This is a genomic window from Crocosphaera sp. (genome assembly GCF_030064895.1).
Lineage (GTDB): Bacteria > Cyanobacteriota > Cyanobacteriia > Cyanobacteriales > Microcystaceae > Crocosphaera.
This window is the reverse complement of the sequence record NZ_JASJEB010000044.1, coordinates 1-42658: the sequence shown is the minus strand read 5'-3', so window position 1 is coordinate 42658 and position 42658 is coordinate 1. Positions and strand designations below refer to the sequence as shown.

General features: G+C 36.0%; 37 protein-coding genes and 4 pseudogenes. 16 read left to right on the top strand and 25 right to left on the bottom strand.

What is annotated here, in order from left to right; translation table 11 throughout:
- Window positions 1-356: 356 nt before the first annotated feature.
- From QNJ66_RS12000 to QNJ66_RS11990, 3 genes are all read left to right on the top strand, one after another.
- Entirely contained in the window at window positions 357-2804 is a 2448-nt protein-coding gene (locus tag QNJ66_RS12000; protein ID WP_300506942.1) for a GUN4 domain-containing protein, read from the top strand.
- A 477-nt stretch (window positions 2805-3281) separates the two neighbouring features.
- Entirely contained in the window at window positions 3282-3476 is a 195-nt protein-coding gene (locus QNJ66_RS11995; protein ID WP_300506940.1) for a hypothetical protein, read from the top strand.
- A 394-nt stretch (window positions 3477-3870) separates the two neighbouring features.
- A complete protein-coding gene (locus QNJ66_RS11990) occupies window positions 3871-4485 on the top strand; it encodes a hypothetical protein (RefSeq protein WP_300506938.1) in 615 nt (204 codons plus the stop codon).
- A gap of 366 nt (window positions 4486-4851) precedes the next feature.
- Here the strand turns inward: QNJ66_RS11990 and QNJ66_RS11985 are convergent, their stop codons facing one another.
- The 6 genes from QNJ66_RS11985 to QNJ66_RS11960 all read right to left on the bottom strand — a co-directional run bounded on the left by QNJ66_RS11985 (window position 4852) and on the right by QNJ66_RS11960 (window position 10217).
- Window positions 4852-5925, bottom strand: coding sequence for a glucose-1-phosphate thymidylyltransferase (locus QNJ66_RS11985; protein ID WP_300506936.1), 1074 nt, complete (start codon window positions 5923-5925; stop codon window positions 4852-4854).
- 9 nt (window positions 5926-5934) lie between these two features.
- Complete coding sequence (rfbD, locus tag QNJ66_RS11980; RefSeq protein WP_300506934.1) at window positions 5935-6816, bottom strand: dTDP-4-dehydrorhamnose reductase; 882 nt, start codon at window positions 6814-6816, stop codon at window positions 5935-5937.
- 64 nt (window positions 6817-6880) lie between these two features.
- Window positions 6881-7606 carry a 4'-phosphopantetheinyl transferase superfamily protein gene (locus tag QNJ66_RS11975; RefSeq protein ID WP_300506933.1) on the bottom strand — a complete coding sequence of 242 codons (726 nt, stop codon included), beginning with the start codon at window positions 7604-7606 and terminating at the stop codon, window positions 6881-6883.
- A 46-nt stretch (window positions 7607-7652) separates the two neighbouring features.
- Window positions 7653-8747, bottom strand: a complete 1095-nt coding sequence (locus tag QNJ66_RS11970; RefSeq protein ID WP_300506932.1) for a HAMP domain-containing sensor histidine kinase — start codon at window positions 8745-8747, stop codon at window positions 7653-7655.
- 13 nt (window positions 8748-8760) lie between these two features.
- Window positions 8761-9429, bottom strand: a complete 669-nt coding sequence (locus QNJ66_RS11965; protein WP_300506930.1) for a potassium channel family protein — start codon at window positions 9427-9429, stop codon at window positions 8761-8763.
- 134 nt (window positions 9430-9563) lie between these two features.
- Window positions 9564-10217: a potassium channel family protein gene (locus QNJ66_RS11960; protein WP_300506928.1), complete on the bottom strand. Its 654-nt coding sequence runs from the start codon at window positions 10215-10217 to the stop codon at window positions 9564-9566.
- Window positions 10218-10406: 189 nt separating this feature from the next.
- Here QNJ66_RS11960 and QNJ66_RS11955 point away from each other — a divergent pair, with 189 nt between their 5' ends.
- The 4 genes from QNJ66_RS11955 to drt5 all read left to right on the top strand — a co-directional run bounded on the left by QNJ66_RS11955 (window position 10407) and on the right by drt5 (window position 16077).
- Window positions 10407-13724, top strand: a complete 3318-nt coding sequence (locus QNJ66_RS11955; protein WP_300506925.1) for an efflux RND transporter permease subunit — start codon at window positions 10407-10409, stop codon at window positions 13722-13724.
- A gap of 296 nt (window positions 13725-14020) precedes the next feature.
- On the top strand, window positions 14021-14242 hold the full coding sequence (locus QNJ66_RS11950; protein WP_300506922.1) for a hypothetical protein: 222 nt from the start codon (window positions 14021-14023) through the stop codon (window positions 14240-14242).
- 186 nt (window positions 14243-14428) lie between these two features.
- Window positions 14429-14578 carry a hypothetical protein gene (locus tag QNJ66_RS11945; protein WP_300506920.1) on the top strand — a complete coding sequence of 50 codons (150 nt, stop codon included), beginning with the start codon at window positions 14429-14431 and terminating at the stop codon, window positions 14576-14578.
- A gap of 20 nt (window positions 14579-14598) precedes the next feature.
- Window positions 14599-16077: an antiviral reverse transcriptase Drt5 gene (gene drt5 / locus QNJ66_RS11940; protein WP_300506917.1), complete on the top strand. Its 1479-nt coding sequence runs from the start codon at window positions 14599-14601 to the stop codon at window positions 16075-16077.
- Between the two features lie 37 nt (window positions 16078-16114).
- On the opposite strand, the gene pruA is transcribed toward drt5, so the two are convergent.
- The 5 genes from pruA to QNJ66_RS11915 form a co-directional block, all read right to left on the bottom strand.
- Complete coding sequence (pruA, locus tag QNJ66_RS11935; RefSeq protein WP_300506914.1) at window positions 16115-19087, bottom strand: L-glutamate gamma-semialdehyde dehydrogenase; 2973 nt, start codon at window positions 19085-19087, stop codon at window positions 16115-16117.
- A gap of 218 nt (window positions 19088-19305) precedes the next feature.
- Window positions 19306-19551 (bottom strand): type II toxin-antitoxin system HicA family toxin, encoded by a 246-nt coding sequence (locus QNJ66_RS11930; protein WP_300506911.1) that lies wholly within the window; start codon window positions 19549-19551, stop codon window positions 19306-19308.
- A complete protein-coding gene (locus QNJ66_RS11925; protein WP_300506944.1) occupies window positions 19548-19757 on the bottom strand; it encodes a 2-oxoisovalerate dehydrogenase E1 subunit beta in 210 nt (69 codons plus the stop codon). The genes QNJ66_RS11930 and QNJ66_RS11925 overlap by 4 nt, the downstream gene beginning before the upstream one ends.
- A gap of 87 nt (window positions 19758-19844) precedes the next feature.
- Window positions 19845-20183 carry a hypothetical protein gene (locus tag QNJ66_RS11920; protein WP_300506908.1) on the bottom strand — a complete coding sequence of 113 codons (339 nt, stop codon included), beginning with the start codon at window positions 20181-20183 and terminating at the stop codon, window positions 19845-19847.
- Window positions 20184-20201: 18 nt separating this feature from the next.
- Complete coding sequence (locus tag QNJ66_RS11915) at window positions 20202-20408, bottom strand: hypothetical protein (protein WP_300506905.1); 207 nt, start codon at window positions 20406-20408, stop codon at window positions 20202-20204.
- Between the two features lie 173 nt (window positions 20409-20581).
- On the opposite strand from QNJ66_RS11915, the gene QNJ66_RS11910 reads away from it, so the two are divergent.
- The 3 genes and pseudogenes from QNJ66_RS11910 (at window position 20582) to QNJ66_RS11900 (ending at window position 23732) form a co-directional block, all read left to right on the top strand.
- A complete protein-coding gene (locus tag QNJ66_RS11910) occupies window positions 20582-22843 on the top strand; it encodes an NACHT domain-containing NTPase (protein ID WP_300506903.1) in 2262 nt (753 codons plus the stop codon).
- Between the two features lie 357 nt (window positions 22844-23200).
- The gene (locus tag QNJ66_RS11905) at window positions 23201-23461 is read left to right on the top strand and encodes a type II toxin-antitoxin system RelB/DinJ family antitoxin (protein WP_300506901.1); all 261 of its coding nucleotides are present in this window, start codon (window positions 23201-23203) and stop codon (window positions 23459-23461) included.
- A 1-nt stretch (window position 23462) separates the two neighbouring features.
- A pseudogene (locus QNJ66_RS11900) lies at window positions 23463-23732 on the top strand (type II toxin-antitoxin system YafQ family toxin).
- Between the two features lie 8 nt (window positions 23733-23740).
- Here the strand turns inward: QNJ66_RS11900 and QNJ66_RS11895 are convergent.
- Together QNJ66_RS11895 and QNJ66_RS11890 are read right to left on the bottom strand one after the other, a co-directional pair.
- Window positions 23741-24043: a hemolysin XhlA family protein gene (locus tag QNJ66_RS11895; protein WP_300506899.1), complete on the bottom strand. Its 303-nt coding sequence runs from the start codon at window positions 24041-24043 to the stop codon at window positions 23741-23743.
- Between the two features lie 174 nt (window positions 24044-24217).
- Window positions 24218-24454 (bottom strand): annotated as a pseudogene (locus tag QNJ66_RS11890) (hypothetical protein).
- Between the two features lie 68 nt (window positions 24455-24522).
- Between QNJ66_RS11890 and QNJ66_RS11885 the strand changes: the two are divergent.
- The 6 genes from QNJ66_RS11885 to QNJ66_RS11860 all read left to right on the top strand — a co-directional run bounded on the left by QNJ66_RS11885 (window position 24523) and on the right by QNJ66_RS11860 (window position 31196).
- Window positions 24523-25218, top strand: a complete 696-nt coding sequence (locus QNJ66_RS11885) for a Uma2 family endonuclease (RefSeq protein WP_300506897.1) — start codon at window positions 24523-24525, stop codon at window positions 25216-25218.
- 35 nt (window positions 25219-25253) lie between these two features.
- Window positions 25254-27242: a DNA phosphorothioation-associated putative methyltransferase gene (locus tag QNJ66_RS11880; RefSeq protein WP_300506895.1), complete on the top strand. Its 1989-nt coding sequence runs from the start codon at window positions 25254-25256 to the stop codon at window positions 27240-27242.
- 326 nt (window positions 27243-27568) lie between these two features.
- On the top strand, window positions 27569-29785 hold the full coding sequence (locus QNJ66_RS11875; protein WP_300506894.1) for an alkaline phosphatase PhoX: 2217 nt from the start codon (window positions 27569-27571) through the stop codon (window positions 29783-29785).
- 366 nt (window positions 29786-30151) lie between these two features.
- Window positions 30152-30346, top strand: a complete 195-nt coding sequence (locus QNJ66_RS11870) for a hypothetical protein (RefSeq protein WP_300506892.1) — start codon at window positions 30152-30154, stop codon at window positions 30344-30346.
- Window positions 30347-30511: 165 nt separating this feature from the next.
- Entirely contained in the window at window positions 30512-30673 is a 162-nt protein-coding gene (locus QNJ66_RS11865; protein ID WP_300506889.1) for a PCP reductase family protein, read from the top strand.
- A 100-nt stretch (window positions 30674-30773) separates the two neighbouring features.
- Window positions 30774-31196, top strand: coding sequence for a hypothetical protein (locus QNJ66_RS11860; protein ID WP_300506886.1), 423 nt, complete (start codon window positions 30774-30776; stop codon window positions 31194-31196).
- Between the two features lie 42 nt (window positions 31197-31238).
- On the opposite strand, the gene QNJ66_RS11855 is transcribed toward QNJ66_RS11860, so the two are convergent.
- The 12 genes and pseudogenes from QNJ66_RS11855 to QNJ66_RS11800 form a co-directional block, all read right to left on the bottom strand.
- The gene (locus QNJ66_RS11855; protein ID WP_300506884.1) at window positions 31239-31469 is read right to left on the bottom strand and encodes a hypothetical protein; all 231 of its coding nucleotides are present in this window, start codon (window positions 31467-31469) and stop codon (window positions 31239-31241) included.
- 166 nt (window positions 31470-31635) lie between these two features.
- Entirely contained in the window at window positions 31636-32502 is an 867-nt protein-coding gene (locus tag QNJ66_RS11850) for a formylglycine-generating enzyme family protein (RefSeq protein WP_300506881.1), read from the bottom strand.
- A gap of 137 nt (window positions 32503-32639) precedes the next feature.
- Window positions 32640-32771 (bottom strand): annotated as a pseudogene (locus QNJ66_RS11845) (formylglycine-generating enzyme family protein); the annotation flags it as partial.
- Window positions 32772-32979: 208 nt separating this feature from the next.
- A complete protein-coding gene (locus tag QNJ66_RS11840) occupies window positions 32980-34050 on the bottom strand; it encodes a reverse transcriptase/maturase family protein (RefSeq protein ID WP_300506879.1) in 1071 nt (356 codons plus the stop codon).
- A gap of 9 nt (window positions 34051-34059) precedes the next feature.
- Entirely contained in the window at window positions 34060-34434 is a 375-nt protein-coding gene (avd, locus tag QNJ66_RS11835) for a diversity-generating retroelement protein Avd (RefSeq protein ID WP_300506877.1), read from the bottom strand.
- Between the two features lie 189 nt (window positions 34435-34623).
- Window positions 34624-37548 (bottom strand): formylglycine-generating enzyme family protein, encoded by a 2925-nt coding sequence (locus QNJ66_RS11830; protein WP_300506874.1) that lies wholly within the window; start codon window positions 37546-37548, stop codon window positions 34624-34626.
- Window positions 37541-38644, bottom strand: a complete 1104-nt coding sequence (locus QNJ66_RS11825) for a MoxR family ATPase (RefSeq protein WP_300506872.1) — start codon at window positions 38642-38644, stop codon at window positions 37541-37543. Before QNJ66_RS11825 ends, QNJ66_RS11830 begins: the two co-directional genes overlap by 8 nt.
- 14 nt (window positions 38645-38658) lie before the next feature.
- Entirely contained in the window at window positions 38659-40194 is a 1536-nt protein-coding gene (locus QNJ66_RS11820) for an effector-associated domain EAD1-containing protein (protein WP_300506869.1), read from the bottom strand.
- A gap of 26 nt (window positions 40195-40220) precedes the next feature.
- Window positions 40221-40649 carry a hypothetical protein gene (locus QNJ66_RS11815; RefSeq protein WP_300506866.1) on the bottom strand — a complete coding sequence of 143 codons (429 nt, stop codon included), beginning with the start codon at window positions 40647-40649 and terminating at the stop codon, window positions 40221-40223.
- Between the two features lie 13 nt (window positions 40650-40662).
- Window positions 40663-41700, bottom strand: coding sequence for an effector-associated domain EAD1-containing protein (locus tag QNJ66_RS11810; protein WP_300506863.1), 1038 nt, complete (start codon window positions 41698-41700; stop codon window positions 40663-40665).
- Window positions 41701-41779: 79 nt separating this feature from the next.
- Window positions 41780-41995 carry a ribbon-helix-helix protein, CopG family gene (locus tag QNJ66_RS11805; protein ID WP_300506860.1) on the bottom strand — a complete coding sequence of 72 codons (216 nt, stop codon included), beginning with the start codon at window positions 41993-41995 and terminating at the stop codon, window positions 41780-41782.
- Between the two features lie 126 nt (window positions 41996-42121).
- Window positions 42122-42658, bottom strand: a pseudogene (locus QNJ66_RS11800) (hypothetical protein); the annotation flags it as partial.

The window sequence follows — 42658 nt, the reverse complement described above, 5'->3', positions numbered from 1 at the left end:
TGATTATTTTTGCCATAATTTGACTTATAATAATCTCCCCTGCCCCCTGCTCCCCACTCCCATGCAATCCCAAATAGGATCTTTGTGATCTACTGACACTTAGAACGACGGGGTTTCTACCCAAATTTTCTGATGATCATTGATTGACCATGTTTGGGCGGCTGCTTCTGGCTATTCTACGGATAGATATGAAGGATTGATAAAACGAGGTCATTAGGAGAGAATCCGCTAAAATAAGAAATTAAGAGACAGTCTCCGCAACATTAGTCTCCAAAAATTTGGGATGTCAAACTAATAAATGGAATTCCCAAAATTTGGATTATTGACACTTCTTGAAAAGATAATAGGAGAAGACTATGACCCAAGGAATTAATGAAAATGAATCTAAAGAAAAATCGATAAGTCTTTCTTCAGTTAGTGATTCAGTATCTAAGGATGATTCATTAGGATTTAAGCCTTATGTTAGTGCGATTGCTGAATTTTTGGACAGTCCTAAGACTAAACCTCCATTAACTCTTTCTATTGAAGGAGAATGGGGAAGTGGGAAATCTTCTTTCATGAAGCAATTGCAAGATGAACTAGAAAAACTCGATAAAAAGAAGCAAAACAGTGAGTTTAAAATTGTTTCATTTAATGCTTGGAGACATGATAAAGCACAGGCTTTATGGGCTGCTTTTGCTATTTCTTTTCTGCAACAGATATCTCAACCCCGAAATTTCGGCGAAGTTCGTCTAACAATATATGGTCATATCAAACTATTTTTCTTCCGGTTTAACTGGAAAAAGAACTGGGTTGAATTTTTTCAGGCGGCTTCTCTTAGCTTATTTATTGTTAGTGTAGCTGGAACAATTCCTATTCTATTTTTTACCCAAGGAATAGGAAGCATTCAAGCATTTTCAGATCAAGGTAAATGTATTGATGAAAAAGGAAATAATCCTAATCCAGGAACACAGAATAAAGAACAAAAAAATGCCAAGACTACTCCAGAGAATAAACAAGTTAAACCGCAACAAGATAATCAAGGAACTAAAGCAGAAAATAATGGCAAACAGGATAAATCTTCTTCTAACAATCTTTGTGGGATACAAACTTTTCTATTAATGAGTGGCGGAGTAACAGCGTCAGCTACTGGTGTTGTTAGCTTATTAATTCGTCTAAGGAACTTAATTGGTGATCCTAAACTAGATTTGACTAAATATTTAAAATACCCTAATTACGATAGTCAAGTGCCATTTATTGAGAAATTTCATGAAGATTTCTCTAAGATTGTCAAGGCTTATACTCCTAAAAATGGCAAAGTTTACGTTTTTATCGATGATCTAGATCGTTGTGAACTAGCTAAAGCGGCTGATTTGATGCAAGCATTTAACCTCATGATTGCTAATGATCCTCATATTATTTTTATCCTGGGAATGGATCGAGGGAAAGTAGCGGCCAGTATTGCCTTGAAACAAAAAAATTTGCTTCCTTATCTCCCTTCATCTTCAGTGGTACTCGATACAGAAAATCAGAAAGATCAAGCTGAATCAAAGGGACTTGAATATGGATATGCTTTTGTTGAAAAGTTTGTTCAATTGCCTTTCCAAGTGCCTCAACCCACTCAAGATAAATTTGAGGAATTTTTGGCAGAACTCTCGAAAGATACTCAATCAGAAGAATCTCAACATAGCAAGGAATCTACACCAAAATCGCAGGAAAATTTTTTTTTTAAAGGAGCAAAATGGTTCAACTCGTTTTTTCGCCAAAATGGGACAGCATCCTCTAATTTACAGGGATCAGATTCTACTGAAACAAATCCCCTGAGCAACCCTTCACAAACTGAAGAAAAACGAACAACAATATTCAAAGTAGTTGATGGTAAAGATTCTGCAATCCTTCATTCTATCCTTAAGATGGTTGCTCCCATACTCGATTACAATCCCCGTCGGTTTAAGCAGTTTGTTAATTTATTTCGCTTAAAAACTTACATTGCATCTTATACAGGACTCTTTGATGAAGTGGTAACAAATGGGCAAACGCAAGATGATTTAACTTTACGACAATTGGCGAAGTTTACTGCTATATGTTTAAAATATCCACTGTTCCAAGTCGATTTGGAAAAAGATTTAAAGTTGTTGGCAAAACTCGAAAATTATGCACTTGGTAAGTTGCCTAATGATTTACCTTCTCATTTATTCGAGCAATTCAAAAATTCCTATGATGACAAGACAAAATTCTGGGCCAATAAACCCCAAATAGTTCAATTGCTTCGGTATGGTTGTGATCCATCAAAAGAAGAATACGATCTAAAACGCTATAGCTTGTCAAAAATACCAGTAGAAAAACTTTTACAAGTTTCTCCAGATAGACGCGTTGACTACACTAAATTGCGTTACTTCTTAGAAGCAGGGAAATGGAAGGAAGCTGACAAAGAAACTGCTAATGTCATGCTCAAAGTAACTAACCGAGTGTCTGAAGGATGGTTAGATGTTGACGATATTGAGAACTTCCCCTGTGATGACTTACGTACTATCGATCAACTCTGGGTACACTACAGTAACGGAAAATTTGGCTTCAGTGTCCAGAAAAAAATCTATATGGATGAACTTGGTGGAACAAGACAGTATAATGAAAAAATCTGGTACGAGTTTTGCGATCGCGTCGGTTGGAGAAAAGGAAGAGACTATGTGAGTTACTCAGACCTCACCTATGAATTACTAGATACTACACCTGTTGGACACCTTCCCTGGTGTTATTCGACCGGTGGTTATAAGGCATCAAACAAGTGGGTATTATTCACTCGAGCAGAGGCTTGTAGGCTGTAGTGCGACTCGTTGACTAGAAATCAGCCTTATTTCCTCATAAAAAAGAGAAATACTAGAGAAAAGAATTAAAAATTAATTTATCCTAACCAACTGCCCCAACTCCCTAACCTTTTCTTCTTGTTTTCTTCTGGTTAAAGTTAACTGTTTATTTAACCGATCTTATTTCTCTTAAAAACTCAACCATTGTTCCGTTGTCCCTTGTCCAAACTGGTAACGAATACGGAATACTTCAGGGGATACCTGATAAGCAAAGTAGACACCAAGACGGTATCAAGGGGGGATGGGAAGAAATCCTCTGTAAATAATAATTGTGACTAAGATCAATATAAATATAGAACTATAATCACAGTCATAATTCATTAGTTAGAAGTAAGATTAGTTTTAGTTGATTATACCGAAAATCAAGAATGATTTTCTCCTAGAAATAGTTGAAACTATCAATTTACATTAATGATTTCCCAAATTAGGTTAACTATCATGTATCCACAAGAACGTATTTTTGCTAACGAACAACGTATTAAAAAGCTATTACAAGAAATGGCGGAAAATGATTATAAGTTAAAAGAAGCTATAAAAAGGGTTGAACAAAATAAAAAACTAGATAGTAATATAGACAAACCTATACACGGAGAGAAAACTCAAACAGACTCTTTATATGAATTGTGTACTTAATTTTTTCCTATCAGTTAATTTTCTCTTGCTAGTGATTCATGAATGTATATGTTACTTAAAACTCAGCCTCAGTCTAGTTAATTTTTGTTAATATCTATATAATTGTATACACGTTGTTTATTTATATAGATATTTATCTAGACAAATTATTTTAATCTATACGTTTATATATAAGTGTATCTATACAAATTCAAGTTTGTTATCTGGTACGTGAAAAATGGAATTCTGATGGAACAATTTTTCTGACTAAACATTGTATATAGAGGTATATAATTACTGTGTAGTTATTTATCTATAAAACGATATTTGGGCAAATACTCAAAAATTGAATACTCTAGATTTTATGTTATTATACTTCTACTTTAAATTGTTTCGTAGATAATAAATAAAAACCATGAGTTTCTCTAATAATCTTTTTAATGAACCAATACCAAAAGGGTTTAAACTAATTATTTCTGATCACCACGACTATATTATAAAATACAAAAGAACTGGAATGGGATGTATGAATATCTTTCTAATCTTTTTCTTAATCTTTTGGCTGTTTTTTTGTATTTTTTTTACTTGGGGTTTCTTATCTACATCCATATCAATTTCACTAGAATACTTAAAATCTTTACTTCTGATATTAGTAATATGGAGTGTTGAAATTATTTTTTTTCTAGAACTTATAAGATTTTTATTTTGCCACAAAACATTTTACTTTAATCAAAATCAGCTTATAATTAAAACCAATATTTTAGGGATTCAATGGCAAGATATTATTCTAAAAAAATCTATCAAAGGAATTTATCAAGTTAAAGACGGTGGTGAAGATGAGGATACTTTCACTAGTTGGGGTTTAGAAATCATTGCCCATGATAAGATCACTTTAATCTACAGGCAGCCTTATAAAAAAAGTTATTGGCTTGGAAAATTTATTGCTCACTGGTCTGGTATTGATTTCAGTTATTATAATCGTAAAGACATAAAGTTTATAACTTCTCTATTTAACAAATATGATCAATAATTAAGGGGTATCTGTCTAATAGACATCTCCAGAATATAAACTAAGAGCCTAAAAGATTATTGTAACTGAGCTTTGGCAAAAATAATTCTAATTTAAAAACCTTATCTTTTTTTCTGAAATTGCATTAGGAGACATTTTGGACGAAAAATCAGGATTTCAGGGCTTTGCGATAGCAAAGCTAATGTTACCCAAAAAGCTTTATATTAAAAGCTTACAAATTTTTGGAGATGTCTAATCCGAACTTATGTCAAAATTATACCCCCCATGATGGAATGGGGGAATAATTTTGCTAGTTATAAGGGTTTTCTGGATAGTAACAATATACCAAAATGCTAAAAACAAGCAGCCAGCAATATTCCGCTATGTTTAAACTAATTCAACATGAGAATCATCCCCTACCATAAATCTTAAAGCTTTTGGTCGTTGAGGGGCCATTTCTAGTTTAGCCCTTTCTCCAATCAAACTATCAACAATTCTTTGATCAATTTCTACGATTTGTGCGCCTTCTAATAAAACACTATGTTCAATATCTGCATCAATTAAAGTACATCTATCACCAATGCTGGTGTAAGGACCAATAAAACAATTTTCAATGTGACAATTTTCTCCAATAATAACAGGACCGCGAATGGTACTATTAATAATTGTTGCACTCTCCTTAATATTAACTCGACCACTTATTTTACTCTTTTTATCAATATTTCCTGCTTTTTCAATGGTTAAATTGGTATCTAAAATAATGCGATTTGCCTCTAGTAAATCGTCTTTTTTCCCTGTATCTAACCACCAACCTTGTAGTTGTATCGATTCAACAATTTTATCGGTATTAATTAGTTCTTGAATAGCATCAGTAATTTCTAATTCTCCCCTAGCTGATGGTTGAATATTATCAATAGCTTGATGGACAGCAGGAGAGAAGAAATAAACCCCAACTAATGCCAAATTTGAGGGAGGATTTTTGGGCTTTTCAACTAGCTTTAATACTCTTCCTTTTTCATCTACCACAGCTACACCAAAAGCAGTGGGATTAGAAACAGAACGTAATAAAATTAATTCGTCTAGATGCTGATTTTTAAACTTGTCTAAAAAGATATTGATATCATCTTGAATTAAGTTATCTCCCAAATACATAATAAAGGGAGAATCTCCTAAAAAGGGTCGCGCTACTTTTACTGCATGGGCTAACCCTAAAGGTTCATCCTGTAATATATATGTAATATTGGCTCCAAACTTTTCACCTGAGCCAGTTTTTCGGCGTATTTCTTCTCCTGTTTCGGGACTAATAATAATACCGATTTCGGTTATTCCTGCTTTGACAATTGACTCGATTCCATACCATAAAATGGGTTTATTGGCAACAGGAACTAATTGTTTTGCACCTGTATGGGTAAGAGGTCTGAGTCTGGTTCCTTTTCCGCCGGAAAGAATTAATGCTTTCATAGTTTTAGGTTAGTTTTTATATAGTTTGATTAGCATTTCTTTAAGAGAATCACGCCAATAAGGTGCATTATATCCTAATAAGTTGGCTATTTTTTTACCCGATAATACTGAATAGTGAGGTCGTTTTGCTGGTGTTGGATATTCCTCAGTTATAATGGGGTTAACTTGCTTGATATTTAAGGGAAAACCAATGTTTTTTCCTTCTTCAAAAATAGCTACAGCTAAATCATACCAGCTTGCCACACCACTATTAGTAAAATGGTAAATCTCTCGAGTTTCTGCTAAGTTAAGGTTAGTTAATATTTGGGTTATGGTATGAGCAATGTCATAGGACCAAGTGGGACTGCCAACCTGATCAGCGACTATACCAAGTTGTTCTTTTTCCTGACCTAAACGTAACATAGTTTTGACAAAGTTGCCTTTACCTTTTGTCCCATAAACCCAAGCTGTTCTTAAAATAAGATAGCGATCGCCGTTTTTTTTGATACCTTGTTCTCCTGCTAATTTAGTTTGTCCATAAACCCCCAGAGGATGAGTAACATCTGTTTCTAAATAAGGGGTATTTTTTGTGCCGTCAAAGACATAATCTGTGGAAATATGCAGTAAAAATGCTCCTATTTTTTTAGCTTCATCTGCCATTATTGCTGGTGCGATACCATTAATAGCAAAAGCTAAATCTGCTTCACTTTCGGCTTTATCAACAGCGGTATAAGCTGCGGAATTGACGATAATATCAGGTTGGGTTTCTTGGATAATTTTTCTGATATTTTCGGGAGAGGTTAAATCAAGTTGCTGACGGTTAGTAGCAATGATTTTTCCCATGGGTACTAAGGTTTGTTGTAAGTCTTGGCCGACTTGTCCATCACTGCCAGTTAACAAGATTTTGTGCATTATTTTTCTGGGGTGAGAAACTATTTCTAATTCTACAAGGTTGGTGTCAAAAAGTGAAGCAACATTAATTAAGCTGCCAATAATGATAAGTTTGTTGCTTGTTTTCAATGGCTATTGCAGCTAAATAATTATGTTCAGGAGTTAGATAAAATAGATTATAATTGGTTTGATTTGATTCTGGTAGTCTGATAAATTTTCTCGGTTCATGGCTAGATATTTCTACTTTGTCTAATCCTCCACTTATTCCTTTGCCAATAGCTTTTAAATAAGCTTCTTTACCTGTCCAAAGTTTAAAAAATTCTCTATTTTTTTCTGCGGATGATAGTTTGCTCATTGCTGCAAATTCTTTCTGGGTAAAAAAACGTTTAGCTAAATTTTCTACTTCTGACATAGGGCGCATATATTCTATATCAACCCCAATCAAATTTTGACAAGTTATGCCATAAATAGCGATGTTTTCTGAATGGGATATATTAAATTGTAAATTAATTTTATTGATATTTTCTAATAGTTGTGGTTTACCATAATTATTATATTGAAAGTTTATTGTTTGGGGACTAATTGATAAGTACATACTTAAAATTCGTTTTAAACTACTCCTAGCTATAATAAATCTTTGTTGATGTTTTTCAAAGCTAAATCTTTGGGCTTTATTTTTTTCTTCTTCGTTTAAAATTTTGAAACTATCTTTAATCTTTATGTCTGATTGTTCTAAATATGTTTTCCAAACATGAATATTTTGAGAGTTAATTTTGAGATTTTGAGGAGGATATTTCCAGTTTATATTCATAATTTAATAGTTATCGATTCAAAAAAATTTTAATTTTACTAATTGGTCAACCAATAGCTAAATTAAAGCGAAAAGTAGTCCCTTGGTCAACTTCGCTTTCAACTTCAATTTTTCCTCCTTGTAATTCTACCAAACGACGGGTAATAGCTAGTCCAATACCTGTTCCTCCAGAATACCGTGAACGAGACTTATCTGCACGCCAAAATCTTTCAAATACGTAGGGTAAATCTTCTGCTTTGATTCCTATTCCTGTGTCAATAATTTCCACCCAAACTTGTTTATTTTCTGACCATGCTTTAATAGTAATAGTCCCTTTTTCTGTATAACGAATAGCATTACCAATTAAATTAACTAATATTTGTTCTGTGCGATCGCTATCTGCTAAAACTGGTGGTAATTCTTGGGGACATTCTAATTTAATATTTGGACCATCATCCATAATCTGATCGGCAAATCTTTCTGCTAAAGAAGTTAGTAAAGGAAGAATATTAATAGGATATAAACTAATAGAAAGATAACCGGCTTCTGCTTTAGAAAGTTCTTGTAAATCATGAATTAATCTTTCTAGTCTTCTGGTTTCTTTTACTAAGTTTAAATATAGTTCGGGAGAACCTTCTATAGAACCATTGGCGAGTTCTTCTAAATACCCTCTCATAATAGTTAAAGGAGTGCGTAATTCATGGGTCATATCACTAATTAATTCTCGTCTTCTTGTCTCTACATCTTGTAAACTACTGGCCATAATATTGAAGCTTTTTCCTAATTGATTCCATTCAGGAATATCACTATCCGGCATTCTTTCTTGTAGATGTCCTTCGGCTAATTTTTGGGTAATTTTTTTCATTTGATTGAGGGGTTTTATAGTACGACGGGAGACAATATAACTAACGCCTCCAGCAGCACTAACACCAAAAATAACCGACCAAAATGCGCTATTATTCCAGGCAGTTTCAAACCCTCTAACTAAATAAGTTCGAGCAGAACGAACAGTAAAAAATCCTTGTTGTTCTAACTTTTCTAAGCGAACAACAAACATTCTAGGTGAGGAAATTTTGGCAATACTAATAAAACTTCCTAACCCCACGAACATAACTAATAAATGGGATAAAAACAGGCGAGTTCCTAAACTTAATTTTGACATTTTTTTACTCAATTTACTTTGATTCAACTTTATAAAGACTGACCAATTTAGCGATAACAACTGCTGGATAAATTTGTCCGACTAATGCTTCTGCATTGGTTAAAATCATGGCGAAAGCATTATTGGGAGTAATATCACCATAGCCCAAAGTGGTTAAGGTGGTAAAGCTAAAATAAAATAGCGATGAATGACTAGCTTCTTTAGGAATAGATAAAGCATTGGGGTCAAAAAACATAATAATTTGGTAGAAGAAAAACCAGAGAATTCCTAACAATAAATAAATACAAATTCCCCCGCGAATTACATCTAGATTAACTTTTTCTTCGTTATAAATCCTCGAACTAATAGCAATAATAACTATCAAAATAAAAATACTATAAAGACTGTGAGATATAAAAGAACTTACCTCAGTTAAATAATCAGCGTTAGGAAAAACAATAACATCAGCAGTAAAGCCAAATGCAGCCAAAAATCGCAACGATAAAATTGTCCTTTTCGGTAAAGCTAAGGTATTTAAACCTAATAATAAAGTAATCAGAAAAACTAGACTTACCAATAAATTAAGGTTACGGTTAAAAGAAGCAAAAGGAACCAAAAAAAAGACGATTACTAGATCAATAAATAATCTACTGTAACCAGTAGTTAAAGAATAGATTTTTGGTGATTGTTTGATTGTTGTCATGGTTAAATCTTAGATAATTTAATAGATAAAAAATATAGGATTTCTCATACTTGTGGAGGATACAGTTTTCTAGTTTTAGGAGTTCGGAGTTAGATATTTGGTGTACATATTTAATCCGAAAAACCCTGTGAAAATTATTTATGTTCATAAAGACTAACTAACTTAGCAATAACAACTGCTGGATAAATTTGTCCAACTAAAGCTTCTGCATTAGCTAAAGTCATGGCAAAAGCATTTTTAGGAAGAATATCACCATAACCCAATGTTGTTAAAGTAGTAAAACTAAAATAAAATAGAGAATCCTTACTTATATTATCAGGAAAAGAAAAAGCATTAACATCAATAAAAACCAGTATTTTATATAAGAAAAACCAAAAAATACCTAACAGTAAATAAATACAAACCCCACCCCGAACCACATTTAAGTTAACTTCTTTTTCATGAGATATTCTCGAACCAATAGCTAAAATTACCAAAATATAGAAAATACCATAAAAAGAATAAGACATCAAAGAACTCAAGTCAGTTAAATATTGAGAATCAGGAAAAATTATAATATCAGAAATAAATCCTAAAGTAGCAAAAAATCGAAACAAAAAAATCACTTTTTTAGGAAAATCTAAAGTATTTAAACCAAGCAATAAAGTAACAAGAAAACAAAAACTAACTATTAGACCCAAAGAACGATGAAGAGAAGCAAAAGGAATCAATAAAAACAGTAAAATCAAGTCAATAAACAAGTATTTATAGCCATTAGTCGGAGAATAAATTCTAGAAGTTGTGTTCATGATTATGATGAATTAAATAGACGGAAGCATCAGATAAATGATAGTTTTGAGCCATCATGAAAGAAATCTTTTGAAACAAATTATTTAATTTAGGTATCTTTTAGGAAAATATTTGTTAGACTAATCGGGATTACATCTCAAATCATAGCAAACTCATATTGTCCGCCTATCCCTCTCTGATCCAGGATCATGTTACTGTCTCTATCAAACGCCTTTATCAAAAGACCGGTTTTAAGTACCGTTTGTACCATCGTGATCATCCTTCTGGGAACTATTTCTATGGCGGTTTTGCCCCTGGATAAGTTACCAGAGATCGCCCCGAAAAAAGTAGCTGTTACCGCTAACTATATCGGTGCTGATGCTAAAACCACAGAAGACAACGTTACCACCGTATTAGAACGAGAAATCAACGGAACCGAACAAGTACGCTGGATCGACTCCTTTACCGATAATACCGGAAACGTCACTGTTAACGTAACTTTCCCCACAGAAACAGACCGCAACACAGCACAGGTTTTAGTGCAGAATAAAGTTTCTCAGGCTGCCTCCGACTTGCCCTCGGTGGTAAACCAAGCCGGGGTAAAAACCGATAAACAGTCCCCTAGTATTACTTTAATTTACGCCTTTTACTCAGAAAAAGGACCCGACGGCCAATATCTCTACGATAAAACCTTTTTATATAACTACGTCGATCGCTACATCTGGAACGAGATGAAAGGGTTGCCCGGTGTGGGTTCAGTAAGTTTATTTGGTGGGGCAAAATATGCCATGAGAATATGGCTGAACCCGGATAAACTCGCTGCTAGGGAACTAACGGCCATAGATGTGATCAATGTGATCAACGAACAAAACTTTGATACTGGTGTGGGGAGAATAGGACAACAACCCGCCCCCCCTGGACAACAGTTTGAAATACCCTTACGGGCCCAAGGACGATTTAGAGACGCTGCTGAAGCAGAAGAAATGGTGGTCAAAGTGGGAGACGATGGCACTTTGATCCGCATCAAAGACGTGGGACGGGCTGAGTTAGGGATGGAAAACTATGACACCTTAGTAGATGTAAACGGTAACCCTGGTGTCGCTTTTTTGATGTATCAGTTACCCGGTAGTAACGCCCTGGAAACCGCAGAAGCAGCTAAGGCCAAAATGGCTGAGTTGGAACCCAGTTTTCCCCCAGGTTTGAAAGTAGTTATCGGCTTAGATAACACTTTATTCGTTAACGCTTCTATTCAAGATTTAACAGTTACCCTTTTACAAGCGATAGCCTTAGTAGTATTAGTTATCTTCGTCTTCCTGCAAGACTGGCGAACCACCATTATTCCGGGTATTGCTATTCCTGTAGCGTTGGTAGGGGCGATGATCGGTTTAAATGCGTTTGGGTTCACCCTCAACCAGTTAAGTCTTTTTGCTTGTGTGTTAGCTACTGGGTTAGTGGTGGACGATGGGATCGTTATCGTAGAAGCAGTTTCCAGTAAATTAGCCCAGGGAATGCGGCCTACACAAGCAGCAATGGACTCCATGGACGAACTATTTGGGGCGACTATTGCCACATCGGTGGTGTTAATGGCCGTATTTATTCCCGTGTGTTTCTTCCCCGGAACCACAGGGATCGTTTATCGACAGTTTGCTTTAACGATTATTTTTGCCGTCCTATTTTCCACCTTCAACGCCTTAACCTTCTCCCCCACCATGTCGGCCATTTTGTTGGGACCACCGGAAGAAAAGCATGGACCACTAGCCCTATTTTTCAACGCCTTTAACCGCGTTTTCAACGTCATTCAAGAGGGATATCGTGTTTTTGTTAATTTCCTCACCCATATCCGCATTGTGGTCATGGCCTTGTTTGTGGCCGGTTTAATAGCCACAGGTTGGATGTACACCACCATGCCATCTGGCTTTATTCCAGCAGAGGATCAAGGTTACTTTTTCGGTATTACAGAAGCTCCTCCAGGAGTCTCTCTCAACTATACCAACGCCATCGATCAACAAACCACCAAAATTATCCAAAATATGCCCGATGCAGATCAAGTGTTGGACCACGTGGTAAGTCTGACCGGGTTCTCTTTTGAAGGAAGAAACGCTAATAAGTCTATTACCTTCATCAAGCTGAAACCCTGGGAAGAACGACCCGGCCCCCAAAAATCAGCCTTTGGTATTATTCAATATCTCAATAGGACCTTTGCTAGAGAAGTTACCGGGGCAAGGGTGATCGCCTCTAATGCGCCAGCTGTTGACGGTTTGAGTAACTTTGCTGGTTCAGAAATGTTTATCCAGGATCGTCAGTTGAAAGGGATGCCCGTGTTGATTGATAATGTCAGAAATATGATGGCAGCAGCCAACCAACGAGAAGAGATCGGGGTCATTTTTACCACCTTTACTTTTGACAGTCCTTTGACCACAATGGAAATAGATCGGGCTAAGGCCAAAGCCCAAGATGTTCCCGTTGACGACGTTTTAAGAACCCTACAAACCTATATAGGGTCCAACTTTGTCAATCAATTTGTTTTTGAAGGTCGTCTCTATCGGGTTTATGCCCAAGCAGAAGCGGAAGATCGGGCTAACCCTCAAGATATTGGTGAGTTGTATATGCGATCGCTCAATGGGTCAATGGTGCAACTGAGTAACATTGTTAGCGCAGAATCTACTACCTATCCCCCCATTCTCACCCGTTACAAAACCTATCCGGCCGTTAAGTTAATTATTTCGCCGGCACAGGGGTATAGTTCAGGTCAGGTGATCACAACCATGGAACAGGTGGCTAATGAGACGCTACAGCCTGGTTTTGGTTACGAATGGACCAATACAGCAGCCGAGGAAAAAAGTTCGGCAGGGGCCGCCCCCGTTGTGTTTGGCTTAGCCTTTGTGATGGTATTCTTGGTGTTAGCAGCGCAATACGAAAGCTATATTGACCCCCTGATCATCCTCTTAACGGTTCCTTTGGCTATTTTAGGGGCGTTGGGAATGATTTGGTTACGGGTAACATTTGTGCAAACTGCCCCCTTTAACCCTGGTAACGGTATCTGGCCGGTGTTAAATAATAATATGTATGCCCAGGTAGCGTTAGTAATGTTAATCGGGTTAGCAGCCAAAAATGCGATTTTAATCGTAGAATTCGCTAACCAGTCCCGTGATCTGGGGATGAGTATCACCCAAGCTGCCATTAATGCTGCTGAACAACGGTTACGCCCCATTTTAATGACGGCAGTTTCCTCTCTGGTAGGGTTTGCTCCCTTATTAAGTGCTTCCAGTGTGGGGGCAGTTAGTCGTTGGTCTCTGGGAACGGCTATTTTTGGAGGTTTGGCCCTAGCAACGGTATTAAGTTTGGTGTTGGTTCCTGTTCTCTATATTGTGGTCAAGAACTTTGAAAAATATATCTTGGGGGGTGGGGATAATGGAACCCCTCCTGGAAATACAGGAAATGGCAACGGAAGAGGTAAAAAACCCTCTCCTACCGCACCAGAAGAAGAACAAACCCCTGTTTTTCAAACTTCTCCTCAAGGGGAGTAGTTTGGAGTGTGGGGAGTGTGGGGGATGGGGAGACGGGGAGACGGGGGGACGGGGAGTGTGGGAGAGTTGGATTTCTAGTTAAAACCATAATCCCCAACACCGAATTCCGAACTCCTAACTCCGAACTCCTAACTCTTCTCAACTGTAACGTTTATGTTTGTCCAGATAAATATTTAAAATGGAGTAAATAAAATGTTTAAAAAATGGACTTTTAATGATTGGATGAATCACATTCTTTTTGTCGGGACAATTATCTTATTAATTTACTCTTTTCTGTAAACAAGGAGACGAAAATCATGAACGCTAGAAAGGTTATTTTTGCTGGTATTATCACTGCTTTGATCGGTGCTATGTTTGGATTAGCTGTCACTAGAATAGCACAGCGGCCACAACGTAGAAAAATTATGTTGGTTACTGGTGCAACTTTAGGCTTTGTTATTGGTGCATTTCAAGAGTCTGTTCAACAACAAAAGAAAATGAGAGACGATGATTATGGTGATGTTAACTCTTGGAAATGATTAAAACTAGAGCAAACTCTATATTTTGAATATTGGGAATGTTTCAAATAATAGATATACTCGCAGTGTAATTAATGGCTGATACAATAATAAAAAAGTTTTGGTGAGGTAGTTAATCTTTTATCATCAGCCTTTCTATTAACATATAGATAATTTTTATTGTCTTTGCGATCACAGGATTTTGTCATGTCTACAACTCGTTTAGTTAAAGATTCACAACTTACCCTAAAAAATGATCAAAAAGGAGATAGTGATTTATCTTCAAAAGATGCTGACTATTCCTTGTTACGTAAAGGACACAAAATTCTTCTATCAAAGGATGAATATGAAGTATAATTTAGTAAACACAATAAATAATGCCTAATATTCAAAATACTATTGATTACTTTTCTAGTGATTATCAAAAAAGTTTTTTCCCTTTATCAACCAATGAAATAGTAATTAAAAATGCTGGAGAAGAATTGTATAAATATATTTATCAAAAGTTATTAAAGGATGATGATGCACAAGAATATAATTTTCTTCCACAAATTCGTTGCTACAGTGCGAAACATGATATGCACTTAAGAAGGACGTTCAAACTTAACCCAGTAGCCGAATTTTTTATCTATGATTTCGTCTATCGGAATAGAAAATATTTTAGAAAAGATTTTAAGAGAAATAGACGAAGTTTTGGTCATAGATTTGAACAAGGTAAACCAATTTCTCTTGCCCTAGCTTATCGCGAATTTAAAAAATCTGTAGCTGAAGCTAATCAAGATTATAAATATTGTCTGAAACTTGATATTTCTGCATATTTTAATAGTATATATCATCACGATTTAGTTCAATGGTTTGAACAAATTTCAAAAGAGCCAAAAGAATCAGAATATTTAGGTATTTTTTTAAGACAAATTAATTCAGGAAGAAGTATTGACTGTCTTCCTCAAGGGATACATCCATGTAAAGTAATAGGTTCTGAATTTTTAAAGTTTATTGATAATTCAATACGATTGAAATGTGAGCTTTTATTAAGGTTTATGGATGATATATATATTTTTACTAATAACAATCGGGTAATTTATCATGATTTTTTATTAATTCAACAGATGGCTGGAGAAAAAGGGCTTAATATAAATAGCTCAAAAACAAAATATGGTGATCCTGGTATCTTAGAAATAAGTGAAAAAATAGAAGAAGTGAGAAAACAATTGCTCAGAATGAGAACAGAAATGATCTCAGACTACTATGAAAGTGAAGAAGAACCACATAATTTAACCTTGAGTAATGAACAAGAAGAGTATCTTTACTCTCTGCTTAATAATTCTGAACTAGAGGAAGCAGACGCAGATTTAATACTTACTTTTATGAAAGAAAATGGAAAAGATGTACTTGATAATATTAAAATTTTTCTCTACAAATTCCCTAATTTAATTAAAAAAATTTATTATTATTCTCCTTTTATTGATAATAAGTCAGATTTATTAGAGATAATTAGTGAGTTTCTTGATGAAGCTGAAATAGTAACTGAAGAGCAATTATTTTGGATAACAAAAATTGTAGAAGATGGTCTAAGAACAACAGTGGAATATTCTGATTTACTTATCAAAATTTATGAACACAAAAATTCTTCAACAATTTCTAAAAGTAAGATTTTAGAAATACCTGAAAATCGTTTTGGTATGCCTGATTTAAGAGAAGAGCATCTCAAAGAAGGTAAAGCAGACTGGTTATCTTGGGCTTCTGCTGTTGGTTCTCGGTGTCTTCCTAAAAGTCAGAGAAATTATCTTCTTAGTTATTTCGGGAATGTATCTCCCATAAATTATTTAATAGCTGAAACTGTTAAAAAACTTTAAAAGAAATAGGTAAGGTGGGCATTGCCCACCCTACAGGTTATTCGTTGCCTTCTATGGGTGCAAACCCTTGACGCTGAATATTCTCGCTAATATGACGAGGTTCGAGGAACTGTAATAAGTAGTCGGGGCCTCCTGCTTTGGAACCCACACCAGATAACTTGAACCCACCAAAAGGTTGACGGGAAACGATCGCCCCGGTAATAGTTCGGTTTATGTACAAGTTACCCACTTCAAACTCTTGCTGGGCCTGTTCGATATGTTCGGGACTTCGGGAATATAAACCCCCGGTCAAAGCATAGTCGGTTCCATTGGCAACTTCTAACGCTTCGGCAAAGCTTTTAACTCGCGTCACCGCCACCACTGGACCAAATATCTCCTCTTGGGCAATAGTATGGTTCGGTAAGACATCCCCAAAAATGGTGGGACCCACATAAAAACCGTTGTCAGGGGCTTCCATTTGCAGGGCAAGGGTTGACTCTTGTTTTGCTATTTCGATGTACTCTAGGATGCGTTTTTGTGCCGTTGCGTCGATCACTGGCCCAACTTGGGTAGAGGGTTGATCTGTTGCCCCCACATTCAAGGACTTAGTTGCTTCCACAAACCGTTCTAAGAACGCATCGTAAACGGGGTCTAAAACGATGATACGGGAAGCTGCGGAACATTTTTGACCGCTATAGCCAAATGCTGAGAAAACAGCCCCTGCTACGGCTTGATCGAGGTCTGAACTTTCATCAACGATGATAGCGTTTTTGCCTCCCATCTCTGCAATAACCCGTTTCAGGTGTTTTTGTCCGGGTTGCAAGATAGCTGCATCGGCATAGATGCGACAACCTACTTCCCTTGAACCAGTAAAGGCGATCAAATGTACATCGGGATGGTTGACCATATAAGCCCCTACTTTGGAACCCTTACCAGGAACCAGTTGAAATACTCCTTTAGGAATACCTGCATCTACTAATATTTCGGCAATTTTAGCAGCAATAACTGTAGCTGTTTCGGCTGGCTTCAATAAGGTACAGTTTCCTGTTACTAAGGCTGCCACAGTCATTCCTGTTGAAATGGCAAAGGGAAAGTTCCAGGGAGAGATAACTAAGGCGATACCTCTGGGTTGATAATGATAACGGTTGGTTTCTCCGGCTACATCGTAGTTATAACCTTTGTCTAACCGTTCCATTTCATCGGCATAATAACGGCAAAAGTCGATGGCCTCGGATACTTCTGCGTCTGCTTGTTGCAATATTTTACCGACTTCTACACAGATCCAAGCGGATAACTCATTACGGCGTTCTTCCATCAAATCGGCAGCTTTTCTCAGTATATTAGCTCTTTGGGTAGCAGGGGTTTTCTTCCAGTCTTTAAATGCTTCTCTGGCTACGTTTAAAGCTTGTTCTGCTTGCTCAATGGAAATTAAGCCAATTTGTCCCACCACTTCTGAAGAGTTGGATGGGTTCAAAGAATCAACAATCAAGTCTGTTTGCACATATTCCCCGTTAATTAAGGGTAAATAGGTCTTACCTAAACTATCTTTGACTTTAGCTAAAGCTTTCTCTGCTTTTTCCCGTAAAACATCCCGAGAATAATCTGTGTCAGGGGCATTGACAAAACTTTCTTTTTGTGAGCTGCGTTCGCCACTTCCCGAAACCGTTGGGGGGGCGATTAAGTCTTCTATGGGTCTTTCTTCTAAATTTTGCCGTAAGAAGGAACTATTAGCGGTATTTTCAAGTAAACGACGGATTAAGTAGGCCATTCCTGGTAATAAGTTACCGTAAGGCGCATAAACTCGCACACGATGCCCTGTTTTAACTAATGCTTTGGCTAACTGATCCCCCATACCATATAATACCTGCATCTCGAAAGCGTGAGAGGGGACTTTTAATGTTTCAGCGATGGCAATGGCCCTTGCTTGCGATCGCACGTTATGGGAACCGATGGCAGCGTACAAATATTGATGATTTTCCAATAATAATTGGGTCATCTCTTCGTAGTTAACATCTGTTGCTGATTTTTGGTTATATACTGGTTGTGGCCAATGATTTTGTTCAGATTTAATGGTTTCTTGATCCCAGTACGCCCCTTTAACTAATCTGATGGTGATGGGAGTACCTCGTTGTTTGGCCCAAGCAATGAGATCGTATAAGTCTTGTTTGGAGTCTCTTAAATATGCTTGTAAGGTAACACCAATATCGCTACGGTTGCGAAACTCTTCTTCTAACAATAATTCCTTGAGGATAGATAGGGTTAGATCCTTGTAAACATATTGTTCCATATCGAAATGGATGGCAACCCCTAACTCTTGGGCCCGACGCAGTAAAATACGTATGAGTGTGCAGACTTTTTCTTTACTTCCTTCGGGATCGATTGGGTCAAACTGGGAATAAAAAGCGGTTAATTTTACCGAAACTTGAACCTTAGATAAGCTTTCATTTTCTGCTTGGTCTATTTGGGCTACATTTGACCATTTTTTCGATTCTGTAGCTAATTTTTCCATCAAGTCGAGATAACTATCAAGATAAGCTTTGGCCTCACTTTCGGTGATAACTGCTTCTCCTAATAAGTCGATAGTAAAGCCCATTTTCTCTTTTCTGAGACGTTCGACGGTTTTAATGACTTGGGGTACAGTTTCTCCAGAAATATACTTGAATGCTAAGGTTTGCACCGCTTTACTGATGGTTTCGGCTGCTACTTTAGCAGGAAGGGAATTATAATCAGTAAAGTTAAGAATACCTTTTAATGAACTGGGTAATTCTACGGACTCATCTCCTAAGTATTGTTGCAGATGATGGGCTATTTCTGCATTACTTTGTAGCGCGGGTAAAGTATCGATAAAATGGAACAATTGCACCCTTAAACCAGGGTTAGCCATAGCAAAGTCCAACAATTTATCATCTAGACGCATTTGGTCGCCTAGTTTAGACCAAAGTGAGCGTTTTTCACGGGTTTGGGCGATTAATTCCTTTGCTATTTCCTGGGTTCGTTTTTCGTAGGTTTTAGAGTCTAGTTGTACTACCAAAATTTAATACTCTCCTATCATAGTGTGTGAGGCGTTTGGGAATTTTTAAGGGTAATGTTGAGTAAAAGTATCTAATTTTACTTTCTTTCTTAATTTTACCTTAAGATTGTCTCGTAATATACGGTTAAGGAGAAGAGTCAATAACGACAAGGTTTAATCAATAAAAAATAGTATATTGTTATTAGAAATGAATTTAAAGACAGATAAAAAAATAAAATTTATTTTTCAAATAGTTTATGAAGTAATTCATCTCTATTTAACTGAAAATGATTACTAATATTACGTAAAATTGCGTTTAATGTGCCAACTTTAAGGGGGTTATGAGCAGGAATTGTGATATGATGTTCTCCTTGCTGTTCAGTTGTTAATCTAATATGACTACCTGTTTGATGGGTCACTTTATAGCCAAGTTTTTTTAAATTTTTTACTAAATCTTGACCCGATAAATCTCTAGGTAATTTCATGAAGCAAATAACTCTTCTTGGACAATATGAAGGCGAATAGTTTTCGGACGCAACTCTTCATCGGGAAAGTGACAATGAACTGCATCTTTTACCTCTTTTTTTAATGTCTCTAAATCGTCAGCTTGAGTAATAATTGATTCTCCTAATGCTTGGGCGATATAACCACTGTCATTATCAGATTCAACTAAGAAAATAATTTCAGTCATAGCAGGAAATAAAGTAACTGTGTAGTTGTTTAAACTTTTCATAGTAGTTAATAAGTTAAGGTGCTAAACTCTTTTTATCGTCATAAATCAGCTAATCGCTTTGCCTGTTAAAAATCCAATACTACCGGTTACAATAGAACTAACAAATACAGTTGCCCACCTCTTATCATTAATACCTGTTTTGGGATCAGTTAGAGTTGAAAAACATAAATAAAACACAGAGCATAGACCAAGAATTGCGACAAAAATAATAAAGTTTAACCTCCATCTTCTATGACAAGCTTCATACGCTTCTTGCTTAAGACGATGGGCCTTGTCGGTAGGATCTTCTATGGCAAGACTCCCACTCCAACCCTTAGCTAAATCGGTAACAGAGATTACAGGAAGACCTTGAGTTGGAGTATTTTTCTCAGGATTATCACTCATAATTTTGCTAGATGTCAATTAAAATATTTGCAGTTCATATTGAGGATTTCTGTCTTGATCTGCAATCAAAATTTTTTGTCCCTTTTGTTGAGCTTCTGCTGCGACTTTCATCAAGGCGATGGCTCTCTGTAGGAGTTCGGTTTCTGAACTGCTACCGGTGAGAGTTACTAGCTCATTAATCGTTTGTTCCAATTCGGAGGATGCTACAAAATTAGTGCTAGACATTTTTGATTAATTCTTGATCGTATTTTAAGTATTCCTTCGTCATCTTTATCTTAGTTCAGTATTCATCTAAATATGTTAAACTTAAGTAGAGTGATGTAAAACTTATGTAAAAGAATTTTGCTTCAATAATTTAGAACTGTTTAGACTTTATGATTAAGGATTATATTTAATAAATGGAAAGGTCTTATATTGCTTCAAAAAAAGGACTTGAAGTAGCTAAACAAGAATTTAAAAAGAAAGGTTGGACACAACAAATTTTGGCAGATTTAGCAGATTGTTCTCGTCCTGTGGTTAGTAATTTTTTAAAAGGAAAAGCAATTGATAAGCAGAAATTTATTAATATTTGTGAAGCTTTAAAACTGGAATGGATAGATATTGTTGAAATACAAACATCATATAAAATCCACTTACAAGAAAAAGGAATAGATGAACTCGTAGAAGAAATTAGAACATCTATTAAAAACAGTGTTGAAAAAGAATGCGGTACAATGCGAGTATTAGATATGAGTCGACCCATTGAGTTAAATGATATTTACACTCAAGTTAATATTTTAGAAAAAATTATTGGTCGCAGAGGATTTAATTTAGATGAACTTTTCCAGAACTGTAATTTAGAAAAGGATGAATTTGATCGCTTTGGTTTAAACAAGATTAAACAGAAAAGAGTTTTAGGTTTAAAAGCAGTTAATCAATATGATAAATTGATGATTTTAGGCAAACCTGGTGTGGGAAAAACGATGTTTCTTAAATATTTAGCTATACAATGTACTCGAGGAGAATTTGTTGAAACGAAAATACCCATTTTTATTCCCCTCAAAAAATATGCAGAAGCCGAAAATAGTCCAGATTTATCCAGTTATATGATTAAATGGTTGAAAGATTGTAAGATAACTAATGCTTCTGAAAAATTAGAGAGAATATTAACAGCAGGAAGAGGATTAATATTACTAGATGGTTTAGATGAAGTGAAGGAAGAAGATAATGAAAGAGTAATCAGAAATATTGAAAATTTTTATAACCTTTATCATAAGAATCAATTTGCAGTAACTTGTCGTATTGCAGCGAAAGAATATACTTTTACTCAGTTTACAGAAGTCGAAGTTGCAGATTTTGATGATGAGCAAATTAAAAATTTTGTGAACAGTTGGTTTAAAATTAAACAGTTACCTGAATATCCAAAACATTTTCTAGAACAGTTAAAAAATAATTCTACTATCAAAGAATTAGCGAATAATCCTTTGCTGTTAACTCTATTATGTTTAGAGTTTGAAGACTCAGGTAATTTTCCCTCAGATAGAGCAGATTTATACGCTAGAGCAACTAATACTTTATTAAGAAAATGGGATGATAAACGCTATATTTATCGTCAACAAGTGTATAAAGAATTGACTCCTAAACGAAAAGAAGGTTTACTGAGTCAAATTGCTTTTAAAACTTTTGATAAAAAGGAATATTTCTTTAAACAAAGAACCATTGAAAGTTATATCGGGGAATATATTTGTAATTTACCCACTGCACCAAAAGAACAGACAAAGTTAGATATTGATAGTCAAGGAGTTCTCAAATCTATTGAAGCACAACACGGTTTATTAGTAGAAAGAGCAAGAGGAATTTATTCTTTTTCTCACCTTACATTTCAAGAGTATTTTACCTCTCGAAAAATTGCTAATATTTCTAATCCCAATGAGTTAGAAAATGCTTTAATTAGTTTAGCAGGTCATGTATTTGAAAAACGATGGAAAGAAGTTTTTTTATTAACAGCAACTCTATTAGAACCTGCGGATCGTTTATTATTGTTAATGAAACATAATATTGATAAATTGCTCGCAAATGAAACAAGATTACAAGAATATTTAGTATGGGTAAGAGATAAAAGTAATTCAGTGGAAGCAGATCAGAAAATTGCAGTTATTAGACAATTTTACTACTCCTTCGACCCCGACCGCGACCTCGACCGCGACCTCCAACGCGACCTCCAACGCGACTACAACCTCCACCGCGACCGCGACCTCCAACGCGACTACAACCTCTCCTTCTCCCTCTACCTCGATCTCTACCGCGACCTCTCCTTCTCGTTAAACCGCTCCCTCTCCAATGCTATACAAAACTGTGTAGATGGAAAACTAAAAGAAATATTAGAAAAATTACAACAACAATTACCAGATAGTGATGAAGATAAATATAAAAAAAATCAGTGGTGGAAAAATAATAGTGCAGCTTGGAGAAAAGAACTAAGAGAAGCAATGATTAAATATCGAAATATTGGTCATGAATGGAACTTTAACCAGCAGCAAATTGACTTACTCAAGCAATATTTAACCGCTAATCAATTATTAATGAAGTGTTTAAATAGTGAGTGTTATGTTAGTCGAGAAGTGAGAGAAGAAATTGAGGATACTTTGTTCTTACCCTTTGCTGATTTGAATTATGATTAAGTTGGTAGTTTTAAATCATATTAAACACCTACGAATCACAATTATTTCCAAAGTTTATGTAGCTTTTTAACACTATTAAGCCCATGTTAAAACCTATTTTAAAAACAAAATTGGTTATGCAGAAAATAAAATTATCTTATCAATTAAACAATAGGTTATCGCTTATTATAGTTATAGTGTAGTCCAGTAGGGTAGGTTAGATGGCTAGAATTTAGATTATAAATAATATATAATAATCAATCGTAACCCACTAATTAATTGATTATATCTGGTAAAATTTGGTGAATTACACTTGGTTAATGTACCCTACAATTTAGATGATGCTATAATTAATATCAAAGTATTAAATTTACAATCATGAAAAAACAAGAATCCATAGACATTATTATTGATTCCGAGACTAAGAAAATAGCTGAGTCAGTTTTTGAACAGTTTGGGATCACACAAAGTGAAGCTATAGAGTTATTTTATCGTCAGGTTGCAACAACAAAAGATATTCCTTTTATTGATAGAAATCTTAATAATACAACCATTGAAGCGATAGAAGAATTAAACCATAAAGAAAACTTAAGCAGTTATACAAGTTTTGCTGATATTTGTGACGATTTAGAGGTGTAAATTGCTAAATATTGTTGTTACCAATTAATTCAAAAAAGATTTAAAAAGAGTTAAAAAAAGAGGAAAAAATATTGATAAGCTTGAAGTCATCGTTAATTATTTACAAGCAGGAAATAATCTAGAGATACGTTATCGTAATCATCAATTAACAGGTAATTGGTCTTCTTACTGGGAATGTCATATTGAACCAGACTGGTTGTTAATTTATCAGAGAAATTCAACAGAATTGATTTTAATTAGAACAGGTAGTCATAGTGATCTTTTCAATTAAAATTAAATCTAATAAATATTATAGTAGGGTGGGGTAGTAGCAAAGAATCTAATTACTGCCGCTCCTAAACCTAGAATTGCAGTGGCTAAAATTCCGATCAATGTCCAAATTTGTGCCTTAGTTGATCCTTTTAATTCGTTGACATCTTTATTCAGGTTTTTAACTTCTGTTTCAACTGCTGTCAATTTAACCTCGATCGCTCCTATCTTTTCTGACTGCTTATCTATCTTATCCTGAAGCTTATCTAACTTGTCTTCAATGCGCGATAGAATGTCTGCTGTGGGATAAGTAACGGTAGATGGTTCATTCATGAGTTAAACTCCTACTAATAGTGATTTTTTTGTGTCCCCTTGGTGGCCACCAGGGGACTACTTTTATTTTAGGGGTAAGTTTCTCTAATGTTTGTGTTTACATTAAAAACTTTATAACCAATCTCAAATATGAATTAAATAAATACTAGAATCTTTCATAAATACTAGAATATTTCATAATTTAATTGCTTTCTCAAGTACCTTATTACGGATAAAATAATGTAAAGAATCATCCGTTGCTATATCAACTTTACGGTTTAATAAAGTTTCTAAATCTAAAATTAAACCCATAGGAAACCAAGAACTTGTTTTAGATAAATCATAATCACTTAAAAAATCAATATCGCTATTTGCTGGTCATTAAAGCCAAAAAATCATATAATGAAATATTAACCACTCTCTCTTGAGCATTTTTTCGTACAATGTTCATCAGATCCGGTCGTTAACGACCAGTTTAACACCATAAGAGTCTTAAGTTTATGTTAGAAACCGTTGCAAAAACTGATATTATTTATCCCAGTTCAGACGGAGAACCTGTGGCAGAAACCTATATTCATTTGTACGCTATTTTAACCACCTTAGAAGTCCTCAAACAATATTTAGTAGGACAAAAAGCAACTGTTTTAGCCAATCAATTTATGTACTATAGTCAGGGACTACCCAGAATGAGAGTTGCTCCTGATGTTATGATCATCTTTAATGTAGAACCTGGGGGTAGAGATAATTATAAAATTTGGGAAGAAAAAGAGGTTCCTCAAGTTATTTTTGAGATGACCTCACCAGGGACAAAAAATCAAGATCAAGAGTTTAAAAAGACATTATACGAACAATTAGGGGTTAAGGAATATTGGTTATTTGATCCTAAAGGAGAATGGATTCCTGAACAATTAAAAGGTTATCGTTTAAGAAATAATATTTATGAAATTATTGAGGATAATCGTAGTGAACCTTTAAAGTTAATCTTAAAGGTTGAAGGTCAATTAATAGGATTCTATCGAGAAGATACAGGAGAAAAATTATTGATTCCTGAAGAATTAGCTACAGCTTTACAAGAAAAAGAAACTGAGTTACAACAAAAAGAAACTGAGTTACAACAAGAAAGAAAAAAAGTTTCTGAAATGGAAGCTATGATAGAAAAATATCGTCAAAAATTTGGAGATTTATCTGAACAATAATCTTTTTTATTTTAAATTATTATCCATAATATTTTATGTTTTTAACCACTGATTATTTTAAAGAAATTATTATCTGTTGTAAAAAAAGTTCCATCGGTAAACAGTTACCAACTGCTTTATATGTTCATGTCAGTGCCATTGATTCTCTTGATATAAGATTACAAGAATACGAAAAAAAAGCTAGACTAACCGAAAAAATTGAAGGGGCAACAATTATTAAATTTGCTACCGATAAACCCACTATTTCTTATTTATTTTATCCAGAATTTGATAACGAGCCTCATCCAGCATTAAGCTTAAGTATTGTCGTTAATCTAGATACAGAGCAAATTAGTTATTGGGACTATAAAAATAAAAAAAATCCTCCAATTTTACATAGAAAAGAAAACTTTATAACCCCTGAATATCCTAACTATGAAACTTTTGCCCATTTGACTAAAATGGAGGAAGAATTAGACTTATTAAACTTAAATGTACCCATCGGTACCAAAGAACAATGGGAAAAAAGATTAGAAAGAAAACGTATTATTTTTGAAGGACATTATTTAGCTTGTAATTGTCCTGTTTTTCCCAAAGAAACCTTTAGTATTGAAATCGAAAGACATAAAGCAGCTATTCCTAGAAATGCCTTTTCTCGTCCTATTCGTTTAGCTTTAGAATTATTATTATTTGATGAAGAAACTAGCTTTTTTGACTATGGATGTGGTTACGGAGGTGACGTAGAAAGAATAGCAGCAGCAGGTTATAAAAGTAAAGGATGGGACCCCTATTATTGTCCCGATAATCACAAACAAATTGCTGATATTGTCAACTTAGGTTATGTTATTAATGTAATTGAAGATGTCAACGAGAGACGAGAAGCGTTACTCAATGCTTGGCAATTAACTAATAAAGTTTTAATTGTTTCTGCACAAGTTTTAATCGATGATAGAGAGAGAGGTGTTATTGCCTATGGCGATGGCATTATTACCAGTCGCAATACCTTCCAGAAATATTATGAACAAGAAGAACTAAAATTTTATATAGATCAAGTTTTAGAGGTTGATTCTATTCCCATAGGATTAGGAATTTATTTAGTCTTTCGCGATGAAATAGAGGCACAAAAATTCCGTGCTTCTCGCTTTCATTCTCGGGCAAAAACCCCTAGATTAATTACCAAAGTAAGACGGTTTGAAGACTATGAAAACCTACTACAACCTTTAATGGAATTTTACACCGAACGGGGACGACTACCAGCTAAAGGAGAATTAAAAAATGAGGTACAATTAAAAGAAGAATTTAGAAGTTTTCGTCAAGCTTTCAAAGTTATTTTACAAGTTACTCAAGAAGATGATTGGGATATGATTACCGAAAAACGTCGTCAAGATTTGTTATTATATCTTGCCTTAAGTCAATTTGATGGCCGTCCAAAAATGCGAGAATTATCTCCAGAAGTTAAGCAAGATATTAAGTCATTATTTGGCAGTTATAATAGTGCTTGTATTATGGCTGATGCTATGTTATATCAAGTAGGAAACTTAGAAATAATTGCTCAACTTTGCCAAAAACAAACCGTAGGTAGAAAACTGAAAAATTCCCTACTGATTCATATTAGTGTCTTAGATAATTTAGAACCTTTATTGCGTTTATACGAAGGTTGTGCTAGTCGTACCGTGGGAAGATTAGAAGAAGCAAACGTTATCCAGTTTTCTTGGCGTATTCCTAAAATAACCTACTTATATTATCCCGATTTTGACGAAACTCCTCACCCCCGTCTTCATAGTCGGATGCAAATTCAATTAAATAATTTACGGGTTAATTATTCTGATTATATAGAAGATGAAGACCCCCCTATTCTACATTACAAAGATAGTTTAGTTTCTCCTGATTATCCTTTGTATGAAACCTTTAAAAAATTAACCCAAAAAACACAAGAACTCGGTTTATTAGATGATTATCGTCAAGTCAACCGCTTACAAGGATGGTTAAAATGTTTACAAGAACATAATTTAACATTGGAGGATTTTAACCACTCTAACTTGTAGATAGTTAAGGTTTTTTTGATCGAAAAAAACTACTTTGGTATCCAAAACGAATTTTCATGTTACCCTTAAATATAATTTTCCTCGGGAGCATCCCAAAGCTACAAATTGTCCTTGATTGATAATAGTTGATCTGATTAATTTCCCCCCGTCTCCCCATCTCCCCGTCTCCCCGTCAAACTCCAAGAATAAGTTTTTTGCAAAAATGGGATGCTCCCTTTTCCTCTCTCCAATAATTAAAAGGTTAAGAATAGACTAAAGAAAAAAAGGAAAAAATAGGTTAAAGTATTCCGTCTAGAAAGCCTTATTAATAAAGTTAAGGAGAGTTTATGAAAATGAACAGACGGGATCTTTTAAAATTTTTAGGTGTGAGTACAGGGACAGTCTTATTATCTCAAGGAACTAAGGCTTTATCCTCTTCCTTTATGGTTGCTGCTGAAGGTAAAGAAACAGTTAAAACAATCTTTAACGCCAGCCAATCTTTTACATTTACCCCAGTTAAAATACCCATTCCCTTAACCATTGAAAAGTTAAGTGAGCAACAACAAAAATTAAGCTATAAGACTTATGAAGTCATGGACGATGTAGTCTTACCAGAAGGCTTTACTTATGATGTAATTGCCCAATGGGGAGACAAAGTAGGAGATTCACGTTTCGGTTACAATAATGATTACTTATCCTTCGTTGAAACCAAACCCAATGAAGGATTTTTAACCATTAACTTTGAATACATTAGCGGTAAAACTTGGAGAGAAACCTACGAAAAAGTGATCGGTAAATCCCTTCCTTTTGACGAAGTTCAGGCGATCGCAGATGAAAACAATGGGCAAATTAATGCCTTTGCCTTAGCCAAAAATGACCCCATCAAAGCACAAATAGAAGCGATCGCGGCTGAAGCTTTAATCGATCAAGGAATGGGGATAATTTCCCTAAGAAAAAATGCTCAAGGACAATGGGAACGCACCCATTCAGACGCAGATAGACGCATTACTGGAATATCCGGGTTAAAAGATGGTCGTTATCTCAAAACAACAGGCCCAGGAATCAGAGTGTTTGAGAAACAAGATAAACAGGGTTATGACGATGGTTTAGGCAGTAAAATTATCGGAACCAACCAAAACTGTGCCGGAGGAACCACACCCTGGGGAACTGTTCTCAGTGCAGAAGAAAATATTCAAAATCAAGTTCCTGAACCAGTCAGGGCCGATGGTTCCTCCTTAGACCCCTCTGAAACTCCCTTTGTGATGAACGAAAGGAATATTGATGGAAGAGGTAATGTCTTCGGTTTAGCCGGCAATAAATACGGTTGGATGCTAGAAGTTGATCCCAGCGATAAAAATGATTATGGGACAAAACATACTTGGTTGGGGCGTTATCGTCACGAAGCAGTGGCCTTTCGCGCCGAAAGTGGCAAAAAATTAGCTGTTTACTCAGGATGCGATCGCAGAGGCGGCCATGTTTACAAGTTCGTCTCAGAGAAAACCATTGTTGACCCCAAAGATAAAAATAACTCCTGCTGCATGGACTCAGGAATGTTATACGGTGCCGTTTTTAACCCCGACGGAACAGGAAAATGGGTGCGCTTGACTCCAGAAACCCCTGTTAATCCGGTCTTACCCTCAAAAGTGCAAGGAGGTTTAGTCACCTTACCCAACAGCGATCGCAGGGTTGGAGGAATTATGGAAGTTACGGAAGATCAAGAAATAATTCCCTTTAAGAACCGATTCAAAACCTTGGGGGATCTCTATACGGGAACTTATGAGGAAAAACAAGGAGCAATTTTAATCGACGCTCATTTTGCCGCCAATGCGGCCGGAATCACCTGTACAGCGCGTCCAGAAGACACAGAGATAGGCAAAGATGGCACTTTATTTATCACCTTTACTTCCGGGACTCCTGGGGGTGACGGTGGGCCAGATCAAGGTGTGTTTCGTGGTCCCAATGGGGAAATAAATTATGAATATGGTTGGATCATGAAGATCATGGAAGATAGAAACGATCCAGCGGCCATGACCTTTCGTTGGGATATTTTAGCCACAGGAGGAGAACCTGCTTTAGGAGGGATGGGTTTTTCTAACCCGGATAACCTCATGTTTGATCAAAAGGGAGACTTATGGATGGTTACGGATATGTCTACCAGTCGTCATAACAGAGAAATTAAACAGCGTGTTCAAGATGGGGAAGCAGTGGGGACAAGTAGTCTAGTGGGAATTTTTGGTAACAATACTGTCTGGTATTTACCCCTTCAGGGAGAAAATAAAGGGATGGCCTTTCCTTTTGCGATCGGACCGATGGAAGTAGAAATGACTGGCCCCTGGTTGACAGAGGATCAACAAACCCTATTTTTAGCTGTACAACATCCCGGGGAAGCTTATGGAACCCGTCAAAATATGGCCAGCGAAGTGCGAGAGTTTTCTATCTTAACCACGTCAGGGGAGGAGTTTAAGCAAACGAGAACTGTTCCTCTGGGTTCTAACTGGCCAGGTAAACAAGTTAATGATCCTCCTCGGCCTGCGGTTATTGCTGTTAGATCGGTGAATAAATAATTATCAACTTCTGATTTCACGCTTCTGATACCAAATCCGATTGTCAAAACCTCTTTATCGTTTTGCTATCTTTCCTCCCACACCTCCCACAGCTGCCACCCTCCCCACCCTCCTCAACTAGAAAGATAAGGGGGGTATCTAAACCGGATTTGGTATGACTTCTCATGGTGGTGGTGTACATCATTTCTGTTTCCGAACTCCGAACTCCGAACTCCGAACTCAGGTTAAATACCATTTTCCACTTTATTCCACTTATAAGTAGAACATGGAATGGTCATAACCCTGAATCTACCTTGTTTTTGGGACTGACATCACCCCAGATGACCTCATAAGATAAGGGTAACAAGAGAAAAAGAGGTCACACAAATGTTCACCACCACCAACAACACCACCATCGTCCGCAACTACATCATTCTCGCTGCTACTGTCATGTTCGCTTCAATGGGTTTAACCGATACATTTTTTGCCCCCACTCGCAACGGACAACAAGAACGCCTCAATAACTACGGACAAGTTGTTAGTGCTGGACTCGTTTCTTACTCTCAAAAATTGGGACGTTAATTCTTCACACATAATTAACACTCTATAATTATTCATTATTCATTATTCATTATCCGTTATTAAAATTTTTGACCGTTTGCTCTTGTTATTTACCTCGTCGTTTGACGAGGTTTTTTTATTTGTTTTTAGGTTATAGTAAAAGGGTTAAATTAAGACAAACCTTTCATGAACTGGACTCCTGAAGCTGAAACAAGACTTAAAGAAATTCCTTTTTTTGTACGCCCGGCAGCCCGTAAGAAGATCGAAAAATGGGCAACAAAAGCAGGACATAATGAAATTACCATAGAAATTTATGAACAAGCTAAAGCCAAGTTTGGCAGTAAATAAGAAAGTTGGTATAATTTTTCTATGATATTTATTAAATGCTTTTTATAAGATTGAATCAGAAAAGGCATTAGTGAGATTAATTAATGAAAATAAAAAACAGATGAAACATAATTATTTTTTACTGTTACTGGTATTCTTAAATATTCTATGTATGCCGAAAAATGCCTATGGAGATGAAGTATGGTCAACAGAAGAATATAACGTAATTTATCTTGAAGATAGAAACAAAACGGCAGTTTGGAGTTATGGAGATGGACGAGGACATATTTTTATAGACGGTTTAGGGGGTCAATTTAAGGATCGAGACTCTTATAACGGTTATTGGACACAATCTACTTCTTCTCGTCGTTGCGATACTTTTAGAGAAGGAATTGATGGTAAACCTACTTATCATTGGGGTAGATTTGAGATTACATTTATTGACCCAAATTTTCCTTCACGTTGGCAAGCAAAGTTTGGCCTTTGTGACCAAAACCCCACTATTACTCTCAATGGAACTCCTGTTAAATCCCCTATAGATTAGTAAAATAGTAATTATTAAATCAAGGGATATTTAAAAAACGCATTACTCTTCAGTCTTCATAAACATTGACAAATATTCTTCTTCAGTCACACCTGTTTTTTCCAATACTTTTTCCATAATATTATCAAGTTCTTCCTTTGCTTTTTTTGCTTCCTGGAAATTAATAACAGGATTATAATAGCCAACAATTTTGTTATTATATTCTATGGCAATTGGTTCTTTTTGAGTTAATAAAGCGTCTTTTTTTAGATCGTTTAACTGAATTGTTTTCATCGTTAATTACTCGGTATTTTCAATGATAAATTAATTGTTTTTAGCTTCGTTATCAAATTTTTTAGTCTTTTCTTAAATAGAAATTTTCTGATTGTTCACCATTTTACTAACCAGACTGAACTTAATTCTACCTCACTTGGAACTATCTAAAAAAACACTTCTTACTTCACCTCCTGGGGAGAACACACACAACACGAAAACCGAGGTAGTAAACGCGCGCGTTGTAGAGGTAGCGATACGCAGACCGGCAATAGCGCGGAGCATTGATGAACGAACCGCCGCGTATTACATGGCTTCGCTCATCTGTCAATAGTTGTTTGATATTATTAACAATGTGGTTATAGTGATCTTGCTGCTGATTTTCTTCATCCCAGACACTCCCATTATTAGGTGCGCGCTTATAATCATCATGCCAGGGGTCTAAACACCATTCCCAGACATTTCCGTGCATATCACTTAGTCCAAAATCATTAGCCACACCGAAGTAATCGACATCTGTGATTTCACCTCGAGACACCCCTTTTTCGCCTCTCCCATAAGCCCCATATTTATCGTTTGAACCATTATAATTAGCTAAGTCGGTTGATATAGTTTCCCCAAAGTGAAAGGGGGTTCTAGTCCCTGCACGACAGGCGTATTCCCATTCTGCTTCACTCGGTAAACGATATTGTCTTCCAGTATGGTTAGATAAACGAGCGCAGAATTCTATGGCATCATGCCAACTAATATTAGTAACAGGCCGCTTATCTCCTTTATATCCAGATGGATTAGAATCAAGTTCTTTTTCTACCTGTTGCATCGCAACAACGGCTTCCCATTGTGCTTGAGTAATGGGGTAACGTCCCATAAAAAACATCGGCACGGTTACTTGATGCTGTGGTCTTTCATCGTCATAACTGTCCTCTTCATCCGATGGCGAACCCATCAAGAAGCTTCCAGAAGGAATGAGTATCATATCCAAGGGAACACCATTCAAATCTTCTACAAACCCTTGAACTCGTTTTGCTTCTTTTTTTACCCTCAGTTGAGCCATTTTTTCTTAAAAATGAGTAGATTGGAAAACGTTTCGGTGTTACCCTACTAGGCTCTCCAATCTGATTTATTTTCGGGAGTTATTCACCCCACAGGAACAGGTCTGGACTCTTCAGGACGCTCCCTGTAAATTCCCATTTACAAGCTCTGGAATAGAAGAGTGCTGGGGAGAACACACACAACACGAAAACCATTGTTATCGCGCGCGTTGTTGTTGTTGCGATACGCAGACCGGCAATTGCGCGGATTATTGTTGTACGAACCGCCGCGTTTTCTCATGCCTGTCCCATCCTTTATTTTCAAATGTTGTCGCTACTTATTATGGAAATTTTAGACTTTCTTTGGAAACTTAAAATATTTTAGATTTGGTAGTAATTACCAAAGAACTCATAGCGGTTTTCATATCAGTAGCTCAAAGTAATATGTTCAAAGTTACCGCAGGGTTATCGAGAATAATCTATCCAATTGAAAACCGCTATCAGAAGTCCCAGTGTTGTCGCTGAAATGTCCAATGGTCAAAAATATCTTGTCTGAGGTGATAAGTATCTCCATGTTTGAGATGTGCTTCCCAACTGCTTAATCTTTGTATCACATCTTTCAAGGAGATTTCTCCATAACGATAATCGTATTGTAGCTGTCTTAATCTGTGACGAGACCGCCTTAAATTATCATTTCTAACTCTAACTTGATGAGGTAATACCCGAAATCCTAAAAAATTGGCTCCATATTTTGTCTCGAACAACTGACTTTTTATAGGATGGAGTCTTAATCTAATGGTGGTTAAATATGCTTCAATTTCTTGCTTAGCTGTTACTAAAAAATCCTTGTCATCAGAACAAAGAGCAAAGTCATCCACATATCTGACATACTTCTTAGCTTTAATCTCTTCTTTAACAAAATGATCAAATTTATTCAAGTAAAGATTACAGAATAATTGACTGGTTAAATTACCTATAGGTAAACCTTTTCTCCGTTCTATTAAGGTTAATAAATCATCCCCTGGAAATATCTCATTTACAGCTTCTTGTTCATTACTATTATCAATGATAGCATCAATCAACCATAAAGTTTCTGGACATTTTAGATAATGGCGAATCTGTTGCTTAAGTATTTGATGGTCGATACTGGGAAAATACTTTTTTATGTCACATTGTAAAATATATTTACTACTTCGGGCAAAGCCAATAAACCGTTTCAAAGCTCGATGACTTCCATAACCTTCTCTGTTAGCATAGGAATCAGGAATGAAACTTTTTTCAATTAAGGGGACAATCACATTACAGAGTGCATGATGAACCACTCTATCTCGGTAGGGAGCAGCAGAAATTAATCGTGGTTTCGGGTCATAAATTCTAAAAGTATGATACTTTCCTGGTTGATAGGTGTGAGTTATCAGTTCTTTTTCTAATTTTAGTAAATTTCCTTCTAAGTTATCATTAAATTCTAAAACACTATCCTTAAATCGTTTACCTAATTGTGCTTGCTTTGCTGCTTTAAATAAGTTTTCAAACTCAATAATTTTCGGATAAAGATTACCATATCTCTTCATTCTTATAGTTTAGTTAAAATTAGCTGTCTCTTGATAATGATTTCTGTTGGACTGTTTCTGTTGTTTTATCCATCCTCCTAATTCGACACCGATGCTTTGTAATTGCTGGTTAATATATTGATAGCGTTTAAGGGAAATTAATTCAAAATCATACAGTAACCGTGTCTGATATCTAAGAACATCTAACTCGCTATTTAAGGCTTGTAACTGGGTTAATTTCTCTTTAGCATATCTGGCTCTCAGTAACCCTTCCAATAACTCGTAAACTTCTTTGATTATTCTATCCCCTAAAATAAACTTATGGTCACGGGGTAACTTATTTAAAATCGGGACAAACCACTTGACAAAATCATAAGTTTTCTGAATAACTGGTAATTCATTCATTGATGTTTTTTCCTTTATTTTCCTGAAGACATTTTCAGGAGACAGATTTATGATTATGACAGAAAAAACGGTCATTTATTCTCAATTAATTTAACTGTTTATTACTTTTCTTTTCTATTATATTAACTTTTGTAAAGTAGCCGATTTTTGGGCGGAGAGCAAAGGGCAATAGGGCAATAGGGCAGAGTGCTAAGAAGTCCTGGGGAGAACACACACAACACGAAAACCATCGTAATCGCGCGCGTGGGCGTAGTAGTTGCGATACGCAGACCGGCAATAGCGCGGATTATAGTGGTACGAACCGCCGCGACCTACATGATTTCGTTTATCTGTCAATAGTTGCTTAATATTCTTTACGATATCCTGATAGAAATCTTCTTGCTGATTTTCTTCATCCCAGACACTGCCATCATTAGGTGCGCGCTTATAATCATAATGCCAGGGGTCTAAACACCATTCATAGACATTTCCGTGCATATCGTACAAACCAAAGGCGTTCGGTTTAAAAGACCTTACAGGGGTCGTCTTGCCTCGGTATTGCCCTTCTGGTTCATCGGCATAAGTATAAGACGCATTATAATTAGCTAACTTATCAGTCATAGTGTCTCCAAAGTGAAAGGGAGGATAAACTTTTGTATTGATGGGATTTGCTGGTTCTGTGTCTTCTTCAAAAAGATCGGCGAAAGGATCTCCAGCATCTATGTTGAGAGTTTCTGGTTCTGTGTTCAAAAGATCGGCGAAAGGATCTCCCGCATCTATTTCAGGCAAAGACTCTGGAGGACGTTGAAACCCTCGACAGGCATATTCCCATTCTGCTTCTGATGGTAAACGGTATTGTTTTCCAGTATGGTTAGATAACCGAGCGCAGAATTCTATGGCATCGTGCCAACTGATGTATGTAACAGGATGATCATCATCACCATCATTAACTGGTGATAGTTCTAAGTTTTTTTCAACTTGATCCAGAGAAGCGATCGCCCGCCATTGAGCTTGGGTAATGGGGGTTTGACTCATATAGAAAGATGAAATTTTCACCCGATGTTGTGGACTTTCTCTGTCATATCGACCTTCTTCTGAAGAATGAGAACCCATAATAAACTCCCCTTCTGGGATAGAAATCATAGTTAAAGGTTCTACTGTTGGGTTTGTTTGTTCATCTTGGTTATTATCACCATCAATTTCTGATTTTTCTCTGGTTTCATCAACGTTGTTAAAGTCTATGTTGAAGTCCAATGATTCTTTATAGTAGTAAGCCTCACATGGCTGTGTTTTAACCGTTTCACCACGACTATTAACAAAAATTGTCTCAAATTTGAGTAGCTCTAGATTTTCTGTTTCTGGACTTTCTGAGAAAGTAGCTACATTTACATCAAAAACGCGTAAATCTTCTGAAGTAAGATTTAATAGTTGTAATTGTTGTGGGGAAAGGGAGATAAAATCAACAGATTGTGATGATGGAGTTCTCTGTTCTTCTAATTCCAAAGCGAACCTAGCATAATCTCCCCCTAAACCTTTTAAAATCTCAATAGCCACCTCTGCAAACGCTTTTATACCCTCCTCTTCAGAAGAGTCTTGAGGTGCTTTTAATAAAGCGACAAATTGCTGTAAAGACCTATTTAAGCGGTAAGCTACATACTGAGAAACAGCATCAAAGACTTCAGCCGAATCGCTAACAGGAGCATCTTGTAAGAAAATTTGACGAATTCCTTCATCCATAAACCCATACTGTACCGCATCAGGGTTCGTATCGGCTTCAATGGGGACTAGCGGTTTTAATAAGCCCCCTAAAAACACTTCGGCTACATGAATTTGATTTGATTGGGGTAAAAGAGTATCTTGAATTAAACGCACCACCGGTAAACTAATAACAGGGGCAGCAGCCAATAATCCTGCTAATTTACGGGCAATAGGAGAAGCAGTTTGACGAAAACGAGTAATTCTTCCCTCTGCATTGAGTTGGCCCACTTCGATTTCCGGTAAACTGTCTTCCTCAAACTCCATCTGTGGGGGAAAGACAAAACCTGATGAGATGGCCTCACTTTTCCCCGCTACCATTTCACTCCAAACCTTTGACAAATCCGGGTTTAAGTTTAGAACTGGAACTTTAATGCCTTCTGAAAGAGGAAAATCTTTTCTTAATAATAACTCCTCGATCTGTAACTGTTGATTGGGACCCCCTGGAGCTAAACTTTTCAACAACACTGAGGCACCATTGCCTAAACCAGTTCTTAACCATAACCAGTCAGGTAACATTTGCAGAATAGCTAAAGGTTGTTGTTGTGACCAAATTTCCAAAGGCGCAATCATAGCACCATCATGCCAGAAACGGGAAACACAATCACTGACAATTAATACTAACCGTCGACCATTGGGATCTCGAAGTTCACGAGGACTCGCAAAACGTTGTACTTTGCGCTTAGTTCCCATACGGGGTAACAGCTTAACCAAACCAGCTTCATCGCTGACTAATCCCCAGGTTCTGACATCTCGAAAGATCCCATAATGTTCAACTAATCGCTTTAAATCTTTAATGGTATGTCCCCAAATCGACATAGATGGGCTTTCGTCTATCACTAAAGCCAAATCTAACCAAGGTTCTGTTTCTGACTTTAAAACAGGAAGATAAATCTTATTTTCAGCAATATTTTTGGCGGTAGCAATTTCATCTAAAATAACCTTTCTTCCCGTTGCCATTTTACGCATCAAAGGACGAAAACTTTGAGCGATTTCTAAGGGTTCTCGTAAGGAAGGAGCATCAGGGACTCGAATGGGTAAAACCTGACTACTATTGGTCGTAGAAGTAGTTGAAGTAGAGGTTTCGCCATAGATGGGAACCGAATATTTGTTTTGAAAAATAGTTGTTTTTGCTGTTTTTTCTTGTGCTTTTTCTGTGTCTTTTTGATTAATTAAATCTTGAAGCTGAGTGATTAAATCTTGGAATTTTGACCACCAAGAGGTTGACTCGGATTCCTTGGTTTCAACCGTCACTAAATTACGATTATACTTCTGTCTTTGTACAGCCAACCATAGAACATCAGCGATGTCTTCTCCAGTTAAATCCAACTCTTCTCCTAAGATATTTATTAATTGTTTGAGTTGACTTTCTTCAATCATTATCCGATAAACGCTTTAATAATAAATTTTTTACTGATTCCTCATCTTTTGCTTTGGGACTAAGGGAACAAGTTAAGACATAAATGGTATTAAGTAGTTGATCCGTTGCCCGATTTCTAGCAATTTTATTCGCTTTTCCTTCATCAAGAAATTCACTAATAAGGGAATTAATAATGTCAGCGTATTCGTTAAATTTTTCGTCACCAAAATGAGCCTTAACAATGGCTTCTAATCCTTCTTTTTTAGGATCTGGCATAGTAATTCGTAAACATCTTCGCTTAAAAGCTGGCGGAAAATCTCGTTCTCCATTACTGGTCATGACAATAATAGGAAAAGCCTGACAACGAACCCAACCATCTTCAATTACTGCCTCTATTCCTTCATCTTGTGTGTTAATAGTGAAAGGCTCTATTTCATTTTTTTCTGAGTTATTTTTCGGAGAACGTCTCACTAATTCATCAATGGGAAATTGCCCTTCTTCGAGTAAATTTAACAAATCGTTGGGCAGATTAATATCACTTTTATCTATTTCATCAATTAATAAGACTCTGGGTAAATCTGACGCTAAAAAAGCTGTCCCCAATGCTCCTAATTTAATATAATTTCCAATATGAAGCTCTTCCCCTTGTTGAGCATCCTGTAGTCGCCCAATGGCATCATAACGATATAAACCCTCTTGAATGGTTGTCCGTGCTGTAATTGACCAAGATAATACTGTTCCTAAGTCTAATTCATGAGCGATCGCATAAGCTAGGGTACTCTTCCCCGAACCAGGATTTCCGGTTACCAACAAAGGTCTTCTTAAATAAATAGCTGCATTGACAGCATTAATCACATCTCGAATATCAGAAGAAAGTTCCTGATTTTCTGATGCTTCAGTATAAAGTCGAAAATTTTTTCCTCTTAATTGTTCTCTTTCCCTTTTTTTGGCAAGTTGTCGAATTTCTGGCCAACGGTCTCTAATTTCTTGGGAATTTTCTAAGTCTGACCATTGACCAAATTTCCGCCAAGGGGGAGGTTCTAGATTTTTGAGAATCTCAGTAGCTTTTTCTCGTTGTTGACCATTGCCTCGAAATAAATGCCAATCTTCAGTCATAAGTGTCTCCTTGGTTATTTACCCGTTTCAATTAAAGGCTTAAAATGAGAGGGAATTCTCTGAGGATCATCCGCTAAAATTCCCAGATGATAACCGATTTTTTCGGGCTTTTTGTAAGCTTGTTTACGACATTTCCACACTTGTTCAAATAAATCATTCCAATTATTTAAAGGTTGTGTTAACAAATCTTTTAATTGTTTTCTAGGATCGGTTAAGTCATTAGACCTAAGCCATAAAACTAAGGGAATGCCACTTTTAACAATATAATAAAATAAGTCTTGTTGTACATCAGCTTCATCATACCAGCATCCCATGATTTTTAACCCAATAATTTCCTGAACTTCCCACTGATTAGCTAATTCATCCAAATTTTGATGATTATAGCTTTCCAATTCTTTGAGAGATTCAATAAATTTAGCTAAATTAGGCTTTAACTTATTTTGAACATTACTACGCCATCTGAGCAGAAATTGATTATAATGTTTTTTATTGGAAAAGCGATCATACGAACTTACGAATAAAGGATATTCTTTTCCTAAAGAACTCTGAGAATTTCTTTGTTGATCAATAACAATTTCATCAAATTCAAAGGCGTATCCTAAGTAGGGATAGGTTAAAAATAATTCAAGATTAAGACGATAAGGAATTTGAAGATAGTCTTGACAAACTTCAACTAGTACCCCGACTTTATCTTTTATCTCTGTAAAGTCACACTGCATTAAGTTTCTATTTTCACAATCAAGAAATTTGGGAATGGATTGATAACTATCTGTTAAGGCATTGTATGACAATAAATCCGATTCTAGATCAAATTTATTTTTCCCTTTAGGGATAACTGTTATTAATAAAAAGTAGATATATATATTATTATTATTCTCTCGGACAGATTCATCAGCATAAGTAGGTAAAGCAAGATCAAAGTCTTGGGCTATTGACTGAATCCATTGCTCTAATTGACTAGATAATGGTTTCTCAATTTGACAACGGCTTAATCTTTCAGCAAATTCGATAATTGTCGGTACATCATCATTTCTTTTAGGAAATTTAGTTAAGAGTATTTTTTTTAAGCTGTTTAAATCTATAGTGTTAGATAATTCGGGGCAAGTCCCCAAGAAGTCATTTTGACTATTTTTCAGAGTTTCTTGACAAATTTTAGTAATTAATTGATTATCATTAACTTTATTGAGAATTACATATAATTCATTCCATTTTGAAATAATTTGAGAACGTTCAGAAGATAACTCGTCTCCTCCTAACTCGTTGTAAATACTAGGGGGTGGCTTTATTTTTTTATTATAAAAATCTTTTAATTCTGGGTTATCCTCATTATCATGATAAGCTTTTTCGATAAGCTCCTCTAATTTGCCTTGAGAAATTGCCCATTGAGTTATTAAATTGAAAATAATTGCTGTTATATTATTACCACCAGCAATTTTGTCTAAACTTTCTTCTAATTCAAAGTATGTAAATTGCTCCAAAGCTTCTTTTGTAGGATAAGCACTTCGGATGGCGTTACATAATTCTTTTTGATCACTTCTAGATAATTTCATAAATAAGACATCACAGAAATAAACTATCAACCTCGTTTGTTTTGCATAACTTCAATCGGATTAATTAAAGGAATAGTTAAGTTATACAAAATCAAAAGAATTGATCCATAAATTGGATTATAAAAACTCAAAGAATCAAAAGGTTCTCCTATAGCAAATACCCACACAATAAAAGCTATGCTAGAAATAGTGGTTTGTTTAATAGCTGCTGGTTTGTTTGCTTCCTCTGTCTGCTTCAGAATATAAAGAGCCGTCAGCCCAGTAAAGATAGCTAACAAAATCCATAAAATTGTATTTGTGGGAATATTACTGGCACTTTTGATTAGTCCTGTAATAGCAATCCAACCGCCAACAATTTCGGTAGGAATATACTTAAGTAACTTATCAAAATAACCATCAAGCTTGGCTCCTTCTGTTTTTGCTTCTAGTTGGCTGGTAATAATTCTCCGTCCCATTTATTCTCCTTAATTAAGTTAAAAAATCCTGAATTTCTTGATAAATAGAAGAGAATAAAATTCCTTCTCTAATGGTGCCAAAAGTTTTCGCTCTTTGAGCATGATGCAATGCGACTAAAAACCAATTTTCATCAAAACAAGGAGAACCACTAGACCCCAAAGACGTTTTATTAACATATTGAACTAAGCCATTTTGTTGATAAACACCTGTGACACCATCTTGACTAATAGACAGTTTCATTGAATCCCCTTCTGGATGTTGCAAGACATTAATACCCATTTTTTCCATTGGAAGTTTTTGGGGACTCCAACGAGCAGGTTTTATCTTCTTGTCTTGGCTAATTAATGGTTCTATTTGTAATAAAACATAATCCAGGTTTTCAGTTTTACTAAAACATAAGATGGGAGTTTCTTTATCTAATTTAAAAGACTTCCCTTCTGTTTCTTGCCCCATATCTGAGGTAAAACAACCAAACTTCAAAACCGTATTCAAAGCATTGGTTTCGAGACTGTCTTCCTCACTGGGTCGTAAAACATGATAATTCGTTAATAACTTATTCGGGGTAATTAAAACTCCCGTTCCTATAATCTGACGAGTCGGCATTTCCAGACGACAAACTGAAGCTGATTGTTCAATAGCCCGTTTGAGAAAACCGACATCCCAATAGTCCAATTCTGGTTTCAGCCAACTTTGAAGTTGAATGTCATCTGTTTCCCCTTGCCAATTAATATTAGGACCGAAATCATGGGTTTTGACAGAAGATTCCAGATTAAACCGCTTTAAAACAATTGATTCATAAAAGTCTTTTAGTTCTGGATTTTCAGGATTCGTTTCGTAAGAGGCTAAGATTAAACGGTAGATTTTTCCTCTAGGTATTGCCCACGTTGTTACTAGATCAAATACCAATTGTTTTAGGTTGTTTCCTCCTGCGATCGCCTCCAGATTTTCTTCTAATTCAAATTGAACCATCATTGCTAAATCCGATTTAGTGGGATAAGCACTAACAATGGCGTTAACTAACTTTTTTAACTCTGCACCAGACAGTTTCATCCTCCAGTCCTCGAAGATCAGATTTTATTAGAGATAACCCTATGGGAAATCCCATAACTATGTTAGGGAAACAGTCTATTTAATGGTTGTAGTTAACAAATGTCTCTAAATTGGCCATTCTTTGCTCAAGTTCGACAATTCTCTGAATCACGGGGACTTCTGACTCACAGTTGAGATATCGAGCTATGGCAGTGACAATGGCTTCGGTTTTTGAAACTCCGTTGTCTTTGATATAGCTTTCTAATCGCTCATTGAGCTTAGGGGGAATTCTGACGCTAATATGAGGAGATTGCATTTTGGAACAGTCAAGATCATACTTCTAAAGTAACTCAATGGAACTCAATGTGCAACACATTAAATCCTCCAAAACATGATTGTGCGCTCCCTAATCATGTTTTGAAGGCCGCGCGCCTTAATTTCTCTATTTCAAAGTAGTTAAGCGAGGCAGGATTTTCGTTTCTAAAACCAATAATAGACTTTCTTCAAGCTCAGTCAACCAAGGCCGGTCTATTCTCCCTAAACTAGCCAATACAGCCTTAGCAGTTTCCTCCATCTCAGGGTCATACAATTTTGAAAGGCGATCGCACAATTTCCGCACCTCCTCCTCCTGCTCGTTGGAATAGGGTAACTCCTTAAGATTCTCAGGTTTCACTTGATAATTGCCATCCCATAAGCGGACAGTACAACTAAAGTCATGAACTTCGGTGATAACACACCAACACCCCCCTTTACCCCGTAAATCAGGATTGTCTTTAACCATAATCATAGCGACTTCACCTTTATGCCAAGGATTAGGAACTGGTTTCTGTTCACGGATTTTGTCTACAATGTTTTTCACAACACGGGCTGGAGGAACTTTACCTCCGACTTGGGAGACGGCTTCATTCCAGGCTTCTGCTTGTTCGTCAGGGTTAAGCTTTGACAATGGGCGAACTTGTCTCTCGTTGGTTGGGAGAAT

Bases quoted from the DNA above. Each gene is read 5' to 3' on its own strand.
- QNJ66_RS12000 (WP_300506942.1), top strand. From the start codon at position 357: ATGACCCAAGGAATTAATGAAAATGAATCTAAAGAAAAATCGATAAGT.
- QNJ66_RS11995 (WP_300506940.1), top strand. From the start codon at position 3,282: ATGTATCCACAAGAACGTATTTTTGCTAACGAACAACGTATTAAAAAG.
- QNJ66_RS11990 (WP_300506938.1), top strand. From the start codon at position 3,871: ATGAGTTTCTCTAATAATCTTTTTAATGAACCAATACCAAAAGGGTTT.
- QNJ66_RS11985 (WP_300506936.1), bottom strand. From the start codon at position 5,925: ATGAAAGCATTAATTCTTTCCGGCGGAAAAGGAACCAGACTCAGACCT.
- rfbD (WP_300506934.1), bottom strand. From the start codon at position 6,816: ATGCACAAAATCTTGTTAACTGGCAGTGATGGACAAGTCGGCCAAGAC.
- QNJ66_RS11975 (WP_300506933.1), bottom strand. From the start codon at position 7,606: ATGAATATAAACTGGAAATATCCTCCTCAAAATCTCAAAATTAACTCT.
- QNJ66_RS11970 (WP_300506932.1), bottom strand. From the start codon at position 8,747: ATGTCAAAATTAAGTTTAGGAACTCGCCTGTTTTTATCCCATTTATTA.
- QNJ66_RS11965 (WP_300506930.1), bottom strand. From the start codon at position 9,429: ATGACAACAATCAAACAATCACCAAAAATCTATTCTTTAACTACTGGT.
- QNJ66_RS11960 (WP_300506928.1), bottom strand. From the start codon at position 10,217: ATGAACACAACTTCTAGAATTTATTCTCCGACTAATGGCTATAAATAC.
- QNJ66_RS11955 (WP_300506925.1), top strand. From the start codon at position 10,407: ATGTTACTGTCTCTATCAAACGCCTTTATCAAAAGACCGGTTTTAAGT.
- QNJ66_RS11950 (WP_300506922.1), top strand. From the start codon at position 14,021: ATGAACGCTAGAAAGGTTATTTTTGCTGGTATTATCACTGCTTTGATC.
- QNJ66_RS11945 (WP_300506920.1), top strand. From the start codon at position 14,429: ATGTCTACAACTCGTTTAGTTAAAGATTCACAACTTACCCTAAAAAAT.
- drt5 (WP_300506917.1), top strand. From the start codon at position 14,599: ATGCCTAATATTCAAAATACTATTGATTACTTTTCTAGTGATTATCAA.
- QNJ66_RS11930 (WP_300506911.1), bottom strand. From the start codon at position 19,551: ATGAAATTACCTAGAGATTTATCGGGTCAAGATTTAGTAAAAAATTTA.
- QNJ66_RS11925 (WP_300506944.1), bottom strand. From the start codon at position 19,757: ATGACTGAAATTATTTTCTTAGTTGAATCTGATAATGACAGTGGTTAT.
- QNJ66_RS11920 (WP_300506908.1), bottom strand. From the start codon at position 20,183: ATGAGTGATAATCCTGAGAAAAATACTCCAACTCAAGGTCTTCCTGTA.
- QNJ66_RS11915 (WP_300506905.1), bottom strand. From the start codon at position 20,408: ATGTCTAGCACTAATTTTGTAGCATCCTCCGAATTGGAACAAACGATT.
- QNJ66_RS11910 (WP_300506903.1), top strand. From the start codon at position 20,582: ATGGAAAGGTCTTATATTGCTTCAAAAAAAGGACTTGAAGTAGCTAAA.
- QNJ66_RS11905 (WP_300506901.1), top strand. From the start codon at position 23,201: ATGAAAAAACAAGAATCCATAGACATTATTATTGATTCCGAGACTAAG.
- QNJ66_RS11895 (WP_300506899.1), bottom strand. From the start codon at position 24,043: ATGAATGAACCATCTACCGTTACTTATCCCACAGCAGACATTCTATCG.
- QNJ66_RS11885 (WP_300506897.1), top strand. From the start codon at position 24,523: ATGTTAGAAACCGTTGCAAAAACTGATATTATTTATCCCAGTTCAGAC.
- QNJ66_RS11880 (WP_300506895.1), top strand. From the start codon at position 25,254: ATGTTTTTAACCACTGATTATTTTAAAGAAATTATTATCTGTTGTAAA.
- QNJ66_RS11875 (WP_300506894.1), top strand. From the start codon at position 27,569: ATGAAAATGAACAGACGGGATCTTTTAAAATTTTTAGGTGTGAGTACA.
- QNJ66_RS11870 (WP_300506892.1), top strand. From the start codon at position 30,152: ATGTTCACCACCACCAACAACACCACCATCGTCCGCAACTACATCATT.
- QNJ66_RS11865 (WP_300506889.1), top strand. From the start codon at position 30,512: ATGAACTGGACTCCTGAAGCTGAAACAAGACTTAAAGAAATTCCTTTT.
- QNJ66_RS11860 (WP_300506886.1), top strand. From the start codon at position 30,774: ATGAAACATAATTATTTTTTACTGTTACTGGTATTCTTAAATATTCTA.
- QNJ66_RS11855 (WP_300506884.1), bottom strand. From the start codon at position 31,469: ATGAAAACAATTCAGTTAAACGATCTAAAAAAAGACGCTTTATTAACT.
- QNJ66_RS11850 (WP_300506881.1), bottom strand. From the start codon at position 32,502: ATGGCTCAACTGAGGGTAAAAAAAGAAGCAAAACGAGTTCAAGGGTTT.
- QNJ66_RS11840 (WP_300506879.1), bottom strand. From the start codon at position 34,050: ATGAAGAGATATGGTAATCTTTATCCGAAAATTATTGAGTTTGAAAAC.
- avd (WP_300506877.1), bottom strand. From the start codon at position 34,434: ATGAATGAATTACCAGTTATTCAGAAAACTTATGATTTTGTCAAGTGG.
- QNJ66_RS11830 (WP_300506874.1), bottom strand. From the start codon at position 37,548: ATGATTGAAGAAAGTCAACTCAAACAATTAATAAATATCTTAGGAGAA.
- QNJ66_RS11825 (WP_300506872.1), bottom strand. From the start codon at position 38,644: ATGACTGAAGATTGGCATTTATTTCGAGGCAATGGTCAACAACGAGAA.
- QNJ66_RS11820 (WP_300506869.1), bottom strand. From the start codon at position 40,194: ATGAAATTATCTAGAAGTGATCAAAAAGAATTATGTAACGCCATCCGA.
- QNJ66_RS11815 (WP_300506866.1), bottom strand. From the start codon at position 40,649: ATGGGACGGAGAATTATTACCAGCCAACTAGAAGCAAAAACAGAAGGA.
- QNJ66_RS11810 (WP_300506863.1), bottom strand. From the start codon at position 41,700: ATGAAACTGTCTGGTGCAGAGTTAAAAAAGTTAGTTAACGCCATTGTT.
- QNJ66_RS11805 (WP_300506860.1), bottom strand. From the start codon at position 41,995: ATGCAATCTCCTCATATTAGCGTCAGAATTCCCCCTAAGCTCAATGAG.